Consider the following 57,671-nt stretch of genomic DNA (forward strand, 5'->3'; position numbering starts at 1 on the left):
CTTTGCTTCGAACGAGAAGCGGGACAGCTCATAGCCGCTCGCTTCGAGTGCCCGACCGAGCAACGGCTCGTAGGCGTTGACGAACGGACTCAAGTCATGTTGCTCGTTGAACACTTTAACCGACACGTGCCGCTTCTGGACGAGCAAATCGATGCCCGTCTCTCCATACTTCGGGGTCTCGAGGAATAGAACGATACGGGCGTGGTCGGAGTCGATGACCTCGCCTTTCGGCGCCTCGAGACGGAACCGCACTTGTTCAAACGGCCCTAAATGCGGTATGTGAAATGCTTGAACGACGAACGGCGGGGTCTGCACGGCGTTGAACGTCTCCTGGGCCCGGACGAACTGTTCGAACTTCGGGTCGCCTTTCGCTTTGAACAGCTCGCCAACGAGTTGCTTCACGTCAGCACCGGCCCCGCTCTCGAGCAGTTGCCGGCCTTGCGCCTGGAGCGGCTCGGGCGTAGCGAGTGGTTGGCGAGCCAGGCGCCCGAGCTCGCTGCCGAGCTGGGCGAGCGGTGACCGTTGGGCCTGCTGCGCCTCGATTTGTTGCGGCACGACCTTCAAGACGAGTTTCGGTTCGAGCTCGGTGACGACCATCTTGTACGTCACGTTCTCTTTGACGTCGGCGTTCACCCCGACCCGGAACATGCCTTGCGGCAGCTGCATGACCGCCTCGCCTCCCGGCAACAGTTGGAGCACCCGGCCGACGACCGTATTGCCGACGAGCAGTTGCCGTGAATTTTGTTCGGTGACCTTGAACGGCAGGACGCCTTGGTGATCGATGCGCTTCGTTTCCCCTCCTACATCTGTTTAATCGGTGCGAACGACTTCCGGTGAATCGGTGTGATGCCGTGTTCCGCGAGGCCGGTCAAATGGTCTTTCGTGCCATAACCCGCATTCCGCTCGAACCCGTACCCGGGATAGAGAATAGCGTAATCCTCCATCATGTTGTCGCGCACGACTTTGGCGACGACGCTCGCCGCCGCAATCGAGACACTCCGGGCATCCCCTTTGATGAGCGACTGCTGCGGGATGTCGAGGTCGAGGCGCATCGCGTCAATCAACAGCGCATCGACCGTTCCGAGCTGCCGGACCGCTTCCACCATCGCCAGTTTCGTCGCCTCATAAATATTGACCTGGTCGATCACGTCAGCGTCGACGATGCCGACACCGACCGATGCCTCGTCCATGAGGATGCGGTATGCCAGTTCCCGCGCCCGTTTCGACATCTTTTTCGAATCGTTCAGGCCGGGATGATAAAACCCTTCGGGCAAGATGACAGCCGCCGCGACGACTGGTCCCGCGAGCGGCCCTCGACCGACCTCGTCGACGCCGCCAATGAGACGGAACCCTTGGGCCTTCCAATCGTCTTCGAACGCCTGACGGGCCGTATAGTCGGCACGGAGGGCATGTTCTTGTGCGAACTGTCGCTCCCGTTGCCGGATGAGCGTCTGGACGCCCGTCCGCGGGTCGTCTTTCAACTCGGCCCGTACCTGCTCCCACTCTTCATATCGGACCGTCTGTAGCCGTTGTTTAATCGCTTGAATCGTCATTCCGTTCCTCCTATTCAAAAAAGCCCTGTTTGCACAGGACTTCACGCCATGTCATGGTCGGCCGGCGTCTCGAGGGAGACACGTCCGATTTTCTCATGACGCAGTTCGTTCAATAGTAACTCGCTCGCTTTCTCGAAATCGACGTAACCGCCGCTGACGAGTCCACGTTTCTTCCCAATCAATTCGAGCAGTTCGACGGCATCTTCCGGCAGTTGATCGATTTTGAATCGCTCTTTCAACTGGTCCGGATAGCGGGCCGACAATTCGCGGGCCGTATAGAGCGCGATATCATCAAGGTTCAAGATATCATCCTTGATGGCACCGGTCGCCGCCAAGCGATAGCCGACCATCTGCTCCTCGAACTTCGGCCAAAGAATCCCTGGCGTATCGAGCAATTCCATCTCGCCGCCTTTCATCTTGATCCATTGCTGACGCTTCGTGACACCCGGACGGTCGCCGGTGACAGCGATGTTACGTCCGGCGAGACGGTTGATGAGCGTCGACTTGCCGACGTTCGGGATGCCGATGATGAGCGCGCGGATCGGGCCGGGGTTCCGGCCTTTCTCACGCATACGGTCATGCTTCTCTTGCATGAGCTTCTCGGCGCCCGACATGAGCTGTTTCAAGCCTTTGCTATGTTTCGCGTCGACGGCGACGACCTCGATGTCATCGCGCTTCAAGGCGCGGAGCCAGGCGTCAGTGACGACCGGATCGGCCATATCGGCTTTATTCAAGACGATGAGACGCGGTTTGCCTTCCGTGATCTCATCGACCATCGGGTTACGGCTCGATTGTGGAACACGTGCATCGACGAGTTCGATGACGACATCGATGAGCTTTAACTTTTCTGTTACTTGTCTTCGTGCCTTGGCCATGTGGCCAGGGAACCATTGAATTGCCAAACAAACACCACCTTATTCTTGTACGGTCCCGAAATCACCGAGCGGCCAGAACACGAAGTTCGTTTTGCCGACGACGTCCTCTTTCGGGACAAAGCCGATTTCACGGCTGTCTTTCGAGTTTTGACGATTGTCACCCATGACGAAGTACGAGCCTTCAGGGACGACCGTCTCGCCCGTTACTTGTTCGAGCGTAAAGTTTTCGGTAAGAGGAAAGCCGTTCATCTGTGCCTGGAAATCCTCTAAATACGGTTCTTCGACCGCCTCATCATTCAAATAAAGCGTGTCGTCCCGATATTCGAGCGTGTCGCCAGGAATGGCGATGACGCGTTTGATATAGTCTTTCGATTCTGTCGCGTGGAAGACGATAATATCGCCCCGGTCGAGCTCACCGACGTAGTTCGAGATTTTGCTGACGATCATGCGATCGGCATTTTGGAGCGTCGGCATCATCGACTCTCCTTCGACGATGACAGGTACAAAGATGAACGTCCGGATCACGAACGCGATGACGAGCGCAACGACGATCGCCTTAAGCCAACTGAACACTTCTTTCAACTTGCCTCACTCCTCTGTCCGTTTGAACTTATTGTACTAGAAAAAAAGAAGCTTGTCGCAAGCGACAAGCTTAATCCCCATCTTAACGACGGATTTCTTTAATACGTGCTGCTTTACCGCGAAGGTTGCGGAGGTAGTAGAGTTTCGCACGACGGACTTTACCGTAACGAACGACTTCGATTTGCGCGACACGTGGTGAGTGAAGCGGGAATGCACGCTCAACACCTACGCCGTAAGAAATCTTACGAACTGTGAATGTTTCGCCGATGCCGCCACCCTTACGCTTGATGACTACGCCTTCGAAGATCTGGATACGCTCGCGCGTTCCCTCTACGACTTTAACGTGGACACGTACTGTGTCACCAGGACGGAAAGCAGGTACGTCTGATTTGAATTGTTCTTCTGTGATTTCACGGAACAGTTTTTGTGTGTTCATGAATAGTTCTCCTTTTTCTTCAATGTTCATATCTTCATCTGCCCAAGCATCCAACAGCGGAACATCGGTAATTGGTGGGGTTAACCCACATGCTCAAACATAGCACAATTCGGTCAATCGCGCAACGATTCAATGAATTTTTTATCTACCTTCGACAGTTCGATGCGCTCGAGCAGGTCAGGTCGCCGGCGATACGTGCGCAGGAGCGACTGCTCTCGGCGCCACGCTTCGATTTTGGCGTGATTGCCCGACAAGAGGACGTCAGGCACCTTCAGACCACGGAACTCCGCGGGGCGTGTATAGTGCGGATATTCGAGTAGCCCTGTCGAGAACGAGTCATCTTCATGGCTCGCCTGATCGCCGAGTACTTCCGGGATGAGACGGACCGTCGCATCGATCATGACCATCGCGGCGAGCTCACCGCCGGTCATGACGAAGTCACCGATTGACACTTCGTCCGTCGCGAGCTCATCATGAATCCGTTGGTCGAACCCTTCATAATGGCCGCATAAAAAGATCAAGTGTTCCTCGGACGCCCATGCTTCCGCCATCTGTTGGTCGAAACGGCGTCCGGTCGGCGTCGTGACGATGACGCGGGGACGCTTCTTGTCGATGGCGTCGAAGGCGTCAAAGATCGGCTGCGGGGTGAGCAACATGCCCGCCCCGCCTCCGTACGGGTAGTCGTCGACCTTATGGTGTTTGTTCGTCGAGAAGTCACGGAAGTTCGTGAACGCCATCTCGACTTGTCCGAGGGTACGGGCCCGTCCGACGATTGAATGATCGAGCGGGGCGAACATCTCGGGGAATAACGTTAAAACATCAATCTTCATCGTCAATCATTCCCGGAATCGGGGTGATGACGACACGTTTCGCCTCGACATCGATGTCGCTCACGACCGATTCGATGTACGGGATGAGGGCGTCCGACTTGCCAGGGCGTTTGATGACCCAGACGTCGTTGGCACCAGTCTCGAAGATATCGTCGACGACACCGATGACCTCACCGTCGACGACGGCCTCGCAACCGATAATCTCATGATAGTAAAACTCATGCTCCGGTAACTCGTGAACGTGCTCGACGTGAACGTATAGTTTCATCCCTTTATACTTCTCGACGAGATTGATATTCTCAAGCCCTTTGAACGTCACGAGATGGAACTGCTTATGCGGACGATACGTCGTCACCTCGAACGGGAGCTTCTTGCCATCGACGTCCAAATAGAGCGTCTCGCCTTTCTTGAAGCGTTCGGCCGGGAAATCGGTCGCGGCGAGCAACTTCAGTTCCCCTTTCAAGCCGTGGGTATTGGCGATCTTACCTACGTATAACCATTCCATTGTTATGCCTCCTCAAAAAAATGGGCCGACCTCATAAAAGGTCGGCCACATCCTTACTTCGCGTTTTTCGCGTTGTGGAATTTCTCCATGATCCCTGCTTTAGAGAACAAGTTACGTACTGTGTCAGATGGCTTCGCGCCGTCTGCCAACCATTTGAGAGCGAGTTCTTCGTTGATGCGAACTTCTGCTTCTGGTTTTGCAACCGGGTTGTAGTGACCGAGTTGCTCGATGAAACGGCCATCACGTGGTGAACGTGAATCAGCTACAACGATCCGGTAGAAAGGTGATTTGTTTGCGCCCATGCGCTTGAGACGAATTTTAACTGCCATGGTAATATACCTCCATCATGTGTTTAAGAATTGACAACTTTAATAGTATACTGTTTTTTTGCCCGACTGACAAAAGTTTTCTTAGAAGAACGGAAGGCCGAGACCTTTTTTCTTCCCTTTCATTTGTCCTGACATCTGCTTCATGAGCTTCTTCATGTCATCGAACTGTTTGATGAGACGGTTCACTTCCTGGATGGAACGACCGCTCCCTTTTGCGATCCGCTTGCGACGACTCGCGTTGAGCACTTCAGGATTGGAGCGCTCATGCTTTGTCATCGAGCGAATGATCGCCTCGACATGATCGAGTTGCTTCTCGTCGATTTGGACGTTCTTCAACCCTTTCATCTTACCTGCACCAGGTAACATCGAGAGCAATTCATCAATTGGGCCCATGTTTTTCACTTGACCCAACTGCTCGATAAAATCATCGAACGTGAACGATGCATCGCGAATTTTGCTTTCAAGCTCCTTCGCAGCATCTTGGTCCATCTGTGACTCGGCTTTTTCAATGAGTGTGAGCACGTCCCCCATCCCAAGAATCCGTGACGCCATGCGTTCCGGGTGGAATGGTTCGAGGGCATCCAACTTTTCACCGAGACCGACGAACTTAATCGGCGCTCCCGTGACTGCCTTGATTGAAAGGGCTGCCCCACCACGTGTATCACCGTCGAGCTTTGTGAGCACGACGCCTGTGATTCCGAGTTTCTCATTGAAGCTGTCGGCCACATTGACCGCATCTTGACCCGTCATCGCATCGACGACGAGGAAGATTTCATTTGGTTTGGCAATCGTCTTCACGTTTTCGAGTTCGCCCATGAGCGTCTCGTCGATGTGAAGGCGACCGGCCGTATCGATCAACACGAAATCGTGATGATTGGTTTTGGCGTACTCGAGCGCTTTTGTGACGATTTCTTCCGGCTTCACTTGGTCGCCAAGTGAGAACACCGGTAAATCGAGTTGCTTGCCGAGTGTCTCGAGCTGTTTGATGGCCGCGGGCCGATAAATATCCGCCGCGACGAGAAGTGGACTCCGGTTATGCTTTTTGCGAATCAAGTTCGCGAGCTTCCCGGTCGTCGTCGTTTTCCCCGCACCTTGTAACCCGACCATCATGACGACTGTCGGTGGTTTTGGGTTAAATGTAATCGGGACGACGTCGCTTCCCATCAAAGTCGTTAGCTCTTCATGAACGATTTTGACAACTTGTTGGCCCGGTGTCAACGATTTCATGACGTCTTGGCCGATGGCCCGTTCTTTCACGTCGTTGACGAACTGTTTGACCACTTTGAAGTTGACATCGGCTTCAAGGAGAGCGAGACGAACTTCTCTCATCATCTCTTTGACATCTGCTTCGGAAATTTTACCTTTCCCCCGCATTTTCGCCAGTGTCGATTGCAACCGTTCGGATAATCCTTCAAATGCCATGCTTCAGCCCCCTACTCTAAATTCTCAAGCGCCGAAATCGTTTCCGTCGCGTCGGGCGAATGCTCGACTTGACGTTTGAGCGTCTGAAGCAGTTGTTGCCGCTGTTCGAACTTCTCGAACAAGGCCAACTTCTCCTCATACTGCTCAAGCATCGCTTCGGTACGCTTTATGTTATCGTAGACCGCTTGACGGCTGACTTCAAACTCTTCCGCAATCTCTCCGAGCGAGTAGTCATCTAGGTAATAAAGAGACATATAGTTGCGCTGTTTCGGTGTGAGTAGTGCTTGATAAAAATCGAACAAGTAGTTCATTCGATTCGTCTTTTCGAGCGACATGACCTCCACCTCCACATGTTAAGTGAAATCCCTTTACAACTACCAATAGTACAGCCGTCCCTAGCTCTTGTCAAGTTTTTTTCTTAACAGAGAAACTTAGGCGAGGTCATCGTTTGTCTGTTGTTTTTCTTCGAAGATGTCCCCGAATAATCCGTATACGAACTGTTCCGGGTCGAACGCTTGTAAATCATCGATTTTCTCGCCGAGCCCAACATATTTGACTGGAATATCGAGCTCGTTACGAATCGCTAGCACGATCCCACCTTTAGCCGTGCCGTCGAGCTTCGTCAAGACGATGCCGCTCACGTTCGTCGCTTGTTTGAACGCTTTCGCCTGGACCATCGCGTTCTGCCCTGTCGTCGCGTCAAGCGCCAGCAACACTTCATGCGGTCCGTTCGGCACTTCACGCTCGATGACCCGCTTCACTTTTTCAAGCTCGTTCATCAAGTTGACCTTGTTTTGCAAACGTCCGGCCGTGTCACAAATCAAGACGTCGACACCGCGTGATTTCGCTGCCTGGACGGCGTCGAACACGACCGCGGCCGGGTCCGAACCTTCGGCTTGACGGATGACCGGGACTCCGACGCGTTCGCCCCATACTTGGAGCTGGTCGATGGCACCGGCCCGGAACGTGTCGCCCGCCGCAAGCATGACCGAACGGCCTTCCGACTTCAATTGATGGGCGAGCTTGCCGATCGTCGTCGTCTTGCCGACGCCGTTGACGCCGACGAACAAGATGACCGTCAATCCGTCTTGCATGTTCAACTCACGGTCCGACTCGTCCTCTTGGAGTCGCTTCGCCACGACTTCGACGAGCGCATCGCGGACAGCGACCGGATCTTTCAAGTTGCGGCGCTTCACTTCTTCTTTCAAATCTTCGACGAGGTCCATCGTCGTCGTCACCCCGACGTCCGCCTGGATGAGCAGATCCTCGAGTTCATCGAAGAAATCCTCATCGACTTCGCGGAACCGATAGACGAGATCGTTGACGGCATTCGCGAACCCGTCGCGGGTCTTTGTCAATCCATCGGTAAACTTTTGTGACGCTTCTTGCGTCGAGGTCGTCAATTTATCTTTTAGCTTCTTAAAAAAACTCAACTTAATTCCTCCATCTCTTCTTCCGTCTCAACGACGCGCTTCGCTTCAGATAGTTCGACCGAAAGCACCTCGGAGACCCCGTTTTGTTGCATCGTCACGCCGTAGAGCGTATCCGCCGCCTCCATCGTCCCTTTCCGGTGCGTGATGATGACGAACTGCGTATCAATCGACAGCGTCCGGATATACTCCCCGAACCGATGGACGTTCGCCTCATCGAGCGCTGCCTCGACTTCATCGAGCACACAGAACGGCACCGGACGCGTCTTCAAAATCGCGAATAAGAGCGCGATCGCTGTCAAGGCCCGTTCTCCCCCCGAGAGCAGACTGAGCGTCTGCAGTTTCTTCCCGGGTGGTTTGGCGACGATATCGATGCCCGTATTGAGCAAGTCGGACTCGTCGACCAATTTCAAATCGGCCTCGCCGCCACCGAACAGTTCCTGGAACGTCTGTTTGAAGTGACCGCGGACGAGCGTATACGTCTCTTTGAACAATCGTGTCACTTCACGGTCCATTTCGTTGATGATGTCGTACAAATCCTCTTTGGCGCTGACGAGGTCGTCCCGCTGTTCAGACAAGAACATGAACCGCTCATTGACGAGGTCGAACTCTTCAATCGCATTCAAATTGACCGGACCGATCTCCTCGATTTGGCGGACGAGCAGTTTGAACTCCTCTTTCGCCTCATCGAGCGGGATCGTGAGCGTCGGCAGCAAATCGAAGACGAGTCCACGTTCGTCGAGCGCATCGAGTTTCCACTTCCGTTTCAACTCCAGTTCGTTCACGTCGGTCTCGAGTTTACGGACGTCCGCATCGAGTCGACGACGCACGTCCGTCGCCTGTTGTTCGCGCTGCCTTAGAATTCGGTATGATTCTTCTTCGGCATGGAGCTGGTTCAACTGTTGCGTCAGGCGCGCTTTGAGCGCATCCATCTGTTTGACCGCCTCGACATGTTCGAGCTCGAGTTCGGCTGAAGAGACGACCCGGCCGCTCGCCACATGTTCGAGCTCACGTTCGATTTGATGAAGGCGTGCCGTCTGTTTGGCGACCTCGGCCTCGAGCCGTTCGACTTCCGAGCGGACCCGGTCGAGGTCGAGCGTGTGCCGTTGGCGATCGAGTTCGTTTTGACGGATGGCTTCTTGCAGTTGCCCCGTCGTCGCGGCACCTTTCGCCTGCTCACCGCGGAGCGCCTCGAGCTCGGTCCGAATCGAGGCTTGCAACGCATCGGTCGCCTCGAGCTCTTGTGCGAGCCGCGTCAATTCGTTCGTTGCGGCTTCAATCGTATGGGCATAGCGGGCCATTTCATGATCGAACAGTTCAAGTTGCGCCTTGGCGTCTTGTGACACCCTCTCCAAGCTTCGGTACGCCTGTTCCGTCGACCGGAGCGTCTCTTCGGCCTCGCGCTTCTTGAGTCTGATTGACTGGAGCGACTCCCGCAACCGGGACATCTCATCGGTATACGTCGTCACGCGCAACTGTTGCTCATGGAGCATGGCCAGCCCTTGCGTCAATCCGTGCTTCAAGTCATCGAGTTCACGCGATTGCGTGAACAAGGCGACGCCTTGCTTCCGGCTACCCCCGGTCATCGAACCGCCGACGTTGACGATGTCCCCGTCGAGCGTGACGATGCGATAGCGATACCCGGTCGTCTGGGCGATCCGGTTGGCGACTTCGAGTGAGCTGGCGACGATGACGGCACCGAGAAGGGACCGTTTCAATTTGTCATAGGCCGGGTCCGTCTCGACGAGGTCGGCGGCGATGCCGACGAATCCGTCGAGCGATTCGAGCCGGTGCGCGACTTCACTCGGGACGTAACGTTCCTTCACGCTCGTCATCGGCACAAACGTGGCCCGTCCAGCATTCGCCTTCCGTAGCCGGTCGATTTCTCGGCGACCGACCACATCCGTCTCGACGACGATGTGTTGTTGCGTCTGACCGAGCGCCGTCTCGATGGCGGCCTCGTAGGACGGGAGGACGCGAATCAATTCCGCGACCGCACCGAGCACGCCCGGCCCCCGTTCTTTCAACACGAATTTAACGGCATGGAAATAGCCTTCATATGACTGCTTCATCCGCTCGAGCAATTCGATGCGGTCCTCGGTCTTCTGACGCCGGCGGTCGAGGTCGTGGTATGACTGCTCGGCCCGGGCCAGCTTGTCCCGCAGTGTCGTCTCTTGTTCGGTCAAATCGGCTTCTTGCGCGAGCAGCGTCTCCCACGTCGTCCGCGCTTCGTCGAGACGAGCCTGCTCGGCCTCGAGCGAAGCCGTCTGTTCGGTCCGCACATCGAGGCGATCCTTATTCTCACGCAGGAGGCGGGCTTTCGCTTCCTCGGCTTGTTCGATATCCCGGCGTTCCCGCTTCTGTTGATTGCTGAGCGTGGCGCGAGTCGTCGCCAGTTCGAACGCCTCGCCTTGGAGCTGTTCGATTTCCGCATTAAAATCGCGTGTCGCTGCCGTCAATTGTGTGTCGAGTTTGACGCGTGCCGATTCGACGGTATGTAACGCCTCGGTTTTAGACGCCAAATCCGCCTCGGCCACGTGCAATTTCTGCGTCAACTGTTCGGCCTCTTCGGCCAACTCGACCCGTTGGCGCTCGAGACGTTCTTTCGTTTCCGCCCCGTGCTCTTCCCGGGCTTTCGCGAGCTTGATTTCGCCGGTCAATCGTTCTAGTTCGGTCGCCTGCGTCCGTTCGTCCTGGTGGAGCGTATCGAGCGTTTCCCGATCGACGGCGAGTGTCGCCTCGAGCTCCGTCCGTTCCGCCACAATCGCGTTCAACGCGCCGTCTTGCTCGGCGAGATGGGCGGACGCCGTCCCGAGTTGTTCGTTCGTACGGGTGATTCCTGTTCCGAGTTCCGTAATCTCGGCACCGAGAATACCTGTCTCGAGCTCATCGTGCCGAGCTTTTGCGACTTGATACTCACGGGCGAGCGCGGCTTGTTCACGGAGCGGTTCGACCCGGTCGGCGAGTTCATACAAGATATCGTCGACGCGGGACAAGTTCAATTCAGTGTCCTGCAGTTTCCGTTCCGCTTGTTTTTTACGCTGGCGGTATTTCAAGACACCGGCCGCTTCTTCGATGACGGCCCGGCGGTCTTCCGGTTTCCCGGAGATGACCTGCTCGACCCGGCCTTGGCCGATGATGGCAAACGCATCACGCGACAGACCCGTATCCATGAACAGGTCAATCACATCTTTGAGACGGCACGGCTTCTTGTTCATAAAGTAGTCGCTGTCGCCGCTCCGCGTGACACGGCGCGTGACGCTCACTTCTTCATACGGCAGCCGCAAATGGGCGTCCGTATTGTCCAACACGAGCGTCACTTCGGCGACGTTACGATGGTTCTCCCCTTCACTGCCGGCAAAGATAACATCTTCCATTTTCGCTCCGCGGAGCGATTTGGCCGACTGCTCACCGAGTACCCAGCGAACAGCGTCCGATATATTTGATTTTCCGCTCCCGTTCGGTCCAACCACGGCTGTGACGCCGGGACGAAAATCCAGTTCAATCCGCTTGGCAAACGATTTAAAGCCAGCGAGTTCGATTCGTTTTAAGTGCATCGTGACCATCCTATCCTCAGTAAGCATTCATTTGTTTATTTTACCACAGTTGCCAGTTCGTCAAAATGCTAGAATCATGCTATTCTAAAAAGAACTGTAGAAAGGGGTACGACTGATGACTAACGAACAAATGATTGAGGAAATTCTCGACAAAATGAACATCATCAACCGCGGCGCCATCAAAGCGGAAGAATATAACCGTGCCGACGCCTCGGCCGTCAAAGAGATTTATGACTACGTGATGAATCGTTCATCGTTGTCGATTTCTGAAGTGGATGGAATCGTCGAAGAACTCGGGCAATTGACGTAACTAGATGATACAAAAAGGAGTGGACCCGTTGAGAGGTCCACTCCTTTTGTGTTAGAGGCCGGCGTATTGCCGATTGAATTCGATTAACGCCTCTTTTGCCGCAAGCTGCTCGGCTTCTTTCTTCGATCGGCCGATGCCTTCCCCGACGATGTCGTCAGACAGACGGGCGTGGGCGACGAACTCCCGGCTATGGGCCGGCCCGCGCTCTTCGATAATCGTGTACGAGACGGGCCCGAGCCCTTCGCGTTGAACGCTCTCTTGGAGCTGGCTCTTATAATCGGTCTGTTCTTCAAACACACCGGCTAAGACTTTCGGAAAAACCGCTTCGGCGAGGAACTGTTCGACTGGTTCAATCCCTTGGTCCAGATAGAGCGCACCGATGTAGGATTCGAACACATCGGCGAGTAACGCCGGACGCTTGCGACCGCCGGTCAACTCTTCGCCTTTCCCAAGCAAGATAAAATCAGAGAAAGCATAGGCTTCCGCGAAGTTGACGAGTGACGGCTCACAGACGATGGCCGCCCGCAACTTCGTTAATTCCCCCTCGGAGCGCTCCGGATACGTCTCATACAAAAACCGAGACACCGTCAACTCGAGCACCGCGTCGCCTAGAAACTCTAAGCGCTCATTGTCTTTTTTCAGACCGCGTTGTTCGTTGACGTATGAGGAGTGGGTGAACGCTTGCATCAATAAATCTTGATTCGTGAATCGAACGGATAGCCGTTCTTCAAGTGTCTTGAACTGCTCGAGAATCCGAGACCGTTCGAGCTCATTTCGTCGGCGTCGTTGCGCCGACCCTTGACGGTCAAACCGTCGCTTGTCCTTTGTCATAATTCCCTCCGTGAATAAGCACAAGCCCACCGCTCATGACGAGCGGTGGGAGGCTTGATTACAATTTAGTTTCGATGTAAGCGACAACGTCGCCGACAGTTGCAAGTTTCTCTGCATCTTCATCTTCGATTGTGATATCGAATTTGTCTTCAAGGTCCATGACCATTTCCATAACTTCGAGCGAATCCGCACCGAGGTCGTCTTTGAATGATTTGTCGGCTGTGATCTCAGATACATCTTTCCCGAGTTTCTCTGCCACTGCTGCTTGTACGTCTACTAAGATTTGTTCTGTTGTCATGATAAAATCCCTCCAAATTAAAGTATATAAAATGTGATTCGATTGGTAAAGTTCTGATTTTAAGCCATCGTCATCCCGCCGTCAACGGCGATCGTCTGACCCGTCACGTAAGCCGCCTGGTGTGAAGCGAGGAATGAGACGACGTTCGCCACGTCTTCGACTTGGCCGAAGCGGTTGAACGGGATTTGTCCGAGCGTCGCCTCACGCTGGGCGTCGGTCAAGGCATCGGTCATGTCCGTCTGGATAAATCCAGGACAGACGGCGTTCACCGTGACATGGCGTCCGGCGAGTTCACGCGCGACTGATTTGGTCAGGCCGATTAGCCCGGCTTTCGCCGCCGCATAGTTGGCCTGTCCGGCGTTGCCCGTGATGCCAACGACCGAGGCGATATTGATGATGCGGCCCGACTTCGATTTCAAGAGCGTCCGCGTCGCAGCTTGCGACGTCAAGAACGCACCTTTCAAGTTCGTCGACAAGACATCGTCAAAGTCAGCCTCTTTCATGCGCATGAGCAGACCGTCACGCGTGATGCCCGCATTGTTGACGAGGCAATCGATGCGGCCGAACGTGTCGACCGTCGTCTTGATGAGCGCCTTCACGTCATCCGCGTTTGAGACGTCCGCTTTGACGGCGATGGCCTCGCCCCCGTTCGCTTCAATCTCACTGACGACAGCCTTTGCTTTCTCAACACTACCCGAGTAATTCACGACGACCCGAAAGCCGTCTTCCCCTAAACGCTTCGCGATGGCGGCCCCGATCCCCCGGGACGCGCCTGTCACGATTGCTACTTGGTCATGCACGTACTTCTCCTCCTAACGCGGCCACCTCTTCGAGCGTCGTCGCCTGTTTGATCGTCACGTTCGCGTCGATTCGCTTGATGAGACCCGACAATGGCGACGTCGGACCGAATTCGATGAACGTGTCGACGCCAGCGTCGATCGCTTTGCGGACACACGCCTCGAATCGGACCGATGCGTACAGTTGCTCGGTGAGGAGTGCTTTCAATTTCTCCGGGTCGGTGTGGACCTCGGCATCGACGTTCGAGATAATCCCGATCGCCGCCGGTTTGAACGGTGACGAAGCGAGCACGTCTTTGAACCGCGTCGCGGCTGGCATCATGTACGAGCTGTGGAACGCACCAGAGACGTTGAGCGGTAAGACGCGTTTCGCGCCGGCCTGTTTCAAGTCCGTCTCGGCTTGTTTGACCGCGTCGACGTGTCCCGAGATGACGAACTGACCCGGACAGTTGTAGTTGGCGATTTGTACAAGGTTCCCGCTAGCACTGATTTTCTCCGTCACATGGAACGCCTCGTCGACATCGGTCATCCCGATGACGGCTGCCATCGCCCCATCCTTCACTTCTGACATGAGCTTACCGCGTTCGTGGACGAGCACGCTCGCCTCTTCCAAATCGATGACGCCGGCGATGACGAGTGCCGCATATTCTCCGACGCTGTGACCAATCACCATGTCTGGCGCGGCCCCTGTTTTGGCGTGAGCTTGTGCGAGTGATGCCGCATGCGCCACGATGGCCGGTTGGGCCAGTTCTGTCCGTTGAAGCTCTTCTTTTGATCCTGCCGCCATGGCGTCGAGTAAATCAAATCCGAGGCGACGGCCGATCGCGTGCAGTTGCTCAGGATTGTCGAGGAACGTTTGGCCCATGCCGACGGCTTGTGACCCTTGTCCTGGAAATACCCATGCTGTTTTCCCCATGTACTCACCTTCTTTGAATTAGTTTGTGACTTTGGCTTGCTTGATCTTCGCGACGACGTCGTGATCGACCATGATTTTCGCCTGTTTGAGCGCGCTCATGATGGCGAGCGCATCGCTCGAACCGTGCGCTTTAATGACCGGGGCGTTGATGCCGAATAACCCGGCTCCACCGTGTTCCCGATAATCTAATGTTTGTTTCAATCGTTTCAACTTCGGTTTTAAGACGAGAGCGGCGAGCTTCGAGACGAAATCGCTCGTGAACTGCTCTTTCATCATCTTCATGAGCATCGATGACGAACCTTCGACACCTTTGAGCAAAATGTTTCCGGCGAACCCTTCGGTGACGATGACGTCCACGTCACCGGACATCGCCTCACGTGCTTCCACGTTGCCGACAAAGTGGACCGGTGCTTGTTCAAGGAGGGGGTACGCCTCTTTCGTGAGGGCGTTTCCTTTCCCAGCCTCGGTCCCGATGTTCAGTAGCGCGACGCGCGGGCGCTTGACGCCGCGGACGTGCTCAGCGTAGAGCGAGCCCATGATCGCATAGTCGACCAAGTGCTCAGGCTTAGCGTCCGGGTTGGCCCCGACGTCTAAAATGACGACACCGCTACCCGTATATGTAGGGAACGTAGGTGACAACGCGGGACGCTCGATGCCGGGAATCCGTCCGATGACGAATAGTGACGCCGCCATGAGGGCGCCGGTATTCCCAGCCGAGACGAGGGCGTCGGCCTCTCCGTCTTTGACGAGTTTGGCCGCCACGACGAGCGAGCTGTCCTTTTTACGGCGGACGGCCCGGACCGGCTCATCGTCTCCGGTGATGACTTCACTTGCCGGAACGATTTTGATTCGCGGGTCGGTCAACCCATAAGAGGCGAGTTTGACCTCATCTCCGACTAAAAACAGTTCCATCTGCTCATTCGGGAACGCGTCGGCAAACTGTTTGACGCCTTCCACGATTGCTTTCGGGGCATGATCCCCGCCCATTGCATCGATTGCTAATTTCATGCCTGTTCCTCCTCACCGCGACGATAGATCGTGAAGTCTCCGCTAAAGACACACTCTTCGCCGACATAACTATCCACTGTGACGTCCGTTCTTCCGTCCCGACGTAGTTTGATTACACGAGCCTTGGCAACGACTCGCTCTCCAAGATGGACCTGGCGACTAAACCGGATGTCCGCTTTAGTGGTCAACGCCAATTCATCATTGATGAGCGCCACCGCTAACGAGTTGGCCTGGGCGAACAATACGTGTCCCCGGGCGATCTCGTTGCGGCTAAAGACGTGTTCTCTCTCAATGTCGAGAACCGAGATGGCCGATTCATCGAGCTTCAAGTCAATCATATCACCGATGACCTCGCTCATGGCGAGCGACTTCACTTCATCGAGGTGTTCTGAGGCAACGTGCTTGATCCGTTCTCTCACTTCCGGAATCTTTAACTCCATCCGATCGAGTCGAATCGTTTGAATACTGACTGCAAACTGTTTCGACAGCTCTTCGTCTTTGATGAACGGGTTGCGATCAATCGTTTCTTGCAATAAGCGTTGCCGCTCTTTCTTAGGTACCCGCATTCAGTTCCCTCCTAAACTCTATGCTAAAGAACTTAATACCTGGTACTAATAGCAGTATATATTCTTTAGATTTTATTTTCAAGTGTTGTTTGTCATTCCAATCGTTCTCCGACGAGTAAGTCGAGTCGTTTCAAATAGTGTCGGAGCGGGGCATACGTCGCCTCGTTCCAAAACGCCTCGCTCCCGAGCAGCCGTACGGCGTCTTGCATCGCCACTTCCATCACTTTTAAATCGAGTACTGGATCAGCGACGCGGAAGCTTGGCAGACCGCTCTGGGCCGTCCCAAAGAAGTCACCGGCCCCGCGGAGTTCCAAGTCTTTCTCGGCGAGCACGAATCCGTCATTCGTCTCGGTCATCGTCTTTAAACGAAGTTTCCCGACGTCGGACTTTGGATCCCCTACCAATATACAATAAGATTGATCGGCGCCTCGACCGACACGCCCACGCAGCTGGTGCAGTTGCGCCAAGCCGAATCGTTCGGCGTCGTGGATGATGATGAGCGAGGCGTTCGGCACGTTCACCCCGACCTCGACGACCGTCGTCGAGACGAGGATTTGGAGGGCGTTGCTAGCGAAAGCCTTCATGACCTCGTCTTTCTCGGTGCTCGACAGTTTACCGTGCATGAGACCGACCGCATAATTCGGGAAGCGCTCCCGTAACATGTCGTAGAGCGCGGTCGCGCTCTCGACTTCGAGCGTGTCCGATTCCTCGATGAGCGGCGCGATGACGTACGCTTGACGTCCGAGGGCGAGCTCACGGTTCACCATCGCATGGACCCGGTCGATTTGATCGGTCTTGGCCCAATACGTCTCAATCGGCTTCCGCCCGGCCGGCATCTCATCAATCGTCGAGACGTCCATCTCCCCGAAAGCGCTGATGGCGAGCGTCCGTGGAATCGGCGTCGCTGTCATATAGAGCACGTCGGCGAGTTCCGCCTTGTCACGGAGCATTTTCCGCTGTTCGACCCCGAACCGGTGTTGCTCATCGGTGATGGCCAGATGCAGACGCGAAAACTCGACCGGCCCTTGAATCAAGGCGTGCGTCCCGACGATGATATCGACGTCGCCGTCTTTAATCGCCTGGAGCAATTCGTTCCTAGCCTTGCCTTTGACCGAACTCGTCAGTAGCCCGACGCGCATGCCGTACGGTTCGAACAGCGCCTGCAACGAGGCGAGATGCTGTTCGGCCAAAATCTCCGTCGGGACCATGAGCGCCCCTTGATAGCCGGCGCACACCGTCGCATACAAGGCGATCGCGGCAACGACTGTCTTTCCGCTCCCGACATCCCCTTGTAACAACCGATTCATCCGTTCTGGCTTTTCTAAGTCGCCGACAATCTCCCGGATGACACGTGTCTGTGCCCCTGTCAACGGGAACGCGAGCTGTTTGACGAACTCGTTCAACCGCTGCTTGTCGAGCGTGAGCGCGCGCCCTTTCCCCGCCCGCTCCATCTTACGGAACGCCTGGAGTTTCAACTGATAGAGCAGACACTCTTCATAGACGTAACTTCGGCGTGCCTGTTTATACGTCTCGACCGAATCAGGGAAATGCATCCCTTTCAACATCGTCTCCCGGTCCTCGAGACGATAACGTTGCCGAATCGATTCGGGCAAGCGATCCTCGAACGAGGTCGTCTGTTCGAATGCGAGTTTGACGATGCGTCCAAAATTCTTTTGGGTCAATCCGGCCCGGAGCGAATAAATCGGTTGCAACCCATCCGAGAGCTCACCGAACTCGAGGTCGGTCGCACTGATCGTCATCCGGTTCATATCCCATTTCCCTTTGACCGTCACCGTGGCGCCGAGCGCGAGCTTGTCTTTATAAAAGGCCCGGTTGAACATCGTCACGTGGACGACGTAGCGCTCCTCGAGCAACAAGCGGAATTGGAGCCGGTTCTTGCCTTTGCTGTAATAGCGTACGAGCGGTGCCGCCTGTACGGTGCCGCTCCATTTGACGAGGTCGCCGTGAATGGCCGTCGTCACCGTGCCGCTATTATAATTTTCATAACGAAACGGGACGTGCTCCAGCACGTCCTCGATTCGTTCGAGACCCATCGTCTCTAATTTTTTGGCCATCTCTGGCCCGACCCCTTTCAGCGTCGTCAACGCCTCACTTCTGGACATTTTCTTTCTCTCCAAAGATGTTTCGTTCGAGACGGCGTGCCGTCGGCGTATTGGCGAGACCACCACGCGCTGTCTCTTTCAACGCGGTCGGCATCATCTGACCAATCTCATGCATCGCGGAAATGACCTCGTCGCAAGGGATGCGGGACGTGATTCCGGCGAGTGCCATATCGGCCGCAACGATGGCGTTCGCCCCGCCCATCGCGTTCCGTTTGACGCACGGTACCTCGACGAGCCCAGCTACTGGATCACAGACGAGACCGAGCATGTTTTTCAGTGCGATTGCAAACGCCGTCGCCGATTGTTCCGGCGTCCCGCCGGCCGCTTCGACGATGGCCGCGGCGGCCATCCCGGTCGCTGATCCGACTTCCGCCTGACAACCACCAGCCGCTCCCGAAATCGAGGCGTTGTTGGCGACGACGAAGCCGAACGCTCCTGACGTGAACAAGTAGCGGACCATCGCGTCACGGTCCATCTCCAGACGTTCTTTGACCGCAAACAACGTACCCGGTACGACACCGGCGCTTCCGGCGGTCGGGGTCGCGCAGATGCGTCCCATCGCCGCGTTGACTTCATTCGTGCCGATCGCTTTTGCGACCGCATCTAAAATCAAGTCTCCGGCGAGCGATTTGCCGGAACGGATATAGTCGGTCATGAGCACGGCATCGTTCCCCGTGAGACCCGTCACGGACGTCACGCCTTCGAGTGCCCGGGCGACCGCTTCTTCCATCACTTCTAGATTGCGCTCCATCATGCCGACGACTTCTTCCCGCGTCGAGCGTCTGACGTGCACTTCTTGCTCGATCATCACTTCTGAAATCGGAATGCCTCGCTCTGTTGCCGTTCTGACTAATTCTTCTACTGATTTAAACATATTGGTTTCTCCTTATTCCCCAAAGATGGCTACCCGCTCGATTTGAGGTAACCGTTCAATTTCCGCTAACACGTCTTTTGACAGATGTTCATCAATCTCAATCGCCATAAGCGCTTGCTTGCCTTTCTCGTGACGACTCACTTCCATATGCCCAATATTCAACTCATGCCGGGCCAAGATGCCGGTCACGGCCGCGATCGCCCCGAAGCGATCATGGTGCAACACGACGAGTGCCGGACCGCCGCCTGACAGTTTGAGCGGGAATCCGTTCAACTCGGTAATCTCGATCGTCCCGCCGCCGATTGAAATCCCGACGATTTCGAACGTGCCATCCTCGTCTTCGAGGTGGACCCGGGCCGTGTTCGGATGGTCTGTCAACGCATCGCTCGTCTCAAAGACGACCTCGATACCGCGCTCTTTGGCGATATCGAGTGCTTGCGGGATGCGCAAATCGAACGTATCGAAGCCCATGATGCCGCCGACGATGGCAACATCGGTACCGTGCCCCCGATACGTATCGGCGAACGACCCATAAAACGTGATGTGCGCGAGCCGTGGCGTACGCCCGAACAACTTCCCAGCCATGAGGCCGATGCGCGCGGCTCCGGCCGTATGCGAACTCGATGGACCGACCATGACCGGACCGATGATATCAAACACACTGCGATATTTCATCGCATTTCCCCCTTTCAAAAAAACCCTACCTTCATTATACAGAAGGTAGGGCTGAGTTACAGCTTATTCCACACTAAAAATGTAGGAGTAGAGCGGTTGTTTCCCGTCATGGACCTCAATTTCAATCTCGTCGTTCTTCGACTCGATATACGCCGAGAGTGCTACGACGTCTTCCGCTGACGAACCTTCGCCCGTCAAAATCGTGATGATTTCGTCATCGGCATCCACGAGCGCGTCGACAAGCGCTTTCGCCGCTTCGAGGCTCGAAGCCGATGAGGCGACGATTTTCTTCTCGGCAATCGCCATGTGGTCGTCTTTACGAATCTCGACACCGTCGATGCTCGTATCACGAACCGCATACGTCACTTGACCAGACTTGACGGCGCTTGCCGCAGCCTTCATGACGCTCTCGTTCGTTTCCACATCCGCTTCCGGATTGAAGGCGATCGCTGCCGCGAGTCCTTGTGGCACCGTCTTCGTCGGAATGACCGAGACGCCGCAAGGTGCGACCGAGGCCGCTTGTTCAGCAGCCATGATGATGTTCGAGTTGTTCGGGAAGATGAAGACGTGATCCGCGTTGGCCGCTTCAATCGCCTTGACGATATCTTCCGTCGATGGGTTCATCGTCTGACCGCCCTCGATGACGTGGGCCGCCCCGAGTGAACGGAACAATTCGCTGACACCTTCGCCCATCGCGACCGTAACGATCGCGAACGGCGCTTTCGCCTTCGGAGCCGTCGGAGCAGCCGTTTGAACGCCGTGCTGGTTGGCGCCATGTTCTTCTTCTAAGATGGTCGAGTGCTGTTGACGCATGTTCTCGATTTTGACAGCGACGAGTTCCCCGTAACGCTGTCCTTTCGTGATGACGTCACCTGGCGTCTCGACGTGAACGTGAACTTTGAGCAACTCTTCGTCTGCGACGACGAGGAGCGAGTCACCGAGTTCAGACAATTCATTGCGGAACGCGTCCTCGTTGAACGGCACGTCCTTCAATTTCTCGTCTTGGAACCGGACCATGATTTCCGTGCAATAGCCGAATTCGATGTCTTCCGTCGACATGAATCCTTGCGCGGCGTGGGCATGATGTTCAGCTTCAATGAGCGCATCCATGACCGGTGCATGTGGTTTCTCAAGTTCTTTGCCTTCGAGGCTCGCGAGGAACCCTTCATAAATGACGAGCAAGCCTTGGCCGCCTGAATCGACGACGCCGACTTCTTTTAAGACCGGCAATAAGTCCGGTGTCCGTTCGAGTGAAGCTTTCGCTTCGACAATCACGAGTTCCATGAACTCGTTGAAGTCGCTCGTCGACTCTGAAGCACGGAGCGCTTCGTCGGCCGCTTCACGAGCAACCGTCAAAATCGTTCCTTCAACCGGTTTCATAACCGCCTTGTATGCCGTATCGACGCCACGTTTCAACGCTTCGGCGAAATCGACTGTCGACACTTCTGTCTTGCCTTCGATTGCTTTACCGAAACCACGGAACAACTGGCTCAAAATAACGCCCGAGTTCCCACGTGCCCCCATCAAGAGACCGCGTGCAAACTTCGATGAGACGTCAGCGATATTCGCCGAGTTGAGTGCGGCCACTTCTTTCGCACCCGATGTCATCGTCAAATTCATGTTCGTCCCCGTGTCGCCGTCCGGCACCGGGAAGACGTTAAGCGAATCTACATAATCCGCATTCTGGCTCAAGTTGGCTGCACCGTTCGCGACCATGTTCGCGAACACCAATCCATCTAAACGTTTTAAACCCACACCAAATCCTCCTTCGTTCTCGTCAGTCATTCGTCAGACGAACGCCTTGTACGAATATGTTTACCGACGAAACGTTTAATCCTAAAGTTTCACCGAGCGTGTATTTTACACGGCTTTGCACGTTGTATGCGACTTCCGACACTTTCGTCCCGTAGCTTACAATGATGTGCATGTCGATATGTACGTCTTCTCCATCTTGACGTACGACCACGCCTCGGGCGTAGTTTTCACGTTTCAATAGTTCTGCGATCCCGTCTTTCAATTGAGCTTGAGACGCCATTCCCACAACGCCGAAACATTCCATCGCCGCACCGCCTGCGAGTGTCGCGACCACGTCGTTCGTGATGTCAATATTGCCATATGTTGTCTTCATTTCAATTGCCATATGGAGTAGCCTCCTTTATTCGGAATGATTCCTTCACTACATTCTACAATAAGTACCTAGTTATTAAAAGAACCTGCTCCATAAACTCGGTCAATTGTAGCCGTAACCCTCATTCATTATTAAAATCCTTTCCAGTAATGTCAAGTTTTTTTCTTGTCATCCTATGATTTTCTAGTTGCATCGTGAAAAAACCCGTGCTAATATAAACGAGTGTCTATTAGGACGAACCCACATAAAAAAGGAGGGGAAACGCATGGCACGTAAATGCTACGTAACAGGTAAATCACCTAAATCAGGTAACAACCGTTCGCACGCACTCAACAAGACAAAACGCACTTGGGGTGTAAACGTACAAAAAGTTCGTATTCTCGTTGACGGTAAACCTAAACGAGTTTGGGTTTCAGCTCGCGCTCTTAAATCAGGTCTCGTTGAACGCGTATAATTTTTATACACGAACGAAATAAATCCCAGCGGCATTCGCCGATGGGATTTTTTTGTGTTCATTTTTTGACATACAGCACGAGCACCATGCCTTCGTGCACGATCAAATCCGCCGCTTCATCGTCCCATTCGTTCGAGATGGTGAGCGCCTCATGGCTGACGACATCGTGACGGTCGAGCGGATATTTGACGCCGCGGATGGTCACGTTCGCCTGCTTCCATGGGATGAGCGACAAATAGTGACCGTCTTGACGCGGGAGTTCATAGCGTCCCGACCCGACGAGTCGTACCGTCTGCCCTGCCGTGACGAGACGCATCTCCGGATACGCCTCGAGCAGACCGATATTGCTGAGCGTCATATCGAGCCGGCCGCCGAGCGCACCGTAGACAATCATCTCCGTCGCGCCATGCCCCCGTGCCGCCTCGAGAGCGATCTCGAGGTCGGTCACATCTTTCTCAGATGGATAGCGGACGGCGTCGATCGGCACTTCGCCCGTGAAGGAGTCGAAATCGCCGACGACGAGATCTGGGTTCAGCCCGTGGTTCAACAGTGTCTCGTACCCCCCATCGACGCCGATGATGTAATCGACGTCACGCGGGAGTCCCGAGATTGGTTCCGGGCTGGCCGCCACAATCAACACCCGCATTAGCGGACGTCCCGGGTCGCGAGCGTCGCGAAGCGCGGCGCCGAGACGAACAAGAGGACGAGGACGACGGCCGACACGAGGAAGGACGGGAGCATGTACGTCATGTTATAGGCGAACGAGTAGGCGACGACCGGACCTTCCGCGTATTCGGCGAAGAAGACGATCCCCGACAAGACGTGGGCGCCGTAACGAAGCAGTGAACCGAGGAGCGCGCCGAGCACCAAATAAACGACGAGCGTCTTTTTCGCCTCATCCTTGGCGGCTCGTTTCACTTGACCAGCAAACAGTCCCGCCATCCCGACGACACCGTAAGCGAACGTGTAGTCGAGCAGGAACTGGACCGGCGTGAAGATGTAGGCCCCGAACAGCAGTTGCAGCGTTCCGACAAGTGCACCGGTCGCAAGTCCGCCTTTCAAACCGTGACGATACGCCATGACGAAAATCGGCAACATCGCCAAGCTGATCGACCCGCCTTGCGGCATCCGGAACGGGATGAGCAAATCAAAAATCAAACCGAGTGCGGCGAACAATGAGATTTCAATGAGCGCCTGTAATTTTAAACGTTGTTTCATCTATTTCCCTCCTTAAAATATGAGCGAACGACAAAAAGCAGCATGACGTAAACGCCATGCTGCTATCGAGTAGCAACGTGCATTTTCGCCACATCCCTACGTCCGTGTGAACGGAACAGGTTCAAAGGGTTAGCGTATGCCTCTCAGCCACAGAATGTGACACCCCTTGCGACAATATTTGTTGTTCTATGGACGATTATACACGAGATGCGTTGCGAATGCTATCGATTGCGTCTTTATAGCTCGGCTCGTTATAGATGGCCGAGCCGGCCACGAGCACGTCAGCACCGGCATCGATACATAATTTCGCAGTCTCCGCGTTGACGCCGCCGTCAATCTCGATTTCAAAGTCGAGACGGCGCGCTTGGCGCATCTCGTTCAACGCCGCGATTTTCGGCACGACCGATTCGATGAACTTCTGACCCCCAAAGCCAGGGTTCACCGTCATGAGAAGTACCATGTCGACGTCACCGAGCACGTGTTCAATCAATGACAGCGGCGTATGCGGGTTGAGAACGACGCCACACTTGGCTCCGGCCGCCTTAATTTGTTGAAGCACGCGATGCAAATGGTTCGTCGCTTCGACGTGGACGGTGACGATGTCCGCTCCCGCCTTGATGAAGTCTTCGACGAAGCGCTCCGGTTGGTCGATCATCAAGTGGACGTCTAACACCATGTCCGACTTCTTCCGTAAGCTCGCGAGCACCGGGAGACCGATCGAGATGTTCGGGACGAATTGACCGTCCATGACGTCAAAATGGATATAATCCGCGCCGGCCTCTTGGACCGCCTTCACTTCTGCCTCTAGGTTGGCGAAGTCCGCCGCTAAAATCGAGGGTGCAATTTTAATCATGTCAGTACCTCCGTTGTCTATCGTTTAACTCTGCCATAAACGTAACATAATTCTCATAACGGGTGGAAGCGATTTCTCCCGCCTCGACGGCCGCTTTGACGGCACAACCCGGTTCGTTCAAATGGGCACAGCCTCGGAACTTACAGTCGTCGTGCCGCTCGACGAACTCAGGGAAGCACCAGCGCATCTCCTCGACTTCGAGTTCTTCTGGGAACTCGAGGCTTGAGAAACCAGGCGTGTCAGCGACGAGCCCGTCAGCGAGCGTGATGAGCGTGACGTGACGCGTCGTGTGCTTGCCTCGGCCGAGCGACTTCGAGATTTTCCCGGTCGCGAGTTCTAGTTCCGGCGCGACCGCGTTCAAGAGCGAACTCTTGCCGACTCCGGTCTGTCCGGCAAACACGCTCGTCTTCTCTTTAAACGACCCACGAATTTGTTCAATCCCCGACCCGGTCTCCGTCGACGTCTCGATGACCTCATAGCCGATTGACCGATATAAGGCCGCTGCCGCTTGAATCGTTTCGAGTTCCGACTCCGTCAACAAGTCCATTTTCGTTAAGACAATAATCGGATGGACTTGCTTCGATTCGATTAAGACGAGGAAACGGTCGAGCAGATGGAACGAGAATGCCGGTTCCTTGACCGAGAACAGCAAGAACGCTTGATCGATGTTAGCAATCGGCGGGCGGACGAGATGGTTCGACCGCTCATCGACGGCCAAGATATAGCCTGTGCCGTCCCCTTGGTCTTGAATATCGACATCGTCGCCGACGACCGGCGAGATGTTCCGGTTGCGGAAATTGCCGCGGGCGCGACAACGGATTTCTTGTTTCTCTTCCGTCATGACATCATAAAACCCGCCTTGTAATCGAATAATCGTACCTTTCATCCTATGACCTCCTTAGAAAAAGAGGCGACGCGCGCGCCACCTCTTCATTGTGAATCTTTTGCTTGTGCGTACGTCACCGTATCCGTCCGGACGACTTCCCCGTCGACTTCGATCGTCGCGGTTCCGACTTCGTCCGGTGCAATGACGAGCGTATACGAGTAAGTCGTCGTCTCCGTTATCTTATCACGCAACACTTCGACTTCGCCACGGGCGTCTACCGTCCGAATGACGACCTCGAGTGCCACAGGTTCTTCGCCTTCAGCAGGCGGATCGATTTCGACGTTGACTTCCCGTTCAATCGAGACGTCGGTCGGTTCGACCCCTTGCGACACGATGACGGTCAATTCCGTCCCCGGGTCGACGGCTGTTCCGGCCGTCGGTAACTGACGAATGATTTGGTTGGCGGGCACGCTCGTTGAATACTCGTCTCGTTTGACGATTTTCAAGCTATTCTGTTCGGCGTACGTCGTCGCTTCCTCAAACGTATACCCGGCTAAATTGGCGAGTTCGACTTTATTGCTACCGGTCGAGACGACGAGCGTCACCGTCTCTTCAGACGGGACGACCTCGTTGTCCGGAGCAATCGACTGGGAGATGACATCGCCGCTATCGACCGTCTCCGACGCCTCGGATTGAATTTCGATATCCGCAAAGTCGAGGTCTTTGAGCGTCCGCTCGGCCGCCGACTGAGACAATCCTTCGACGTCCGGCATCGCGACCGTCTCTTTCCCGGCCGACACGACAATCGTCACGGTCGTTCCGCGTTTCGGTTTCCGACCGGCTTGCGGTGTCTGCGAAATGACGTCGCCAGCGGCGATGTTATCGCTCGCCCGCTCTGTCGCTTCGACGACAAAACCGGCTGTTTCGAGTTCGGTCGTCGCTTCGTCGTTCGTCATCCCGACGACGTCTGGCACGACGGCACGGGACATCTCATCGGCGATGACATATGCCCCGATTCCGCCGCCAATCAACAAGAAGAGGAGTAGGAGCCAAAGCCACCACTTCTTCTTCCGTTTCGGCTTCGGGTTCGCTGTCTCAGGTTCGCTCGGTGCGACCGGTTGTTCCGGTGTCTCTTTGACGTTCGGTTCGTCCGGGACGACCGGTGACATGACGAGCGTCTGATCGAATGCGTCCTGTTCCGTACTGAGGCGTTTCGGTTCGTTCGCACGTTCCGGGTCGAGCGCCGTCATGCAATCCTTCTTAAAGGCGGCGACCGATGTGTGACGGGCGCCCGGTGATTTCGCCAGCGCCTGCATGATGCAGTTCTCAAGCGCTTGCGGGATGTTCGGGTTCAAATCCATCGGTCGAATCGGGTCGTCTTGCAAATGTTGAAGTGCGACGGCGACTGGCGTCTCGCCGATGAACGGAACGCGTCCGGTCACGAGTTCATACAGGACGGCACCGAGTGAATAAATATCTGACTTCTCATCGGCGAACTTTCCGCGCGCCTGTTCTGGAGAAAAGTAATGGACCGAGCCGAGCACTGACATCGTATGGGTCAGCGTCGCGTTCGACATGGCCACCGCAATCCCAAAGTCCGTCACTTTGACGTTGCCGCTCTGATCGATCATCATGTTTTGCGGTTTGATGTCCCGATGAATGATTCGATTCGCATGGGCATGGTCGATGGCATCACAAATCTGTCCCATGATGCGAAGCGCCTCGTCGACAGATATGTACTCTTCTTGCAAATATTGTTTGAGCGTCATCCCATCGACGTGTTCCATGACGATGTAATAGATGTCACGCTCGTCTCCGACGTCGTAGATGGCGACGATATTCGGATGGTTCAGACTAGTCGCCGCGTGGGCTTCCCGTTCGAACCGGCGTATAAATTGTTCGTTATGCGAGAATTCAGATCGCAACACCTTGATGGCGACGGTTCGGTTTAAAATCTCATCGTGAGCCCGGTAGACATTTGCCATGCCGCCGCTGCCGATTTGCTGTTCGATCCGATAACGATCGTTGATTCGTTCTCCACTTCGCATCGGATTCATCCTCTCTTTCTATCTGTGAACTGGACGAGGGCAACGGTGATGTTGTCACTCCCACCCAAACGGTTGGCTTGATCGATCAATTGATCCGCCTTGACGTCCGCCGAGACGGGACGTTTCAAGACTTGCTTGATTTCCTCATCAGTCAAATGAGTCGTCAAGCCGTCCGTACAGATTAAAATCGTGTCAAACTCGGGTTCGGCAAACACTTGCAGATCAGGTTCGACATGCTCATTCGAGCCGATTGAACGGGTGATAATGTTACGTTTCGGATGGACGCGCATCTCTTCCTCGGTCAATTCGCCGAGTTGTTTCAACACGTTCACGTAGGAATGATCTTCCGTCAATTGCTGCAGCTTATCATCTCGCAAGGCATATACACGACTATCCCCGACGTGGACGATGACGATCGTCTCGTCGTGCCAACAGACACCGGCAATCGTCGTCCCCATCATGAGGAGGTTGGCTTGTTTCGAGAAATCGAGCACTTGATCATTGGCCAGTTCCACGTTTTGGCGGAACCAATTCTCCATCTCCATCGGCGAGGCCGGAAGCGTCGAGAAGGCACGGCGAAACTGCTCGATGACGAGCTGACTCGCGACCTCCCCGGCTTCATGTCCCCCCATCCCGTCGGCCACGAGAGCAATTCCGGCATGTTCGTCCCCTAAAATCAAGACGGCATCCTCGTTCTGTGCTCTCACTTGGCCCCGGTCGGTTCGGTATGCTAATTCCATCTTCGTGATTACCTCGTTTCTTGTTCGCGCTCCTTCGCTCGAAGCTGCCCACAAGCCGCATCGATATCCGAACCTTGTTCGCGACGAATCGTCACGTTCACTTTTCGATCTTTGAGCACTTTTTCAAAGGCAAAAATTTGTTTACGTGGTGTGCGGACGTAATCGCGCTCGAGCACGTGGTTGACTGGAATCAAGTTGACGTGGCATTTGACGCCTTTCAACAAGTCAGCGAGTTGATGCGCGTGTTCTTCCGTGTCGTTAACCCCGCCGAATAAACCGTATTCGAATGTGATGCGGCGACCGCTCTTCTCTGTATAGTAGTTGACGGCTTCCATCAACTTGTCCAAGTTGTAAGCACGGTTGATCGGCATAAGGCGTGTCCGAATATCCGTCGTCGGCGCGTGAAGCGAGATTGCGAAGTTGATGCGCATGCCTTCATCGGCAAACTTGTAAATCTTCGGTACGATCCCACTCGTCGACACGGTGATGTGACGTGAACCGATGTTCAAGCCGTCATCGTGGTTGACCGTGCGCAAGAAGCGCATCAATTCGTCGTAGTTATCGAACGGTTCGCCGATTCCCATGACGACGACCGAGTCGACCCGCTCTTCGCTCGCGTCGAGCGCGCGCTGGACGTCGAGGACTTGGGCCGTGATTTCACCGGCCTCTAAGTTACGTTTCAAACCACCGAGCGTCGAAGCACAGAACGTGCAACCGATGCGGCAGCCGACTTGCGTCGTGACACAGACCGAGTTTCCGTACTCATGGCGCATGAGTACCGTCTCGATAGAATAACCGTCTTGAAGCTCGAACAAGAACTTGATTGTCCCGTCCTTTGATTCTTGACGGACGAGTTCTTTCAATGTCGTCAATTGGAACGCCGCGTCTAATTTCTCGCGGAGCGGTTTCGAGACGTTCGTCATATCGTCGAACGATGTCACACGCTTGACGTACATCCAGTCATATAACTGTTTCGCGCGGAACGATTTTTCTCCTGCCTCAATCAGCCATTGTTCGAGCTCTGAGTACGTGAGGGAATAGAGTGACGGCTTGGCACCGACTAATGGATTTTTTTCAACTGCTTTTGGATTCATGTTTATACCTCTTTCTTGAATGCGGCGATATAGAAACCGTCCGTCCCGAACGACGTCGGGAGTAATTTGAGTTCAGCGCGGTCCGATGACATCATCGGGTGCAATACTTGTGGAAGACGGTCTTGGAGTGTCTCATCCCACGTCAATCCGTTCGACAAAATGTAATCGGCCTGCTGTTCATTCTCAGTAGGGTCGATGGTACATGTCGAGTACACTAGCGTACCACCTCGTTTAAGCAGTGGCAAGACGGCGTCAATGATTTCACGTTGGACTTTCGGCAGTCCAGCGAGGGCGGACTTGTCTTTCGTCCATTTGATATCGGGCTTGCGACGGATGACACCGAGTCCCGAACATGGGACGTCGAGTAAAATCCGGTCGAAGCTCTCCGGTTCAAATGTATCCCCGGCCTGGCGGGCATCGAGGGCAAGTGCGGTCACTCCATCGATATGCAGACGCTTCGCTTGACGTTCAATCAACTTCGCTTTATGCGGATGCAAGTCGAGGGCGACGAGCGTTCCACCGTCCATGCGTTCTGCCGTATGCATCGCTTTTCCACCTGGTGCGGCACACGCATCGAGAACGCGTTCCATTTTCCCGGCTTGAAGCGCATCGGCGACGATCATCGAGCTCTCGTCTTGAATCGACAACAAGCCCATATCGATGAACGCTGTCGAGTGCACGTTTCCGGATTCGATGATGAGTCCGTCCGCTGACAGCTCCGAGCGTGTCGCGACGACATCGACTTCGGCGAGCCGTTCAATCATCTCTTCGACCGTGACGCGCTGGCGGTTGACCCGAACCGTGACCGGAGCCGGCTCATTGTTTAATTTACACATCGCCTCGGTCGCTTCGACACCGTACGTTTCCACCCATTCGGCGACGAGCCAATCGGGATGGCTATGTTCGATGGCAATCCGTTCAGCGTCCGGAAGCGTGCTCAAATCCGGGAACCCGTCCCGAATGACGTTGCGCAACACGCCGTTGACGAACTTACCGGTACCCGAATGGCCCCGTTTTTTCGCAATCTCGACCGCTTCGTGCAAGACGGCCCGATCCGGAATCTTGTCGAGGTAAAACAGTTGATAGACACTCATCCGTAAGAGCGGCAAGACGAAACGGTCCAATTTTTTCGGGTTTTGAACCCGCTTCTCTAAAATATAATCGAGCGTCCGTTTCCGGCCGAGCGTCCCATAGACGAGCTCTGTGTATAGGCCGACATCTTTCGTCGCCAATTTCTTCTGTTTCAATAAATCGTTGACCGCAATCGTCGAATAGGCGCCGCCTTGTTCGATTTTGATTAGCGTATCCAGTGCTGCAACTCGTACGTTCATATTATCCTCCTAGTCGATCGCCGACTTGTAACTTTTGGCCGGCCCCACGCATAAATGTGGCCCCGTCCATTCGTTTTTTACCAGATGGTTGCAAGTCGACCACTTTAATGGCGACCGCGTCGCCTGTCGCGACGACAAATCCATCCTCTTCAAGCCGTACAATCGTTCCCGGTTCACCCGTCCCTGTCGTTTTCGACCCGAAGAACAGTTTGACCCGTTCCCCGGCAATCGTCGTATACGCCGTCGGGAACGGATTCATCCCTCTGATGTGGTTATAAATGTCTGCACCGGCACGGGTCCAGTCAATCTGTTCCCGCTCTCGGCTAATGTTCGGTGCGAACGTGACGTCACGCTCGTCTTGCGGTACGGCTTCAATCCAACCAGCGAGGAAGGCAGGAAGCGTCTTGAGCAACAAGTCTGATCCTGCGACCGCGAGCTTGTCGAACAACGTACCGACCGTGTCCAATTCTTCAATCGGGACGACCGTATTGGCAATCATGTCGCCAGCATCGAGCTTATCGACCATATACATGATGGTGACACCCGTCTCTTTGTCCCCATCGAGGATGGCTTGATGAATCGGCGCGCCACCTCGATGTTTCGGCAACAGCGAAGCATGGACGTTGATGGCGCCATGTTTCGGTGCCTCTAACAGTTCGGTCGGGACGATTTGTCCGTACGCCGCCGTCACAATCAAGTCCGGTTCGAGTGCCAAGATATCCGCGTAATCGGTCCGCACCTTTTCAGGCTGTAACACCGGGATATTGTGGCGCAGGGCACACTCTTTCACCGGCGTCGGTTTCAGTTCGCGTTTACGGCCGACCGGTTTGTCAGGTTGCGAGACGACACCTACGACATTGTATCCTTCTTCGAGCAAGCGCTCAAGTACGGATACGGCAAACGTCGGCGTCCCCATGAAGACGATACGCTGATCCGTCCCTTTGTCCGGCACGGCGAGCTTGTCCGTGAACAATACTCCGTCCAAATGGTCAATCTCATGTTGAATCGCCCGAGCGAAGAATCCGCTCGCCTTCACTTGTTGGGTGCGGCCTTTCAAATCCTGCGTCTTGACGACGATCGTCTCATGCCGTTCGACGAAACCGAACTCACCCGGGATGCTCAAGCAGCCTTCAAGACCGATCTCGGTCCCGGACGTCTCGATGATTTCCGGATTGATCAACACGAGCGGTCCTGTCTCATCATCCGTATGGACGACGGCGAGCCGTTGATTCAAATTGACCTGTGGGGCGGCCACGCCGACCCCATCATATTCATACATCGTGTCGAACAGTCGATCGACCGTCTGACGCAACTTTTTATCAAATTTTGTCACCGGATCACACGTGACCCGTAAAATCTCATTTGGAATCTCTACTACTTTATACATCTGGTTCCACCTCACATGAATACGTATGGGTTTACGTCGATACTCAATTGATATTCTTTTTTGCTAATCGCCTTCGCCCGTGCCTGTTGCAGCGTGGCGAGGACCGGATATAACGCTTCCGGATGTTTCGTCTTGATGAACAACTGATAGCGGAACAAGTTCTTCAGTTTCGACAACGGTGCCGGCATCGGCCCGTTCAGTCGCGACTGGGCCACGTGCGCCTCGACGAAATCGGCGGCGAACAGCTCGGCCTCCGCTTGGGCGACGAGCGGACTTTCCGCCGCGAACGTGACGAGCGTGACGTACCAATATGGGGGATGATTACCGACTTGGCGCAGTTGCATCTCCCGGGCGTAAAACGATTCATAATCGTGTTCACTCGCCGTCTCGATGACATAATGGTCCGGGTTGTACGTCTGGACGTACGCCTCACCCGGCAGACTGCCGCGTCCGGCCCGACCGGCGACTTGGGTCACGAGTTGGAACGTACGCTCGGTCGCCCGGAAATCGGGCATGCCGAGCGTCGCATCCGCCGCGAGCACGCCGACGAGCGTGACGTTCGGGAAATCGAGCCCTTTGGCGATCATCTGGGTACCGAGCAAAATGTCGGCCTCCCCATCCTCAAAGCGTTTCAACAGTTGTTCGTGCGACCCTTTGCGTGACGTCGTGTCTTGGTCCATCCGAATGATCCGCGCCTCAGGGATGCGGTTCAACAGCTCGGTCTCGATCTTTTGCGTGCCGGTGCCGAACTGTTTGATTTTCTTGCTGTCACACGTCGGGCACTTCGACGGCATACCGATCTCATAGCCGCAGTAGTGGCATTTGAGCCGGTCGCCGTGTTGGTGATACGTCAAGTTGACGGCGCAGTGCGGACAGGTAAGCCCTTCCCCACAGTCGCGACACATGACGAACGTCGTGAAACCACGACGGTTGAGCAAGATGACGCACTGTTCTTTTTTCGCGATGCGGTCGTTGATGGCGACAAATAAATCTTCTGAAAACATCGTCGTGTTGCCTTTGGCGAGCTCACGCCGCATGTCGATAATATGGACAGGCGGCATCTCGCCACCGTACCGTTCGCTCAGTTGCAAATAGCGATAGACGCCTTTTTGGGCGCGGGCGTAAGACTCGAGTGACGGGGTCGCACTTCCGAGGACGACCGGGCACTCGTGGTACTCGGCCCGCCAAATCGCGACGTCACGCGCGTGATAGCGCGGGTTCTCTTCTTGCTTGTACGTCGTCTCATGCTCTTCGTCCAAGATGATGAGGCCGATGTTTTCGAGCGGTGCGAAAATCGCCGAGCGTGCCCCGACGACGACATCGACTTCACGTCGTTTGATTTTGCGCCACTCGTCATATTTCTCTCCTTGTGACAAGGCGCTATGGAGCACGGCGACCCGGTCTCCGAAGCGACGTTTGAATCGTTTGACCATCATCGGCGTGAGCGAGATTTCCGGGACGAGCAAAATCGCCTGCTTGCCGTCATCGACGACTTGACCGATCGCTTCTAAATAGACCTCGGTCTTCCCACTGCCGGTGACACCGTGCAAGAGTAACGTCTCCCCGGCTTCCGCATCACGGATGGCATGGACGGCCGCGGCTTGACTTTCATTCAGTTCGACCGTCTCGATGACCTGTTCAATCGTGGCGTACGGGTCGCGGTTCAGTTCGACCTCGGTCACTTTGACGGCACGGAGCGACTCCATCTTTTGCAGTTGTGCGCGCGATAAGCCGATTTGACGTAACGACGACCAATACATCCGCGGGACGTCCTTTAGCAACTGAATCGCTTCTTGTTGTTTCTTCGCCCGGGCCGGGATGAGCGTCGCATCGATGAGCTCGATGACGAGGTCCGTCTTCACCGTCCGTTTCTCTTTTAACACCGGCGCGAGCAAGATGTCCCCTTTTTTGGCGAGCGCCAAGATGATGGACTGCGTCTCTTTCGGATACTCCGAAAGATGGGTACCGGCTCGAACGCCGTCCGGGAGCGTCTCGCCTTTAATCTCTTTGTCGTAACTCACTTTCAGCGCTGCCGGCAACATGGCGAGGAGTGCCGACGACCGGAAACAGAGCGTCGTCTCTTTCACATGGTTCGATAAGTCGAGCAACTCGTCCGTCAGTGATGATTCTTCATCTAATAGGGCTTCGAGCGGTTTCAACCCTTCGCGCGTCCCTTCTGAGACACCGGTGACGATTCCGAGCAGGCGTCGTGAGCCGAACGGGACCGAGACACGCATGCCCGGTTCGATTAACGTCTCGAACTGGGGCGGCACTTCATAATCGAACGGACGGTCGATCGTGATGACGGGCGCATCGACATGGACGTGGGCGATCATCGCAAATCTTCCTTAAAATGTGTGAGCAACTCGACAGCGAGTGCACGTTTGCTCTGTCGCGGTAAGCGGACATGAGCCCCGTCCGCCCGAAACAACGTGACTTCGTTGTCATCGGCGCGGAAACCGATATCTGGCTGGGACACATCGTTGGCGACGAGATAGTCAACCCGTTTACGGGCGATTTTATCGCGGGCGTGTTGCTCGAGATTCTCCGTCTCGGCCGCAAAACCGACGAGGAGCTGATGCGTCTTCTTCTCCCCGAGCGTCTTCAAGATATCGGTCGTCTCTTCGAGTTCGATCGTCAACGGGCCGTGCACTTTTTTATGTTTCTCGCTATGGACCGTCTTCGGGCGATAGTCGGCGACGGCGGCCGATTTGATGACGAGGTCTTGGTCATCGAAACGCGCGAGCACCGTCTCGAGCATATCCGTGCCTGATTCGACGGCGATGGCGGTCACGCCGTCCGGTACGGGTACTTGCAGCGGTCCGTGGACGAGCGTGACGTGTGCGCCCATATCGCGGGCAGCCGCGGCGAGCGCGACGCCCATCTTGCCAGAGGAGTCGTTCGATAAAAAGCGGACCGGGTCGATGCGTTCGACCGTCGGACCGGCCGTGATTAGCACGCGTTTCCCGAGCAGATGTTTCGGGACGAACTGGCTCTCGACGATACGGACGAGGTCTTCCGGTTCCGGAAGGCGTCCGCCACCAATCCACCCGCACGCGAGATTGCCGACGCCCGGTTCGATGATTTGATAGCCGAACGTTTTGAGCGTCTCGATATTGCGGCGCGTGGCCGGATGTTCGAGCATATTGACGTTCATCGCCGGTGAGACGATGACGGGACATTTGGCCGCTAAAATCGAGGTCGTGATGAAGTCATCGGCAATACCGGCTGCGAGTTTCGCAATCATGTTCGCCGTGGCGGGTGCAACGACGATCAAGTCACTCGTATCGACGACGTCGATGTGGGCGATTTTGGTCGGATCGTGTTCCTCGAACACGTCGGTGTATACCGGATTTCGGCTGAGCGCCTGAAACGTCGCTTTGCCGACAAATTCTTCGGCTGACGCGGTCATCGCCACTCGAACGTTCGCACCGGCCTGGACGAGTTTCGACGTGAGCGCGCACGCCTTATACGCCGCGATACCGCCGCTCACACAAAGCAAGATATTCCGATCGTTCAACATTCACAATTCTCCCCCTTATAGACAATGTGACCCAAGTCGCATCCGACTTGGGTCACAATTCATCCGTTGTTTTTTTCGTTCGTGATGATTGTCGTGTCACCCGAATACAATTCTTCTAGCGCTTGACCGACCGGCTTATACGATTTTGGCGCGGCGACTTTTGTTGCTTTTCCGTCCTGGATTTGGCGGGCCCGCTTCGCGGCCACCGTGACGATTGTGTATTTCGACGGGATGATACGTTGTAAGGCATCAATCGAAGGGTATAACATTAAATGACCTCCATCATGGCTTTTTTATAGAGAGACGCGACACGTTCACGTTTACAATGTTCGGCCGTCACGATCGCTTTGATACGATCGATCGCTTTATCCACTTCATCATTCGTAACGACGTAATCGTATGCATCCATCAATTCAATTTCTTCCCGGGCGACGAGCAAGCGTTGCTTGATCACGTCTTCCGATTCCGTGCCTCGACCGACTAAGCGGTTACGTAGTTCTTGCAGGCTTGGCGGAGCCAAGAATAAAAAGACCGCTTCCGGGAAACGCTCTTTCACTTGGAAAGCGCCCTGGACTTCAATCTCGAGGATGACGTCCTTCCCGCTTTCGAGTGTCTCACGAACCCATTCAACCGGTGTCCCATAATAGTTGCCGACAAATTCAGCGTGCTCGAGCAATTGTTTATGCTCGATCATGTGTTCAAATTGTTCTCTCGTCTTAAAGAAGTAGTGTACGCCTTCCACTTCTCCTTCGCGCGGTTTGCGGGTCGTCGCCGACACCGAATATTGAAGGTTGTTGTCCTTCTCTTCACGGAGTACTCGACAAACGGTACCTTTCCCGACGCCGCTCGGGCCAGACAAGACGATTAATAATCCTCGTTCTTTAAAATTCACTGCAAGACCTCCATCTTCTAACATCACATTTAATTATAATAGCAGTCAATCAATTGTTCCGGCAAGAAGAAGTTCGGATTTCCTACTTCATCGTACCATATTTTCCGTGAATCTGATAACGTAGAGACAGAAAAAGAACAAAGGTGATGAGACTAGTGGCATATGATGGATTAATGACATATCGTGTCGTAACAGAATTACAAGCGCTCGTCGGGGGGCGCATCAATCGCGTGCACCAACCGTATTCGCTCGATTTGATGATTCAAGTCCGCTCGAACCGCCAAAGCGTCCAATTGCTCGTTTCGGCGAATGCGATGTACGCACGGCTCCAACTGACCGACAACCCGACCAAGAACCCGCAAGAACCGCCGATGTTTTGTATGATGCTCCGAAAACACATCGAAGGCGGCTTCATCACGGCAATCGAACAAGTCGGACGTGACCGTGTCATCGTCCTGTCGATCCGTTCACGAAACGAGCTCGGCGACGAAGAGAATAAGAAAGTGTATATCGAACTGATGGGGCGTCACTCGAACGTCGTCTTGACGAACGAGGACGGCAAGATTTTAGACGCCATCAAACATCTCCCGCCGTCACAAAACACGTACCGGACAATCATGCCGGGCAGCGAGTACTTACTGCCACCGGCCCAAGACAAGTGCGATCCGTTGACGGAGCGTGAAGCCGGTTTGAAACGTATCGACTGGAACGCCGGCTCGCTCGACAAGCAGCTCGTGTCCAGTTTCGCCGGGCTTAGCCCGCAAATCGCCCAAGAGATCGTCCACCGGGCCAAACTCCCGAACCGGGCCAGCATCGAGGAGTCGTTCGTCAGCGTGATGAGCGACCTCGAAGGCCCTTACGTCTTCCAACAGCTCGCGTCGGGCAAAGAGCGCTTCAGTCCAATCGTGCTCACGTCCGGTGAGATCACCTCTGAAGAGCGCTATGAGACGAGCAAAGACGTGCTCGACCGTTTCTTCTATGAAAAAGCGAACCGCGACCGCGTCAAACAACAAGCTCACGATGTCGAGCGTCTGCTCAAGTCCGAGCTTGAGAAAAACCTATTGAAGCGCAAGCGACTGCTTGACGATTTGAAGGCGACGGAACGTTCCGACGAACTTCAGAAATACGGGGAGCTGTTGACAACATACTTGTTCCAGCTCGAGAAAGGCATGACCGTCGCCCACGTCGTCGATTATTACGACGAGGAAGGCGGCATGATCGACATCCCGCTCAACAAGCTCAAGACACCGAACGAGAACGCACAAGCGTACTACAAGAAATACAACAAGTTGAAAGTCGCCAAAGTCGAAGTGCAGAAACAAATCGAATTGAACGACGCCGAAATTGAGTATTTAGAGACGCTCGTCGCCCAGCTCGACGTCGCCTCACCGGCCGATATCGTCGAGATTCGAGAAGAGTTGGCCGAAGGCGGCTACATGAAGCAACGGAATCAAAAGAAGAAACAGACGAAGAAAATTTCGCTCGAGGCATATACGTCGTCGACGGGGACAGAGTTCTTCGTCGGGAAGAACAATACGCAAAACGATCATTTGACGTTCAAGTTCGCCCGTCGCGACGAGATTTGGCTTCATGTGAAAGATATTCCCGGATCCCACGTCATCATCCGTTCGGGCGAACCTGACGAGACGACGTTGCTCGAGGCGGCAACCGTCGCCGCCTATTTCTCGAAGGCCCGTGCCTCGAGCGGTGTGCCGGTCGATTACACGAAAGCACGTTACGTGAAAAAGCCGAGCGGTGCCAAGCCTGGATTCGTCATCTATACGGACCAGCAGACAGTGTACGTCACGCCGGATGAGCGGCTCGTCAAATCACTCCAGCAGTAAGTACAGGCCACGTCACATGACGTGGTCTTTTCTTGTTAGTCCATGGTCACTCGTCCTCTCGGCGCCCACGCTTTCCGCAGGCAACCCCGGAGCCGCATCGCTCCAGGAACGGAGGGTGTCGCCAAAGGCATGTGTAAATATGACATGTCCACTTACATTGACAACAAGTAAAGGCCCCGTCGCTAAAACGGGGCCTTCGTTTATTTCGGATTATGTTTGAACGCTTCGAGCTGTTCATGATAGTCGAGCAAGTGCCCGTGTAAAATTTCAGAAACGGATAAATCCTCATGCGGCAACGTGAACAGCGCATGCGGCTTGTCACACGTATAAAGGATATCGTGGTGATGCGCGAGGAGGTATAAAAACTCGGACTCGAACACCCGGCGTTCTTCCTCGTCCATGACCAATAGCGCCTCCCGATGTTCAGCGAGACTCTCGAGCAATAAGACGAGCTTGTCCTCAAGGTGAATCAATAACCGGTATTGCTTCATCGTCAAATGCTTCAATTTCACGTTCGTCACTTTCATATCCTCTTGGAGCATCATGTGCAGCTCCTGATGGCCGAGGATACGGGCCCGCGTCTCGAGCAACTCGGACGGCGACCCGACGAGCTCGCGCCAGTGCTGGAACATATACGCCGACGTCTTCCGAATCTCACTGAGCAACCGCTCCTCGTAACGAGGCGGCATGAACGCATAGTTGACACCGAGCGAGACGAAGACACCGACGGCCGTCAACAGGGAACGGGTCCACGCATAGTGGAAGAAGTCGGTCGTCGGGTTCTCAAGCATGAGCACGATCGCGAACGCCGCATACGTCGACATGTGCGTCTTATCGAACGTCGTATTGAGCGTGAGCGCGACGATGACGGCGAGCCCGATTGAAATCGGGTTGACCCCGAACGCATAGACGATCAGGAGACCGCACATGAGCCCGACCATCGTCCCGAAAATGCGGCTGAAGACGATTTTCGATGACCGTTTCACGGTCGGTTGCATCGCGACGACGGCCGCGATGGCCCCCATGCCTGAATAGATGCCGAACACGTACCAGGACAAAGCGATGGTGATGGCGACGGCGATGCCGGTTTTCAAAGTTCGAAGTCCGACTTTTGGGATGTAACGTTTGTTCATCATTTAAGCTCGACCTTTCCTGTCTCGGAAATGAGTTCGATGTTTGGTCGGTTCGAGTTCGACAGATGGTACACGCCGCCCCCGATTTCGTTGAACCGTTCCGACGCCGTCACGTTGCCTGTGGTCGTGACGTTCACTTGTCCGGTCGCATTACGCGGCGCGTACGCGAGCGTCCCCGCCTCCGTCTGAATCGTCATGCTTTGATTGACGACGATGTCGCTCACGGTCGCGTTCCGATATGAACGGATATCTCCCGTGACGACACGGACGGTTTCGAGTGTCGTATCACTCCGTGTTTCGACGCGAAGCCGATCACTTTCGAGTTTTTTTACATTAACGGCGTTCGCCTCCAAGACGATCGTCTTGGCAATCAATCCTTGGCCGGTCACTTGCTCGGCCTCGACTTCAATCGATGTCATCGAGCTCGGCAAGGCGACTCGGATTTTATAACGGGATGGTTCATCACTCGCCCGACTACCGAATTGACTGAATTGGCCGTAGCGCTCGACGACCGAAATCGTATCGCCGACCGATTTGACTTTGATGCGACGCTCTTTCGAGTTCGTCTGTAACACATCAATGTGGACTTTCTCATTCGTGCTACGAACGAATTCGACATTGCCGTGCGCCGTCTCGAGCCGAAGTTTCTTCATTTGATAGCGGTCCTCGTACGTGTCCCCAAGTGCCAACACGTGACTGAATATGAATAAATTCAAGAAGAAAATGAGGGGCAAGACGGTGAGGACGAGTCCGAACGCAAGTTTACGATGTTTCGGGATCGCTTGAAAACGGACTTTCAAGGATTTTCCCTTCATTCTAGAATACGCCATACACATCTCCTTTATTGACTGCTTTCCCTATTCTAACATGTTCAGTATGCCATGTACCGAATAGAAAAAGAATCCGCCCGGAGGTGGATTCTCGTTACAGATTATGAAGATAAGACACGTTCGCTCCAACCTGTCGGATCGTTTCGCCAGTCTCGTAAGGAAGCATATTCCTCTTTACTGATGATTCGCTTCTTAACGGCAACGTCGAGCAAATCCGAAAGTGTAATCAGTGCATGCGCAGTGAAGCCCGAGTCTAACAGATTGATGGCGAGGCGGCTCAGACTATAGGAGAAAATCGCTTGAATCTTGACGACTTCCCCGCCGGCTTCCTCAATCGCTTTGGCGGCCTCGATGCTCGACGAGCCGGTCGACAACAAGTCTTCAATCACGACGACACGAGCCCCCGGTTCAAACCGGCCCTCGATTTGATTCCCTTTCCCATGTCCTTTCGCACTCGAACGGACATAGACGAGCGGCAACCCGAGCCGGTCGGCGACAAGCGTCGCATGGGGAATTCCCGCTGTCGCTGTCCCGGCGATGACGTCGACATCGAGCGGACGGATCACCTCAACGAGCGCGTCGATGATGAGGTTGCGGACGTCAGGATAGCTGAGCGTCAAGCGATTGTCACAATAAATCGGACTCTTCATCCCGCTCGACCACGTATACGGGTTTTCCGGTGACAGGGTCACGGCCTCGATTTGTAATAAAGCTTCAGCGATTTGTCTCATAAGTTCGACTCCATTCTTGTAAGTAGTATGCATAGGCAGCGTTCGGGTCTTCGGCCCGGGTGATGGGTCGGCCGACGACGATGGCCGACACGCCTGCGTCACGAGCCGCTTTCGGCGTGGCGATCCGGACTTGGTCGTCCGCTGTCTCGTTCATGCGGATACCGGGCGTCACGGTCAAAAATGACGAGCCGAGCGCTTGGCGAATCGAGTGGGCCTCATGCACGGACGCGACGACTCCGTCGAGCCCTGCCCGGTCGGCCATGGCAGCCTGGCGAAGGACGGCTTGTTCCAATCCACCTTCGATGTGTAGCTCTTCGGCGAGCATTCGTTCATCGGTCGACGTCAACTGGGTGACCCCAATCAATTTCGTCGTATCGGTCACCTCGCGTAAACCGTCCAAGGCGTAACGCATCATCGTCTCGCCGCCAAGCGTATGGACGTTCGTCAACTCGACGCCGAGGCGGCCGATTTGACGGAGCGTCCGCCGTGCCGTCTCCGGGATGTCATGAACTTTGACGTCTAAAAAGACCGGGTACCCGCTGTCGACGAGTTGCTCGACAAAGCGGCCCCCTTCCCGATAGAACAGTTCCATCCCGACTTTGACGGCCGGTTTTTGTTCGATTCGTTCCAATAATCGGAACGCGTCGGCGCCCGTTTCGACATCAAGCGCGAGATACAGTCTGTTCATAAGCTTTCCCCCTGATGTCTAAAATATGATCGATCCCAAGTTCGTCGAGTCGTCCTGGTAACGCTTCGATGATTTCCTGACAGACGTAAGGATTTTCAAAATTGGCCGTTCCGACCGCGACTGCCGAAGCACCCGCATAAATGAACTCCAAGACGTCGTCGACCGTCCGCACGCCGCCCATCCCGATAATCGGGATCTCGACGGCCTGGGCGACCTCATAGACCATCCGAATGGCGACCGGTTTGACGGCCGGTCCAGACAAACCACCGATGCGGTTGGCGAGAATCGGCTGCCCGGTCGTGACGTCGATGCGCATCCCGACGAGCGTGTTGATCATCGTGATGCCATCGGCCCCAGCCGCTTCGACCGCTTTCGCCATCGCTGTGATTGACGTGACGTTCGGTGACAGTTTGACGTATACCGGTTTTGTTGACGCCGCTTTGACGAGTCGGGTCAATTCCGCCGCCATGTCGGGATCGGTCCCGAACTGCATCCCGCCGCACTTCACGTTCGGGCACGAGATGTTCAGTTCGAGCGCCTTGATGGTCGGGTCGGCACTGAGCTCTCGCGCGACATGAATGTACTCTTCGGGCGTCGAGCCGGCCACATTGGCGATAATCTCGGTATCGAACGCGGACAAGAACGGTAATTTGTGTTCGATGATGGCGTCGACACCCGGGTTTTGGAGGCCGATGGCGTTCAACATGCCTTGTGCCGTCTCGGCGACTCGCGGCGTCCCGTTGCCGAACCGTGACTCGCCTGTCGCCGCTTTAATCATGATACCGCCTAACATCGATAAGTCATAGAGTTTGGCGAACTCTTCCCCGAATCCGAAACAGCCTGATGCCGGCATAATCGGATTCTTTAACTGTAAGCCTGGCAAATCGACGTGTAGTCTCATAGCGTCACCTCTTCTGCCCGAAATACCGGTCCGTCACTGCACACTTTGACGTAACCGCCTGGCGCTTCGCACACGCAAGCGAAACAAGCGCCGATGCCACACCCCATCCGATTCTCAATCGAGATATATCGCTCTTCGATATGTGACGCGGCGACCGCTTTCAGCATCGGTTCCGGCCCGCAGCTGAATAAGACATCGGCGTCGACCCGCGCGAGCGGACCTGTCACAAATCCCATTTCTCCATACGTTCCATCGACCGTCGTGATGATCGTCTCCCCCAGTTCACGGAACGCGTCTTCATAAAAAATGCTCGTTTTCGTATCAAACCCGAGAATCGCTACCGTCTCGATGCCACGAGCGGCGAGCAGGCGCCGCGTGTAGTAGAGCGGCGGCACCCCGATGCCCCCACCAACGAGCACGACCCGTTTACCCGTCTGTTCGAGCGGGAAACCGTTGCCGAGCGGTCCGAGGACGTCTAAGACGTCTCCCGTCCGACGCGCGGCCAAATCTGCCGTCCCGCTGCCGATCACTTTATACAGGAATGTGACGACGTTGTCTTCGACGTTCGCGACCGAGAGCGGCCGGCGCAACAGCTCTGACGTCTTCACATGGAAGAACGTGCCCGGCGCAACGGCCTGCGGTGCGATCTCGACTTTCATCTCCATCGTCGCCGTCGCAATCAATCGGTTCGATAAAATGGTCGCGAGTTGTCTCATACGGTCACCCCGAATGTCGTGAAGGCCGGTAAACTCGTCGTTTGGAACGACAGGCTCTCGATGACTTGGAGCAGCGCCTCGACCGTGTCGAGCGACGTCAGGCAGAGCACCCCTTGCTCGGCCGCGGCCCGACGGATGATGAACCCGTCTTTCGTCGCAAGGGCGTCACGCGTCGTCGTGTTCAAGACGATATCGACTTCCCCTCGTTCGATGACGCTCAGCATCGTCTCTCCGGCCTCATTGATTTTCCCGACCGGGTGGACCGGCAAGCCATCTGTCGAGAGCGTCTGCGCCGTGCCAGACGTGGCCATCAGGCGGAATCCGAGTCGGTTGAAACGGCGGGCGATGTCGAGCGCCTCTTCCTTGTCTTGGTCGGCGACCGTCAACAGGACGTTCCCTTTCAAGGCGATCGTCATGCCGGCGGCGACGAGTCCTTTATATAACGCCTTTTCGAGCGTGCGGTCTGTCGCCATGACTTCACCGGTCGATTTCATCTCCGGCCCAAGTGATGGATCGACTTCTTTCAGTTTCGCGAAACTGAATACCGGGACTTTGACCGAAATCGCGTCCGCTTCCGGATGCAAGCCGGTCCCTAACCCGAGGTCTTTCAAACTCGTTCCGAGAATCGTCTGCGTGGCGATGCGTGCGACCGGAAGGCCCGTCACTTTAGAAATGAACGGGACGGTCCGGCTCGCCCGCGGGTTGACCTCGATGACGTATAAGTCGTCCGCGTAGACGAACTGGATATTGAGCAATCCTTTGATCCGGAACGCCTTGGCGAGTTTAATCGTGTAATCGACGACTTTCTGTTTCAACGCTTCGCTCAACCGCTGCGGCGGGTACACGGCAATCGAGTCGCCCGAGTGGACCCCGGCCCGTTCGATATGTTCCATGATGCCCGGGATGTAGACGTCCGTCCCGTCACAGATGGCGTCGACTTCAATCTCGATGCCCGTCAAGTAGCGGTCAATCAGGACGGGACGGTCTTTCGAGGCGACGACGGCGTGGCGCATATACCGCTCGAGCTCCGAGCGCTCATAAACGATTTCCATCGCCCGGCCGCCGAGGACGTATGATGGGCGGACGAGTACCGGATAGCCAAGCATGTCGGCACACGTGACGGCCTCTTCGACCGTGACCGCCGTCTTGCCTGGAGGCTGGGCGAGCTGTTCGGCCGAGAGCGTCGCTTCGAACGCTTTCCGGTCTTCGGCGCGATCGATGTCTTCAAGCGATGTCCCTAAAATCTGGACCCCTTCTGCTTCGAGCGAGGCTGCCAAGTTGATGGCCGTCTGGCCACCGAACTGGACGATGACGCCGAGTGGCTGTTCGTTGCGGATGACCTCGAGTACGTCCTCGGTCGTAAGCGGTTCGAAGTAGAGCCGGTCCGAGATTGAGAAGTCGGTCGACACCGTCTCCGGGTTGTTGTTAATGATGATCGCTTCATAACCTGCGTCACGAATCGTCTGAATCGAGTGGACGGTCGCGTAGTCGAACTCGACACCTTGACCGATGCGGATTGGGCCCGAGCCGAGGACGAGAATCGACGGCTTGTCCGTCTTCACGGCCTCGTTCTCAACTTCGTACGTCCCGTAAAAGTATGGTGTTTCCGAGGCGAACTCAGCCGCACACGTGTCGACCATCTTGTACACCGGACGGATGCCCCAGTCGTTCCGAAGCGACGTCACCGTCTCCACGTTCTCGTTTATGATGCGGGCGATCATCTTATCGCTGAACCCGAGACGCTTCGTTTCGACGAGTCGTTCTTTCGTGAGCGGCTCAAGCCGGAGCGTATCTTCATGTTGCCAAATCCGTGCGAGTTTCGATAGGAAGAAACGGTCGATTTTCGTCAGCTCATGCAACTGTTCCGTCGAATAACCGCGACGGAGTGCCTCATAAAGCATCCAGAGTCGCTCATCCGTCGGCGTCGTCAACTCGCGATTGAGCTCATCCGTCGTCAATTGTGCGAGCCGTGGTACGGCCAAGTCTTCTGTCCCGAGTTCAAGCGAACGGACAGCCTTAAGGAGCGCTTCCTCCAAGTTGCGGCCGATCGCCATCACTTCCCCGGTCGCTTTCATCTGAGTGCCGAGCCGGCGGTCAGCCGTCTCGAACTTATCGAAAGCGAAGCGCGGAATCTTAGCGACGACATAGTCGAGCGCCGGTTCGAACGAGGCGTAACTCGTCTCCGTCACCGGGTTCTTCAATTCTGACAACTTGTATCCGACCGCTACTTTCGCAGCCAACTTGGCGATCGGATATCCCGTCGCTTTCGAGGCGAGCGCCGAACTGCGGGAGACACGTGGGTTGACCTCGATGACGTAGTACGTGAAGCTGTCCGGGTCAAGGGCGAACTGGATGTTGCATCCCCCTTCGATGCCGAGAGCGCGGATGATGTCGAGTGAGACGCTGCGGAGCATCTGATAGTCGCGGTCCGACAGCGTCTGCGTCGGAGCGAAGACGATTGAGTCGCCCGTATGGACCCCGACCGGATCAAAGTTTTCCATCGCACAGACGATGATGGCCTGGTCGCTCGAATCGCGCATCACTTCATACTCGACTTCTTTCATGCCGGCAATCGATTTCTCGAGCAACACTTGTGTCACTGGACTCGCTTTCAGCCCTGATTCGACGAACTGTTCGAATTCATTCCGGTCATGGGCAATCCCGCCACCGGTTCCTCCGAGCGTGTACGCCGGACGGATGATAATCGGATAGCCGATCCGGTCGGCAAAGCCCCAAGCCGACTCGAGCGACTGCACGATTTCGCTTTCCGGGACCCCGTGGCCGAGCTTATACATGAGGTCGCGGAACTGTTCCCGGTCCTCAGCTTGTTCGATGGCCGATAATTTTGTCCCGAGCAATTCGACGCCGCAATCTTCAAGCACGCCGCGACGATCGAGTTCCATCGCCAAGTTGAGACCGGTCTGGCCGCCGAGTGTGGCCAGGAGCGCGTCCGGTCGCTCTTGACGGATAATCCGTTCGACGAACTCCGGTTCGAGCGGTTCGATATAGACACGGTCCGCCGTCGTCGGATCGGTCATGATCGTCGCCGGGTTCGAGTTGACGAGGATGACTTCATATCCTTCTTCTTTCAAGGCAAGACACGCCTGGGTACCAGCATAGTCAAATTCTGCCGCCTGTCCGATGACGATTGGGCCGGATCCGATTACAAGGATTTTCTGAATATCTGGTCTTTTTGGCATGTCACATTCCTACTTTCTGTTTGTTTTCTTGAACGAGTTGCATGAAACGGTCAAATAGATCGTTGGCGTCGTATGGACCCGGTGCCGCCTCGGGATGGTATTGGACCGAGAACGTCGGATGATGTAGATGCTTCACACCTTCGACCGTGCCATCGTTGACGGCGCGATGCGTGACGACGAGTCCTGTCGTCGCGAGCGACGCTTCATCGACTGCGTAGCCGTGGTTTTGGGACGTGATTGTCACCGCTCCGGTCTCTAGTTCGACCACGGGATGGTTGGCACCGCGATGACCGAACGGGAGTTTGAACGTGTTGGCACCGCTCGCGAGTGCAATCAACTGATGGCCGAGACAGATCCCGAAGATCGGGAGTGTCGGCATGAGGCGCTCGATGAGCGGTAACGCCGTCGGGACGTCTTTCGGGTCCCCCGGTCCGTTCGACAGCATGACGCCGTCCGGCTCATAGCGCATCACTTCTTCTGCCGTCACGTCGTGCGGCAAGACGACGACTTCACAGTCGCGCTTCACGAGTTCACGCATGATGCCGAGCTTCGCGCCGAAATCGATGAGGGCAATCCGTGGGCCGCTGCCGGTGCTGACATACGCCCGCTTCGTCGAGACACGCTCGACTTGATTGGTCGGCAGGAGAACATCGAAGCGGTGTTGGACCGTCTCCCACGTCGAGTCGCCGTCGACCATGACACCGCGCATGACGCCGAGTGAGCGCAAGTGACGCGTCAACATGCGTGTGTCGACTCCTGCTAGACCCGGGATGTTGAAGCGTTTGAGCGTATCATGAAGCGTCGCGGTCGAGCGGAAGTTCGACGGTGTGTCGCACACTTCTTTGACGATGAGCCCTTTCGCCATCGGAACGGTCGTCTCGAAATCTTCGCGGTTGACGCCATAGTTCCCGATCAACGGATTCGTCAACACGATGAGTTGATCGCAGTAAGACGGGTCAGACAACATCTCTTGATATCCGGTCATCCCGGTCTGGAAGACGACTTCCCCGATCGTCTCCACACTTGCACCAAACGCTGTTCCTACAAATGAAGTACCGTCCTCAAGCCATAATGTTCGTTTCATCGAATCTCCCCTTATATACGATTTTCCCAGCCACGATGGTCATCACCGGCCAGCCAACTAGTTTCTTCCCAGCGAACGGTGTGTTCTTCCCTTTCGAGCGGAACGTCGTCGGATCGACGACCCGCTCCGTCTCCGGGTCGATGAGGGCGAGGTCCGCCGCCCGGCCGACTTCAATCACACCGTACGGCAACCCGAACACGTCGCTCGGTCGTTTCGTCATCCACTCGATGAGCGCCGCCTCTTCCATCTGTCCCGTTTTGACAAACGTCGTGTACAAGAGCGGGAACGCCGTCTCGAAACCGGTGATCCCGAACGGGGCCCGTTCCATGCCGGCCGCTTTCTCCTCGGCCGTGTGCGGGGCGTGGTCGGTCGCGATCATATCGATCGTGCCATCGAACAAGCCCTCGAGTAACGCCTCCCGGTCGTCCGCGCTCCGGAGCGGTGGATTCATTTTAAAGTTCGGGTCGAGGCCCGGGATATCGTCTTCACAGAGGACGAGGTGATGCGGTGTCACTTCGGCCGTGACCCGGATGCCGGCTCGTTTGGCGTCGCGGATGACGCGCACTGACTGTCGTGAAGAGACGTGGCAGACGTGATAGTGACAGCCTGTCTCTTCGGCGATCAAAACGTCCCGGGCGATATGGATGCTCTCGGCGAGGCTCGGGATGCCTTGGATGCCATGTTCTTCACTGAATCGGCCTTCGTGGACTGAACCGGCCTTGAGCGTATTGTCCTCGCAATGGGCGACAATCGCCTTGTCGAGTCGTTTCGCTTCCCGCATCGCCGCGCGCATCATCGCTGCCGATTGGACGCCAACTCCGTCGTCGGTGAAGGCGAACGAATCTGCGAGCGAGGCCATGTCGACTTGCTCGGTACCGAGCTGTCGTTTCGTGATGGCGGCGTATGGCAGGACACGCACGATGGCGTCTTGCTCGATTTTAGCCAACAGCTGGTCCATCGTTGCGCGGTCGTCTGGGACCGGACGCGTGTTCGGCATCGCACAGATTGTGGTGAATCCGCCGGCTGCAGCCGCCTCTGTCCCGGTCTTGATTGTCTCTTTCTTCTCCCCACCCGGTTCGCGCAAGTGGACGTGGACATCGACGAGTCCTGGGATGAGTAGCATCCCTGTCGCATCAATCACGTCGTGTCCTTCAGTCGTGCCGTTATAGTCTACCGAGCGGATCTCGCCGTCTTCAATCAATAGTGTCGTCGTCCGTTTCGTGTTCCCGTCATACCAAGTTGCGTGTTGAAGTATCATAATTGTCCCCCTAATGCTCGATTTAAGATGGCCATCCGGGCGTAAACACCGTTCGTCATCTGTGGAAAGATACGCGACTGTGGATGTTCGATTAAACTGCCGGCAATCTCGACGTCCCGATTGACCGGGGCCGGATGCATGATGATGGCTTGCGGTTTCATCCGCTCGACGCGTTCCGGCGTCAAGCCATAGCGTACATGGTAATCTTCTTTCGAGAAGATATCGCCCATGATGTGGCGTTCGTGCTGGACGCGCAGCAACATGATGACGTCACAGTCGGCCAACACGTCGTCGAGGTCACGATGCTCGAGCCCCATCGACTCGTCCCACCAGGAGGCGGGACTGCAGCCGACGACGTTCGCGCCGAGCCGCTTGAGCACCGAGGCGTTCGAGCGGGCGACACGGCTATGGACGAGGTCACCGCAGATGGCGATATTCAATCCTTCGAACGTCTTGAACTCTTCAAAGATCGTGACGAGGTCGAGGAGTGACTGGGACGGATGTTCCCCGCTCCCGTCACCGCCGTTCAACACCGGGATATTCAATGTTTCGACGAGTTCATGGTAGTAGCCCGACTCCGGATGGCGGATGACGAGGGCATCGACCCCGATCGCCTCGAGCGTCTTGCACGTGTCGTAGAGCGTCTCACCTTTCGTCACCGATGACGTCGCCACGTCGAACGGGATCTCCTGGACCTTCAAGTGCCGTTCGGCCATTTGAAACGAATTTTTCGTTCGCGTCGAGTTTTCAAAGAATAAATTCGCGACCGTCTTCCCATCGAACAATGGGGGCATGTTCCCTTGTTTATAGCGGAGTGACTCCTCGATCAAACCCATAATCTCGTCGAGGGATAGCGTGTCCAGGCTGACAAAATGCTTCGGTTGTTGTTTGATGATGTTCATGTTCGTCTCCTCCTTTTATGTGAAGGCAAAGAGAAAAGGCGTCTCTTCACCTACGTGAAGGGACGCCTTTATCTGGGCAGAACACACCCAAATAAACGAGCCTTCACTTTGCCGACCTCACGGGATCGAATTAAAAGTTACTTGCTTGTCGTGTGTCTTCAGTTGTTTCGGCAGCAGGTTCTTCCACGCTTTCCGCTTTTGGCAAGAAGGCGTTCAAGAGAATCCCGACGACCGTTGCGAGCGCCATCCCTTGGACCGGGAAGCTACCGAGTTGGACCATCGCCCCACCGAGTCCGATGACGAGGATGACCGAGGCGATGATGAGGTTGCGTTTCTCGGCGAGATCGACGTTGCTCTCGACCATCGTCCGGAGACCGTTCGAGGCGATGACCCCGAACAAGAGGATCGAGATGCCGCCTTTGACCGGGTTCGGAATCGTCGAGATGAACGCTTCGACGTGTCCGAGGAATCCGAAACTGATGGCCATGAGCGCCGCTCCGGCGATGACGTAGACGCTATACACTTTCGTGATAGCCATGACCCCGTTGTTCTCACCGTAAGTCGTACACGGTGGACCACCGAGTGCCGAGGCGACCGCTTTCCCGACCCCGTCGCCGAGGAGGGTCCGATGGAGACCTGGGTCTTTCATCGTCTCGCGGCCGATGATTTTCGACGTGACCATCTGGTCGCCGATATGTTCCGTCATCGTGACGAGTGCGACTGGGACGATGGCGAGGAGTGCCCCGACTTGCCACATCGGCATGTAGTCGACGAACACCATCGTGAAGTCAGGCAGTTGGAACAAACTCGCTTGTCCGAGCACCGAGTAGTCGATGATTCCGAACAGTGCCGCGATGAAGTAACCGCCGATGATTCCGAACAAGATCGGAACAGCGCCCCATACTCCTTTGAGCGTCGTCATGGCGAGAATCGTAATACCGAGCGTGAGCAACGCGACGGTGATGAACGTTCCGTTGTATGCCCCGTCCTTATTCATCGACATGTCGATGGCGACCGGTGCGAGCGATAAGCCGATGACCATGATGACCGGACCGACGACGACCGGCGGCAGCAAGCGTAGCAACCAGTTCACGCCTGTCTTATAGATGACGAGCGAGACGACGCCGTAGACGGAACCGGCGATGATGCCTCCGAACAAGGCGGCTTCGACACCCCATTGTTGACTGACGGCGATAATCGGCGCGATGTACGCGAAGCTCGATCCGAGATAAGTTGGGACTTTGAAACGTGTGATTGCTAGGAATGAGAGCGTGGCCACACCGGAAGCGACGAGGGCGACGGACGTGCTTAGGCCCGTCAAAATCGGGACTAAAATCGTCGCTCCGAACATGGCGAAGACGTGTTGCAGGCTGAAGAGCAGCCATTGCGGTAAGTGAGCGGGACGCTCGTGGATGTTGAGGATGGGTTTCATATGTGGTTCTCCTTCCTGGCCTCTCTGGACCACCTTAAAGGTTTTTTGATTATTGCTGTTTGATGAATACTTCGTCGGTCGCATCGACTTCACTGAGTCTGACGACGACTTGTTCCGACTTCGACGTCGGGACGTTCTTGCCGACAAAGTCGGGGCGAATCGGTAACTCGCGGTGTCCGCGGTCGATCAAGACGGCGAGCTGGATATAATCCGGCCGTCCGTGGTCGACGAGTGCGTCCATGGCAGCCCGCACTGTCCGGCCTGTATAAAGGACGTCGTCAATCAAGACGACCGTCTTGCCGTTGATATCATGCGGTAACTCGGTCGCTTTCACTTCCGGGTCGAGTGATTTCTTTGATAAGTCATCCCGGTAGAGCGTGATGTCTAAGTTGCCGAGGGCAATCGGTTTGCCTTCGATTTCTTCGATTCGGCGGGCGAGCCGGTCGGCGAGCGTCTCGCCTCTGGTTTTAATCCCGACGAGTACGACGTTGTCCGTCCCTTTGTTTCGCTCGATAATCTCATGGGCGATTCGGGTAAGTGCGCGGCGGATGGCCGCTTCGTCTAAAATGGTGGAACGTTTCAACTAGTTCCCCCCTCTCACAAATTATATAAAAAAAGAAGACTTCCTCATCCGGCTGGAAAAGGAAGTCTTCATATGTGAGGGCAGACCTCTGCCTCAAATAATCGACGTGTCGTGGCCGCGGCCACAATCCTTTCACAGCCTCTCTGGACTGGGTTTAAAGGTGTTATGCTTCCTAGACTATAAATCGGAATCGGTTGAAAGTCAACGCGTTTTCTCGATTTTGTCTAATTTGGCAAGCTCCGCCTCGAAGTCGGCTGGGAGTTTCGCCTCGAATTCAAGCCATTCGTTCGTGCGCGGATGGAAGAAACCGAGCGTCGCCGCGTGGAGCGCTTGACCGTTCAATTGAATCGTACGGCGTGGACCGTATTTCGGGTCACCAGCAAGCGGATGGCCGATATAACGCATGTGAACGCGGATTTGGTGCGTCCGTCCCGTCTCCAATTTACACTCGACGAGCGTGAAATCTTTGTATCGCTCGAGCAGACGGAAGTGCGTGATCGCTTCTTTCGCGTTCTTGTCGGTCACCGTCATCCGTTGACGGTCGTTCGTGTCACGCCCGATTGGCGCTTCGATTGTCCCAAGTTCATGGGCGACTTCGCCGTGGACGAGGGCGATATATTCACGCTTGATTTTACGATCCTTCAACTGGCTCGCGAGCGATTCGTGGGCCACATCGTTTTTCGCGACCATGAGAAGACCGGTCGTGTCTTTGTCGATGCGGTGGACGATGCCTGGACGTTTGACGCCATTGATGCCTGACAAATCGTCACAGTGGTAAAGGAGCGCGTTGACGAGCGTCCCTGACGTATGGCCGGCTGCCGGATGGACGACCATGCCGCGTGCCTTATTGACGACGATGACATCCTCGTCCTCATAGACGACGTCGAGCGGGATATTCTCAGGTAATACTTCGAGTTCGACGGCATCTGGGACCGTCACGACGATTTCGTCGCCTTCTTGCAATTTATAGTTCGGCTTGACGATCTGTCCATTGACGAGCAGGTCTCCCGCCTTGATCCAGTCTTGGATTTGCGAACGTGACCAATCACTTTGTTCGCTCATCCATTTATCGATACGAGCCTTTTCTTCGGCGACAAATGTGTAAGTTTCCATTACGATTGTCCCCTTTCTTTGTTTAATTTTTCTTCGAACAAGACGCCGATGATCATAAAGATGACCCCGAACGTGAGCGCCATATCGGCGACATTAAAAATGGGGAAGTTGTATCCGAACGGGTACGTGTCGACAAAGTCGACGACTTCTCCGCGGAAGAGACGGTCGATAAAGTTCCCGATGGCACCGGCGAGTAGTAACCCGACGCTATAACCGAGCAAATCGAACCCGTTCACTTCTTTATGCAAGAAGTAAATCAAACCGACGACGACGATGGCCGTGACGATAAAGAAGAACACCATCTGCCCTTCGAGCATGCCCCAAGCCGCACCTTTATTACGGTAAGACGTCAAATAAAGCAACCCAGTGATGAGTTCAATCGACTGTCCAATCGTCATCGTCTGGACGACGATCCATTTGGTCACTTGGTCGAGCAAAATGAGGAAAAGTGCTAATCCGTAGTAACGTTTCATCAGATTCTCCTTTCAAGTCATAAGAAACCGGAGTGGACGATCGCCACTCCGGTCCGGCTTATGCGATGACTTCTGTACAACGCGGGCAAAGCTCTGGGTGCTGTTCGTCTTGACCAAGTTCAGTCGAGTACGTCCAGCAGCGGGCACAAGCGGCACCATCAGCTTTCAAGACGCTGATTTCGGCTGTCGCATAATCGACATCAGCCGAGTCGACGTAATCAAGCTGTGACACTTGTAGCAATTGGCGCACGTTGTCGATCGTCTCGAGCAACTGTTTCGTCTCACCTTTAGGCGCGACGAGCAACTTCGCTTCGAGCGGTTTCCCGATCAATTTCTCACCACGGGCAATCTCGATCGCTTTCAAGACGTCGTCACGGAACGTGAGGAACTTCGACCATTTCGCAAGCAACGCCTTCTCGTCTTCCGACAATGCCGCTACTTCGTCAAGGTCCGTCAAGAAGACGCTATCCGCTTGTTTCGCCGGCACTTCTTGCCATACCTCATCCGCCGTGTGCGGAAGGATTGGGGCGAGCAATTTCGTGAGCGTGACGACCGTGTCATACATGACCGTTTGAACGGCACGACGACGCGCGTCATCTTCGCGCTCGATATACAAGATATCTTTCGTGAAGTCGAGATAGAATGACGACAACTCGTTGACACAGAAGTTATGGCTCAAGTGATAGACGGCCATGAAGTCGAACGTGTCGTATGCTTTGACGACTTTCGCTTGAAGCTGTTTGAGTTTTGTCGCCATGAAGCGGTCCGCTTCCGGCATATCTTCGAACGCGACACGCATCGACGGGTCGAATCCGTTCAAGTTACCGAGCAAGAAGCGCAACGTGTTGCGGATTTTCCGGTATACTTCCGACACTTGTTTAAAGTTATCGTGTGACGCGCGGACATCTGACTGATAGTCGACCGACGACACCCAAAGACGGACGATTTCTGCTCCGTACTGTTTGACGAGGTCGTTCGGTGCAATCGTGTTACCGAGTGACTTCGACATCTTGCGTCCGTCTCCGTCGAGAACGAAACCGTGGCTGAGCACGTTGCGATACGGCGCTTTGCCAGTCGTCGCGACAGCCGTCGAGAGTGACGAGTTGAACCAGCCGCGGTATTGGTCCGATCCTTCAAGGTACAAGTCGGCCGGGCGGCGCAAGTTGTCGCGCTGTTCGAGTACGCCCGCATGTGACGAACCTGAGTCGAACCAAACGTCCATGATGTCGAGCTCTTTACGGAACTCGCCGTTCGGGCTGTTCGGGTGTGTGAAGCCTGCTGGCAACAAGTCTTTCGCTTCACGCTCATACCAGACGTTCGATCCGTGCTCGTGGAACAAGTTGGCGATATGTTCGATCGTCTCGTTCGTGATGATCTCCGTTCCGTCTTCGGCATAGAAGATTGGGATTGGAACACCCCAGGCACGTTGACGGCTGATGACCCAGTCCCCACGGTCACGGACCATGTTGTAGAGACGTGTCATGCCCCATTCCGGCACCCAGTTCACTTCTTCGATTTCACGGAGCATATCGGCACGGAAGTCTTTGATTGAGGCGAACCATTGCGGTGTCGCGCGGAAGATGACCGGTTTCTTCGTACGCCAGTCGTGCGGGTACGAGTGTTTGATGAATTTCAAGTTGAGGAGATAGCCGTTCTCTTCGAGCTTCATCCCGATTTGTTTGTTCGCGTCTTCATAGAACAAGCCTTCGAAACCTGGCGCCTCATCCGTCATATAACCACGGTCGTCGACCGGGCACAAGACGTCGAGTCCGTATGCTTGTCCGACACGATAGTCGTCTTCCCCGTGTCCAGGTGCCGTATGGACGAGACCTGTCGCATCAGCCGTGACGTGATCGCCGATCATGACGAGCGAGGTCCGGTCGTAGAGCGGGTGTTGCGCCGTCATGTACTCGAACTCACGTCCGTTCCAAGAACCGCTCACCGTGTAATCCGTCCACTTGAGTGCCGTCGTCACTTCTTCCACGAGCGATTCGGCGACGATATAGCCTTTGCCGTCATGCTCGATACGCGTGTACGTCAACTCGTCGCTGACCGCGATCCCGAGGTTGGCTGGAATTGTCCACGGTGTCGTCGTCCAGATGACGAAATGATCGGTCGTCTGAAGAACGTCTTTCCCGTCGACGACTTGGAACGCCACGTAAATGGCCGGTGACTTCTTGTCATAGTATTCGATTTCCGCCTCAGCGAGCGCCGATTCAGAAGAAGGTGACCAATAGACCGGTTTCTTCCCTTTATAGATGTAGCCCTTTTCGGCCATCGTCCCGAAGAGACGGATTTGAGCCGCTTCGTATTCTGGGAGGAGCGTGATGTATGGGTTGTCAAAATCAGCGAGCAATCCGAGGCGTTTGAACTGTTCACGTTGCGAGTTCACTTGTTCCATCGCATACGCTGCACACTTCTCACGGAACTCGGCGACCGTCATTTCTTTGCGGTTGACACCCGCTTTTTGAAGCGCGTTCTCGATTGGGAGACCGTGTGTGTCCCAGCCCGGAATCATCGGTGACTGGTAGCCGTTCAATGATTTGAAACGGACGATGATGTCTTTCAATACTTTGTTGAGCGCATGGCCCATATGGATGTCGCCGTTCGCGTACGGAGGTCCGTCATGAAGGATGTATTGCGGTTTCCCGGCGTTTTTCTCTTGGACGCGGTTGTATAGGTCCATCTGTTCCCAAGCCTCATGCATCGCTGGCTCACGTTTCGGCAGATTTCCGCGCATCGCGAATTCTGTGTCAGGCATCAATAGTGTGTCTTTGTAGTTCATTGAAACTCCTCCTGCATCTTTTTTTGACAACAAAAAAACCCGCCCCTAATAGGGACGAGTTGGTCGACTCGCGGTACCACCCTACTAATCTCAGGAAAAACCCCGAGACCGCTCTTGGTAACCGATAACGAGGTCAGGCGGTCGCGCTTACTAACTTCAGCCCGACACTCATAGGGGATACCGATAAAGTCTTTCTCTTAGGCTTGCACCTTCCCTAAGTCGCTTCGTAGGTATGACTTTATCGACGTGTCCTAATCGACGTATTGTGTATTATCCGTGATGTTTTGTTGGTATGACTTCGTCGTCATTATACGCAAGTTCGGTCGTATCGTCAAGAACCGTCTGGACCGGCGGCTCCCCGACAATCGTGTCCCATTCCGTGCTGTTCAAGAGCTCCATCTGAGCATCGACGAGGACGCGGAACCGGGTCCGGTACAATTCGACTTTCTTGAGCATTTGAATGACTTCACGTTCGGCGAGCTGCTCTTTGCGTGAGGCTTCTTCCTCACGGGCGAGCGCCTCGCGTTCGGCTTGCTTCAAAATGAGACTCGCTTCCTTGGCCGCGTTCGTCTTCACTTCTTCAGCTGCTTCTTGGGCGACGATAATCGATTTGTTCAACGTGTCTTCCATCGAGGAGAAGTAGTCGATACGGGCTTGCATATCGTTGACGAGCTCTTCGTACCTTCTATTCTCACGAATCAATAGTTCAAATTCTTTAATGATTTGATCTAAAAATTCATTGACCTCATCGATATCGTACCCGCGAAAACGAGTCGAGAACTCTTTATTATGAATATCAATCGGTGTCAACGCCATTCGACTTTCCTCCTAAGTTCAACGTATGATGCCATACTGGATTTTTATTTTCTCACGCTTTGTCGAGCCGAGAATCGCCGTCAGTTTGACACGGCCATACCCTCGGATCGAGACCAAATCGTCTGGTTCAAGGATGAAGCTCGGATCATCAATCGGTTTATGATTCACTTTACAGTCTCCATGTTTGACGAGCGCCTGCGCTTTTTGCCGAGATAAACCGAGCACTTCGCTGACGACCGTGTCAAACCGGAGTGATGAGACGATACCGAACTCATCGCTCCATTTGACTTCAGGTACGACGAGCACAGCCTCGGGCGCCACTTCGGAGATGCGAATCCGGGCCTTGCCGACCCGATCGACGTTCATCTCGATGAAACCGGCCGCGTCACGCGTCGTGGCGAACTGGGCGATGCCATCATCGAGGACGACGTCGCCAAACTTCTGCCGCTTCAACCCGGCGTTCAAGAGCGTTCCCGTCACTTGACGGTGCGTCAATTCGACGAACTTGGTCGGATAGTCGATTTGACGAATCGCAATCTCGAAATCGTTCGGGTCGAGCTCGTAATAATCCGGAGCCAGGATGAGACGACGCCGTTCCGCGCCGACAAATCCGCCATCCTCGTAAATCGCGAGCTGCTTTCCGACGAGTTGCCGGACGATTTGTTGCTCGCGTGGATCTAAAAAGTCCGTCACTTTCAACATATAGTTGTCCTCGACTTGTTGAACCCAATCAAGCACTTGCTCGATAAATGCCCGTTCGTTCGGTCGATA

56 protein-coding genes, 1 pseudogene and 1 riboswitch (2 of these 58 running past the window's edge) are annotated in these 57,671 nt (G+C 55.0%); of the genes and pseudogenes, 3 read left to right on the forward strand and 54 right to left on the reverse strand.

Annotated elements, in window-relative coordinates:
* The 12 genes from KNP95_RS06945 to smc all read right to left on the reverse strand — a co-directional run.
* Positions 1-666, reverse strand: the 5' portion of a protein-coding gene (locus tag KNP95_RS06945; RefSeq protein ID WP_251138505.1) for a hypothetical protein. It extends 57 nt beyond the left edge of the window; 666 of the gene's 723 nt are visible here — the first part of the coding sequence; the start codon lies at positions 664-666; the stop codon falls past the left edge of the window.
* 134 nt (positions 667-800) lie between these two features.
* A complete protein-coding gene (locus tag KNP95_RS06950) occupies positions 801-1,553 on the reverse strand; it encodes a ribonuclease HII (protein WP_214800879.1) in 753 nt (250 codons plus the stop codon).
* Between the two features lie 41 nt (positions 1,554-1,594).
* Complete coding sequence (gene ylqF, locus KNP95_RS06955) at positions 1,595-2,455, reverse strand: ribosome biogenesis GTPase YlqF (RefSeq protein WP_214836313.1); 861 nt, start codon at positions 2,453-2,455, stop codon at positions 1,595-1,597.
* Between the two features lie 12 nt (positions 2,456-2,467).
* Positions 2,468-3,010: a signal peptidase I gene (lepB, locus tag KNP95_RS06960; RefSeq protein ID WP_021067102.1), complete on the reverse strand. Its 543-nt coding sequence runs from the start codon at positions 3,008-3,010 to the stop codon at positions 2,468-2,470.
* An 82-nt stretch (positions 3,011-3,092) separates the two neighbouring features.
* Positions 3,093-3,446 (reverse strand): 50S ribosomal protein L19, encoded by a 354-nt coding sequence (rplS, locus tag KNP95_RS06965; RefSeq protein ID WP_021067101.1) that lies wholly within the window; start codon positions 3,444-3,446, stop codon positions 3,093-3,095.
* 113 nt (positions 3,447-3,559) lie between these two features.
* Positions 3,560-4,276, reverse strand: coding sequence for a tRNA (guanosine(37)-N1)-methyltransferase TrmD (gene trmD, locus KNP95_RS06970; RefSeq protein WP_058763364.1), 717 nt, complete (start codon positions 4,274-4,276; stop codon positions 3,560-3,562).
* Positions 4,266-4,781 (reverse strand): ribosome maturation factor RimM, encoded by a 516-nt coding sequence (gene rimM, locus KNP95_RS06975; RefSeq protein ID WP_021067099.1) that lies wholly within the window; start codon positions 4,779-4,781, stop codon positions 4,266-4,268. The genes trmD and rimM overlap by 11 nt, the downstream gene beginning before the upstream one ends.
* Positions 4,782-4,834: 53 nt before the next feature.
* Positions 4,835-5,110: a 30S ribosomal protein S16 gene (gene rpsP, locus KNP95_RS06980; protein WP_021067098.1), complete on the reverse strand. Its 276-nt coding sequence runs from the start codon at positions 5,108-5,110 to the stop codon at positions 4,835-4,837.
* Positions 5,111-5,191: 81 nt separating this feature from the next.
* Positions 5,192-6,532, reverse strand: a complete 1,341-nt coding sequence (gene ffh, locus KNP95_RS06985) for a signal recognition particle protein (protein ID WP_021067097.1) — start codon at positions 6,530-6,532, stop codon at positions 5,192-5,194.
* Positions 6,533-6,543: 11 nt separating this feature from the next.
* Positions 6,544-6,867: a putative DNA-binding protein gene (locus tag KNP95_RS06990; protein ID WP_021067096.1), complete on the reverse strand. Its 324-nt coding sequence runs from the start codon at positions 6,865-6,867 to the stop codon at positions 6,544-6,546.
* Between the two features lie 96 nt (positions 6,868-6,963).
* Entirely contained in the window at positions 6,964-7,965 is a 1,002-nt protein-coding gene (gene ftsY, locus KNP95_RS06995) for a signal recognition particle-docking protein FtsY (RefSeq protein ID WP_021067095.1), read from the reverse strand.
* Complete coding sequence (smc, locus tag KNP95_RS07000; RefSeq protein ID WP_021067094.1) at positions 7,962-11,519, reverse strand: chromosome segregation protein SMC; 3,558 nt, start codon at positions 11,517-11,519, stop codon at positions 7,962-7,964. Before smc ends, ftsY begins: the two co-directional genes overlap by 4 nt.
* Before the next feature lie 115 nt (positions 11,520-11,634).
* Here smc and KNP95_RS07005 point away from each other — a divergent pair, with 115 nt between their 5' ends.
* On the forward strand, positions 11,635-11,829 hold the full coding sequence (locus KNP95_RS07005) for a DUF1128 family protein (RefSeq protein WP_021067093.1): 195 nt from the start codon (positions 11,635-11,637) through the stop codon (positions 11,827-11,829).
* Between the two features lie 51 nt (positions 11,830-11,880).
* Here KNP95_RS07005 and rnc read toward each other — a convergent pair whose 3' ends face one another.
* From rnc to KNP95_RS07060, 11 genes are all read right to left on the reverse strand, one after another.
* Positions 11,881-12,660, reverse strand: a complete 780-nt coding sequence (gene rnc / locus KNP95_RS07010) for a ribonuclease III (protein ID WP_021067092.1) — start codon at positions 12,658-12,660, stop codon at positions 11,881-11,883.
* Between the two features lie 58 nt (positions 12,661-12,718).
* A complete protein-coding gene (gene acpP, locus KNP95_RS07015; RefSeq protein WP_021067091.1) occupies positions 12,719-12,958 on the reverse strand; it encodes an acyl carrier protein in 240 nt (79 codons plus the stop codon).
* A 59-nt stretch (positions 12,959-13,017) separates the two neighbouring features.
* The gene (gene fabG / locus KNP95_RS07020; protein WP_021067090.1) at positions 13,018-13,758 is read right to left on the reverse strand and encodes a 3-oxoacyl-[acyl-carrier-protein] reductase; all 741 of its coding nucleotides are present in this window, start codon (positions 13,756-13,758) and stop codon (positions 13,018-13,020) included.
* Positions 13,751-14,671 carry an ACP S-malonyltransferase gene (gene fabD / locus KNP95_RS07025; protein WP_021067089.1) on the reverse strand — a complete coding sequence of 307 codons (921 nt, stop codon included), beginning with the start codon at positions 14,669-14,671 and terminating at the stop codon, positions 13,751-13,753. Before fabD ends, fabG begins: the two co-directional genes overlap by 8 nt.
* An 18-nt stretch (positions 14,672-14,689) precedes the next feature.
* Positions 14,690-15,679 carry a phosphate acyltransferase PlsX gene (gene plsX, locus KNP95_RS07030; protein WP_214836315.1) on the reverse strand — a complete coding sequence of 330 codons (990 nt, stop codon included), beginning with the start codon at positions 15,677-15,679 and terminating at the stop codon, positions 14,690-14,692.
* Positions 15,676-16,245: a transcription factor FapR gene (gene fapR, locus KNP95_RS07035; protein ID WP_021067087.1), complete on the reverse strand. Its 570-nt coding sequence runs from the start codon at positions 16,243-16,245 to the stop codon at positions 15,676-15,678. Before fapR ends, plsX begins: the two co-directional genes overlap by 4 nt.
* A 92-nt stretch (positions 16,246-16,337) precedes the next feature.
* A complete protein-coding gene (gene recG, locus KNP95_RS07040; protein WP_058763359.1) occupies positions 16,338-18,368 on the reverse strand; it encodes an ATP-dependent DNA helicase RecG in 2,031 nt (676 codons plus the stop codon).
* Entirely contained in the window at positions 18,355-19,242 is an 888-nt protein-coding gene (gene sdaAA, locus KNP95_RS07045) for an L-serine ammonia-lyase, iron-sulfur-dependent, subunit alpha (RefSeq protein WP_021067085.1), read from the reverse strand. Before sdaAA ends, recG begins: the two co-directional genes overlap by 14 nt.
* A gap of 12 nt (positions 19,243-19,254) precedes the next feature.
* On the reverse strand, positions 19,255-19,917 hold the full coding sequence (gene sdaAB / locus KNP95_RS07050; protein WP_021067084.1) for an L-serine ammonia-lyase, iron-sulfur-dependent subunit beta: 663 nt from the start codon (positions 19,915-19,917) through the stop codon (positions 19,255-19,257).
* Positions 19,918-19,980: 63 nt separating this feature from the next.
* On the reverse strand, positions 19,981-21,672 hold the full coding sequence (locus tag KNP95_RS07055; protein ID WP_214800890.1) for a DAK2 domain-containing protein: 1,692 nt from the start codon (positions 21,670-21,672) through the stop codon (positions 19,981-19,983).
* Positions 21,673-21,694: 22 nt separating this feature from the next.
* Complete coding sequence (locus tag KNP95_RS07060) at positions 21,695-22,057, reverse strand: Asp23/Gls24 family envelope stress response protein (protein ID WP_016509701.1); 363 nt, start codon at positions 22,055-22,057, stop codon at positions 21,695-21,697.
* 253 nt (positions 22,058-22,310) lie between these two features.
* Between KNP95_RS07060 and rpmB the strand changes: the two genes are divergently transcribed.
* Complete coding sequence (rpmB, locus tag KNP95_RS07065; protein ID WP_015881349.1) at positions 22,311-22,499, forward strand: 50S ribosomal protein L28; 189 nt, start codon at positions 22,311-22,313, stop codon at positions 22,497-22,499.
* A 58-nt stretch (positions 22,500-22,557) separates the two neighbouring features.
* On the opposite strand, the gene KNP95_RS07070 is transcribed toward rpmB, so the two are convergent.
* From KNP95_RS07070 to gmk, 14 genes and pseudogenes are all read right to left on the reverse strand, one after another.
* Positions 22,558-23,145, reverse strand: a complete 588-nt coding sequence (locus tag KNP95_RS07070) for a thiamine diphosphokinase (RefSeq protein WP_058763355.1) — start codon at positions 23,143-23,145, stop codon at positions 22,558-22,560.
* Positions 23,145-23,717, reverse strand: coding sequence for an energy-coupled thiamine transporter ThiT (gene thiT / locus KNP95_RS07075; protein WP_021067081.1), 573 nt, complete (start codon positions 23,715-23,717; stop codon positions 23,145-23,147). Before thiT ends, KNP95_RS07070 begins: the two co-directional genes overlap by 1 nt.
* A gap of 76 nt (positions 23,718-23,793) precedes the next feature.
* A riboswitch (TPP riboswitch) is annotated at positions 23,794-23,894 on the reverse strand.
* A gap of 19 nt (positions 23,895-23,913) precedes the next feature.
* Positions 23,914-24,570, reverse strand: a complete 657-nt coding sequence (rpe, locus tag KNP95_RS07080) for a ribulose-phosphate 3-epimerase (protein ID WP_029595716.1) — start codon at positions 24,568-24,570, stop codon at positions 23,914-23,916.
* Position 24,571: 1 nt separating this feature from the next.
* Complete coding sequence (rsgA, locus tag KNP95_RS07085) at positions 24,572-25,456, reverse strand: ribosome small subunit-dependent GTPase A (RefSeq protein WP_021067079.1); 885 nt, start codon at positions 25,454-25,456, stop codon at positions 24,572-24,574.
* 44 nt (positions 25,457-25,500) lie between these two features.
* Positions 25,501-27,444: a Stk1 family PASTA domain-containing Ser/Thr kinase gene (gene pknB / locus KNP95_RS07090; protein ID WP_021067078.1), complete on the reverse strand. Its 1,944-nt coding sequence runs from the start codon at positions 27,442-27,444 to the stop codon at positions 25,501-25,503.
* A gap of 5 nt (positions 27,445-27,449) precedes the next feature.
* A complete protein-coding gene (locus tag KNP95_RS07095; RefSeq protein ID WP_021067077.1) occupies positions 27,450-28,184 on the reverse strand; it encodes a Stp1/IreP family PP2C-type Ser/Thr phosphatase in 735 nt (244 codons plus the stop codon).
* Positions 28,185-28,192: 8 nt separating this feature from the next.
* Positions 28,193-29,278: a dual-specificity RNA methyltransferase RlmN gene (rlmN, locus tag KNP95_RS07100; protein ID WP_214836317.1), complete on the reverse strand. Its 1,086-nt coding sequence runs from the start codon at positions 29,276-29,278 to the stop codon at positions 28,193-28,195.
* A gap of 2 nt (positions 29,279-29,280) precedes the next feature.
* Complete coding sequence (rsmB, locus tag KNP95_RS07105; RefSeq protein ID WP_214836319.1) at positions 29,281-30,609, reverse strand: 16S rRNA (cytosine(967)-C(5))-methyltransferase RsmB; 1,329 nt, start codon at positions 30,607-30,609, stop codon at positions 29,281-29,283.
* 1 nt (position 30,610) lies between these two features.
* Positions 30,611-31,525 carry a methionyl-tRNA formyltransferase gene (gene fmt / locus KNP95_RS07110; RefSeq protein ID WP_031200317.1) on the reverse strand — a complete coding sequence of 305 codons (915 nt, stop codon included), beginning with the start codon at positions 31,523-31,525 and terminating at the stop codon, positions 30,611-30,613.
* A 45-nt stretch (positions 31,526-31,570) separates the two neighbouring features.
* Positions 31,571-31,996, reverse strand: a pseudogene (def, locus tag KNP95_RS16210) (peptide deformylase); the annotation flags it as partial.
* Between the two features lie 11 nt (positions 31,997-32,007).
* Positions 32,008-34,332 (reverse strand): primosomal protein N', encoded by a 2,325-nt coding sequence (priA, locus tag KNP95_RS07115; RefSeq protein WP_214836322.1) that lies wholly within the window; start codon positions 34,330-34,332, stop codon positions 32,008-32,010.
* The gene (coaBC, locus tag KNP95_RS07120) at positions 34,329-35,519 is read right to left on the reverse strand and encodes a bifunctional phosphopantothenoylcysteine decarboxylase/phosphopantothenate--cysteine ligase CoaBC (protein WP_214800894.1); all 1,191 of its coding nucleotides are present in this window, start codon (positions 35,517-35,519) and stop codon (positions 34,329-34,331) included. The genes priA and coaBC overlap by 4 nt, the downstream gene beginning before the upstream one ends.
* A gap of 59 nt (positions 35,520-35,578) precedes the next feature.
* Entirely contained in the window at positions 35,579-35,788 is a 210-nt protein-coding gene (gene rpoZ, locus KNP95_RS07125; protein ID WP_214836325.1) for a DNA-directed RNA polymerase subunit omega, read from the reverse strand.
* On the reverse strand, positions 35,788-36,435 hold the full coding sequence (gmk, locus tag KNP95_RS07130) for a guanylate kinase (protein ID WP_029595720.1): 648 nt from the start codon (positions 36,433-36,435) through the stop codon (positions 35,788-35,790). The genes rpoZ and gmk overlap by 1 nt, the downstream gene beginning before the upstream one ends.
* Before the next feature lie 131 nt (positions 36,436-36,566).
* On the opposite strand from gmk, the gene KNP95_RS07135 reads away from it, so the two are divergent.
* Entirely contained in the window at positions 36,567-38,255 is a 1,689-nt protein-coding gene (locus tag KNP95_RS07135) for an Rqc2 family fibronectin-binding protein (RefSeq protein WP_214755945.1), read from the forward strand.
* Positions 38,256-38,455: 200 nt separating this feature from the next.
* On the opposite strand, the gene KNP95_RS07140 is transcribed toward KNP95_RS07135, so the two are convergent.
* The 17 genes from KNP95_RS07140 to KNP95_RS07220 all read right to left on the reverse strand — a co-directional run.
* Positions 38,456-39,391: an FUSC family protein gene (locus KNP95_RS07140; protein ID WP_021067068.1), complete on the reverse strand. Its 936-nt coding sequence runs from the start codon at positions 39,389-39,391 to the stop codon at positions 38,456-38,458.
* Entirely contained in the window at positions 39,388-40,188 is an 801-nt protein-coding gene (locus KNP95_RS07145) for a hypothetical protein (RefSeq protein ID WP_235045182.1), read from the reverse strand. The genes KNP95_RS07140 and KNP95_RS07145 overlap by 4 nt, the downstream gene beginning before the upstream one ends.
* 131 nt (positions 40,189-40,319) lie before the next feature.
* Positions 40,320-40,949, reverse strand: a complete 630-nt coding sequence (gene pyrE, locus KNP95_RS07150; RefSeq protein WP_214719468.1) for an orotate phosphoribosyltransferase — start codon at positions 40,947-40,949, stop codon at positions 40,320-40,322.
* Positions 40,933-41,637: an orotidine-5'-phosphate decarboxylase gene (gene pyrF / locus KNP95_RS07155; protein ID WP_214836328.1), complete on the reverse strand. Its 705-nt coding sequence runs from the start codon at positions 41,635-41,637 to the stop codon at positions 40,933-40,935. Before pyrF ends, pyrE begins: the two co-directional genes overlap by 17 nt.
* Positions 41,612-42,538, reverse strand: coding sequence for a dihydroorotate dehydrogenase (locus KNP95_RS07160; RefSeq protein WP_021067064.1), 927 nt, complete (start codon positions 42,536-42,538; stop codon positions 41,612-41,614). Before KNP95_RS07160 ends, pyrF begins: the two co-directional genes overlap by 26 nt.
* A complete protein-coding gene (locus KNP95_RS07165) occupies positions 42,535-43,254 on the reverse strand; it encodes a dihydroorotate dehydrogenase electron transfer subunit (protein ID WP_214836331.1) in 720 nt (239 codons plus the stop codon). Before KNP95_RS07165 ends, KNP95_RS07160 begins: the two co-directional genes overlap by 4 nt.
* Complete coding sequence (gene carB / locus KNP95_RS07170) at positions 43,251-46,454, reverse strand: carbamoyl-phosphate synthase large subunit (RefSeq protein ID WP_214836334.1); 3,204 nt, start codon at positions 46,452-46,454, stop codon at positions 43,251-43,253. Before carB ends, KNP95_RS07165 begins: the two co-directional genes overlap by 4 nt.
* Position 46,455: 1 nt before the next feature.
* The gene (locus tag KNP95_RS07175; protein ID WP_029595727.1) at positions 46,456-47,538 is read right to left on the reverse strand and encodes a carbamoyl phosphate synthase small subunit; all 1,083 of its coding nucleotides are present in this window, start codon (positions 47,536-47,538) and stop codon (positions 46,456-46,458) included.
* Positions 47,516-48,796 (reverse strand): dihydroorotase, encoded by a 1,281-nt coding sequence (locus tag KNP95_RS07180; RefSeq protein ID WP_214836337.1) that lies wholly within the window; start codon positions 48,794-48,796, stop codon positions 47,516-47,518. The genes KNP95_RS07175 and KNP95_RS07180 overlap by 23 nt, the downstream gene beginning before the upstream one ends.
* Positions 48,793-49,698 carry an aspartate carbamoyltransferase catalytic subunit gene (locus tag KNP95_RS07185; protein WP_021067059.1) on the reverse strand — a complete coding sequence of 302 codons (906 nt, stop codon included), beginning with the start codon at positions 49,696-49,698 and terminating at the stop codon, positions 48,793-48,795. The genes KNP95_RS07180 and KNP95_RS07185 overlap by 4 nt, the downstream gene beginning before the upstream one ends.
* A 130-nt stretch (positions 49,699-49,828) precedes the next feature.
* Positions 49,829-51,130, reverse strand: coding sequence for a uracil-xanthine permease family protein (locus KNP95_RS07190; RefSeq protein WP_214836340.1), 1,302 nt, complete (start codon positions 51,128-51,130; stop codon positions 49,829-49,831).
* Between the two features lie 49 nt (positions 51,131-51,179).
* Positions 51,180-51,713, reverse strand: a complete 534-nt coding sequence (pyrR, locus tag KNP95_RS07195) for a bifunctional pyr operon transcriptional regulator/uracil phosphoribosyltransferase PyrR (RefSeq protein WP_021067057.1) — start codon at positions 51,711-51,713, stop codon at positions 51,180-51,182.
* 201 nt (positions 51,714-51,914) lie between these two features.
* Entirely contained in the window at positions 51,915-52,826 is a 912-nt protein-coding gene (locus tag KNP95_RS07200) for an RluA family pseudouridine synthase (RefSeq protein ID WP_214755777.1), read from the reverse strand.
* Positions 52,826-53,299, reverse strand: coding sequence for a signal peptidase II (gene lspA, locus KNP95_RS07205; protein ID WP_214836343.1), 474 nt, complete (start codon positions 53,297-53,299; stop codon positions 52,826-52,828). The genes KNP95_RS07200 and lspA overlap by 1 nt, the downstream gene beginning before the upstream one ends.
* Positions 53,300-53,357: 58 nt before the next feature.
* Entirely contained in the window at positions 53,358-56,084 is a 2,727-nt protein-coding gene (ileS, locus tag KNP95_RS07210; RefSeq protein WP_058763332.1) for an isoleucine--tRNA ligase, read from the reverse strand.
* A 270-nt stretch (positions 56,085-56,354) separates the two neighbouring features.
* Positions 56,355-56,900 carry a DivIVA domain-containing protein gene (locus KNP95_RS07215; protein ID WP_021067053.1) on the reverse strand — a complete coding sequence of 182 codons (546 nt, stop codon included), beginning with the start codon at positions 56,898-56,900 and terminating at the stop codon, positions 56,355-56,357.
* Between the two features lie 18 nt (positions 56,901-56,918).
* Positions 56,919-57,671, reverse strand: the 3' portion of a protein-coding gene (locus KNP95_RS07220) for a YlmH family RNA-binding protein (protein ID WP_021067052.1). It continues 18 nt past the right edge of the window; the window shows 753 of its 771 coding nt (coding positions 19-771); the start codon falls outside the window, past its right edge; it ends in the stop codon at positions 56,919-56,921.

Origin of the sequence: Exiguobacterium sp. s36 (assembly GCF_018618345.1) — a bacterium.
Taxonomy (GTDB): domain Bacteria; phylum Bacillota; class Bacilli; order Exiguobacteriales; family Exiguobacteriaceae; genus Exiguobacterium; species Exiguobacterium chiriqhucha.

Bases quoted from the DNA above. Each gene is read 5' to 3' on its own strand.
- KNP95_RS06950 (WP_214800879.1), bottom strand. From the start codon at position 1,553: ATGACGATTCAAGCGATTAAACAACGGCTACAGACGGTCCGATATGAA.
- rplS (WP_021067101.1), bottom strand. From the start codon at position 3,446: ATGAACACACAAAAACTGTTCCGTGAAATCACAGAAGAACAATTCAAA.
- trmD (WP_058763364.1), bottom strand. From the start codon at position 4,276: ATGAAGATTGATGTTTTAACGTTATTCCCCGAGATGTTCGCCCCGCTC.
- rimM (WP_021067099.1), bottom strand. From the start codon at position 4,781: ATGGAATGGTTATACGTAGGTAAGATCGCCAATACCCACGGCTTGAAA.
- rpsP (WP_021067098.1), bottom strand. From the start codon at position 5,110: ATGGCAGTTAAAATTCGTCTCAAGCGCATGGGCGCAAACAAATCACCT.
- ffh (WP_021067097.1), bottom strand. From the start codon at position 6,532: ATGGCATTTGAAGGATTATCCGAACGGTTGCAATCGACACTGGCGAAA.
- KNP95_RS06990 (WP_021067096.1), bottom strand. From the start codon at position 6,867: ATGTCGCTCGAAAAGACGAATCGAATGAACTACTTGTTCGATTTTTAT.
- smc (WP_021067094.1), bottom strand. From the start codon at position 11,519: ATGCACTTAAAACGAATCGAACTCGCTGGCTTTAAATCGTTTGCCAAG.
- KNP95_RS07005 (WP_021067093.1), top strand. From the start codon at position 11,635: ATGACTAACGAACAAATGATTGAGGAAATTCTCGACAAAATGAACATC.
- rnc (WP_021067092.1), bottom strand. From the start codon at position 12,660: ATGACAAAGGACAAGCGACGGTTTGACCGTCAAGGGTCGGCGCAACGA.
- acpP (WP_021067091.1), bottom strand. From the start codon at position 12,958: ATGACAACAGAACAAATCTTAGTAGACGTACAAGCAGCAGTGGCAGAG.
- fabD (WP_021067089.1), bottom strand. From the start codon at position 14,671: ATGGGGAAAACAGCATGGGTATTTCCAGGACAAGGGTCACAAGCCGTC.
- plsX (WP_214836315.1), bottom strand. From the start codon at position 15,679: ATGAAATTAGCAATCGATGCAATGGGCGGGGATCATGCCCCGAAAGCA.
- fapR (WP_021067087.1), bottom strand. From the start codon at position 16,245: ATGCGGGTACCTAAGAAAGAGCGGCAACGCTTATTGCAAGAAACGATT.
- recG (WP_058763359.1), bottom strand. From the start codon at position 18,368: ATGTCCAGAAGTGAGGCGTTGACGACGCTGAAAGGGGTCGGGCCAGAG.
- sdaAA (WP_021067085.1), bottom strand. From the start codon at position 19,242: ATGTTTAAATCAGTAGAAGAATTAGTCAGAACGGCAACAGAGCGAGGC.
- sdaAB (WP_021067084.1), bottom strand. From the start codon at position 19,917: ATGAAATATCGCAGTGTGTTTGATATCATCGGTCCGGTCATGGTCGGT.
- KNP95_RS07060 (WP_016509701.1), bottom strand. From the start codon at position 22,057: ATGGCAATTGAAATGAAGACAACATATGGCAATATTGACATCACGAAC.
- rpmB (WP_015881349.1), top strand. From the start codon at position 22,311: ATGGCACGTAAATGCTACGTAACAGGTAAATCACCTAAATCAGGTAAC.
- KNP95_RS07070 (WP_058763355.1), bottom strand. From the start codon at position 23,145: ATGCGGGTGTTGATTGTGGCGGCCAGCCCGGAACCAATCTCGGGACTC.
- thiT (WP_021067081.1), bottom strand. From the start codon at position 23,717: ATGAAACAACGTTTAAAATTACAGGCGCTCATTGAAATCTCATTGTTC.
- rpe (WP_029595716.1), bottom strand. From the start codon at position 24,570: ATGATTAAAATTGCACCCTCGATTTTAGCGGCGGACTTCGCCAACCTA.
- rsgA (WP_021067079.1), bottom strand. From the start codon at position 25,456: ATGAAAGGTACGATTATTCGATTACAAGGCGGGTTTTATGATGTCATG.
- pknB (WP_021067078.1), bottom strand. From the start codon at position 27,444: ATGCGAAGTGGAGAACGAATCAACGATCGTTATCGGATCGAACAGCAA.
- KNP95_RS07095 (WP_021067077.1), bottom strand. From the start codon at position 28,184: ATGGAATTAGCATACCGAACCGACCGGGGCCAAGTGAGAGCACAGAAC.
- rlmN (WP_214836317.1), bottom strand. From the start codon at position 29,278: ATGAATCCAAAAGCAGTTGAAAAAAATCCATTAGTCGGTGCCAAGCCG.
- rsmB (WP_214836319.1), bottom strand. From the start codon at position 30,609: ATGAACGTACGAGTTGCAGCACTGGATACGCTAATCAAAATCGAACAA.
- fmt (WP_031200317.1), bottom strand. From the start codon at position 31,525: ATGGGGACGCCGACGTTTGCCGTATCCGTACTTGAGCGCTTGCTCGAA.
- priA (WP_214836322.1), bottom strand. From the start codon at position 34,332: ATGATCGCCCACGTCCATGTCGATGCGCCCGTCATCACGATCGACCGT.
- coaBC (WP_214800894.1), bottom strand. From the start codon at position 35,519: ATGTTGAACGATCGGAATATCTTGCTTTGTGTGAGCGGCGGTATCGCG.
- rpoZ (WP_214836325.1), bottom strand. From the start codon at position 35,788: ATGTTATACCCTTCGATTGATGCCTTACAACGTATCATCCCGTCGAAA.
- gmk (WP_029595720.1), bottom strand. From the start codon at position 36,435: ATGTTAGAAGATGGAGGTCTTGCAGTGAATTTTAAAGAACGAGGATTA.
- KNP95_RS07140 (WP_021067068.1), bottom strand. From the start codon at position 39,391: ATGATGAACAAACGTTACATCCCAAAAGTCGGACTTCGAACTTTGAAA.
- pyrE (WP_214719468.1), bottom strand. From the start codon at position 40,949: ATGAGACAAATCGCTGAAGCTTTATTACAAATCGAGGCCGTGACCCTG.
- pyrF (WP_214836328.1), bottom strand. From the start codon at position 41,637: ATGAACAGACTGTATCTCGCGCTTGATGTCGAAACGGGCGCCGACGCG.
- KNP95_RS07160 (WP_021067064.1), bottom strand. From the start codon at position 42,538: ATGAGACTACACGTCGATTTGCCAGGCTTACAGTTAAAGAATCCGATT.
- KNP95_RS07165 (WP_214836331.1), bottom strand. From the start codon at position 43,254: ATGAGACAACTCGCGACCATTTTATCGAACCGATTGATTGCGACGGCG.
- carB (WP_214836334.1), bottom strand. From the start codon at position 46,454: ATGCCAAAAAGACCAGATATTCAGAAAATCCTTGTAATCGGATCCGGC.
- KNP95_RS07175 (WP_029595727.1), bottom strand. From the start codon at position 47,538: ATGAAACGAACATTATGGCTTGAGGACGGTACTTCATTTGTAGGAACA.
- KNP95_RS07180 (WP_214836337.1), bottom strand. From the start codon at position 48,796: ATGATACTTCAACACGCAACTTGGTATGACGGGAACACGAAACGGACG.
- KNP95_RS07185 (WP_021067059.1), bottom strand. From the start codon at position 49,698: ATGAACATCATCAAACAACAACCGAAGCATTTTGTCAGCCTGGACACG.
- KNP95_RS07190 (WP_214836340.1), bottom strand. From the start codon at position 51,130: ATGAAACCCATCCTCAACATCCACGAGCGTCCCGCTCACTTACCGCAA.
- KNP95_RS07200 (WP_214755777.1), bottom strand. From the start codon at position 52,826: ATGGAAACTTACACATTTGTCGCCGAAGAAAAGGCTCGTATCGATAAA.
- lspA (WP_214836343.1), bottom strand. From the start codon at position 53,299: ATGAAACGTTACTACGGATTAGCACTTTTCCTCATTTTGCTCGACCAA.
- ileS (WP_058763332.1), bottom strand. From the start codon at position 56,084: ATGAACTACAAAGACACACTATTGATGCCTGACACAGAATTCGCGATG.
- KNP95_RS07215 (WP_021067053.1), bottom strand. From the start codon at position 56,900: ATGGCGTTGACACCGATTGATATTCATAATAAAGAGTTCTCGACTCGT.